This is a genomic window from Nocardia sp. NPDC056564, from assembly GCF_042793755.1.
GTDB lineage: Bacteria > Actinomycetota > Actinomycetes > Mycobacteriales > Mycobacteriaceae > Nocardia.
Genome location: NZ_JBHTUR010000001.1, coordinates 55,555 through 109,901, shown reverse-complemented (window position 1 = coordinate 109,901; position 54,347 = coordinate 55,555). Strand labels below are relative to the sequence as shown.

59 protein-coding genes (2 of these 59 only partly in view) are annotated in these 54,347 nt (G+C 68.7%); 18 read left to right on the top strand and 41 right to left on the bottom strand.

Annotated features, from left to right (window positions below):
• From ACFQ9K_RS00585 to ACFQ9K_RS00570, 4 genes are all read right to left on the bottom strand, one after another.
• Positions 1–508 carry the 5' end (the start) of a sugar ABC transporter permease gene (locus ACFQ9K_RS00585; protein ID WP_378719709.1) on the bottom strand. Its footprint begins 728 nt before the window's first position, so the window shows 508 of its 1,236 coding nt (coding positions 1–508); its start codon is at positions 506–508; its stop codon lies beyond the left edge, outside the window.
• Positions 505–1,278, bottom strand: coding sequence for an ATP-binding cassette domain-containing protein (locus ACFQ9K_RS00580; protein ID WP_378719711.1), 774 nt, complete (start codon positions 1,276–1,278; stop codon positions 505–507). Before ACFQ9K_RS00580 ends, ACFQ9K_RS00585 begins: the two co-directional genes overlap by 4 nt.
• A gap of 69 nt (positions 1,279–1,347) precedes the next feature.
• Complete coding sequence (locus ACFQ9K_RS00575; protein WP_378719712.1) at positions 1,348–2,433, bottom strand: sugar ABC transporter substrate-binding protein; 1,086 nt, start codon at positions 2,431–2,433, stop codon at positions 1,348–1,350.
• Between the two features lie 195 nt (positions 2,434–2,628).
• On the bottom strand, positions 2,629–3,228 hold the full coding sequence (locus ACFQ9K_RS00570) for an NAD(P)H-dependent oxidoreductase (protein WP_378719713.1): 600 nt from the start codon (positions 3,226–3,228) through the stop codon (positions 2,629–2,631).
• Positions 3,229–3,441: 213 nt separating this feature from the next.
• On the opposite strand from ACFQ9K_RS00570, the gene ACFQ9K_RS00565 reads away from it, so the two are divergent.
• The gene (locus ACFQ9K_RS00565; RefSeq protein ID WP_378719716.1) at positions 3,442–4,380 is read left to right on the top strand and encodes an alpha/beta hydrolase; all 939 of its coding nucleotides are present in this window, start codon (positions 3,442–3,444) and stop codon (positions 4,378–4,380) included.
• A gap of 48 nt (positions 4,381–4,428) precedes the next feature.
• On the opposite strand, the gene ACFQ9K_RS00560 is transcribed toward ACFQ9K_RS00565, so the two are convergent.
• The 4 genes from ACFQ9K_RS00560 to ACFQ9K_RS00545 all read right to left on the bottom strand — a co-directional run bounded on the left by ACFQ9K_RS00560 (position 4,429) and on the right by ACFQ9K_RS00545 (position 8,475).
• Complete coding sequence (locus tag ACFQ9K_RS00560) at positions 4,429–5,187, bottom strand: class I SAM-dependent methyltransferase (protein WP_378719718.1); 759 nt, start codon at positions 5,185–5,187, stop codon at positions 4,429–4,431.
• A 276-nt stretch (positions 5,188–5,463) separates the two neighbouring features.
• On the bottom strand, positions 5,464–6,384 hold the full coding sequence (locus ACFQ9K_RS00555; RefSeq protein WP_378719720.1) for an LLM class flavin-dependent oxidoreductase: 921 nt from the start codon (positions 6,382–6,384) through the stop codon (positions 5,464–5,466).
• A gap of 49 nt (positions 6,385–6,433) precedes the next feature.
• Entirely contained in the window at positions 6,434–6,844 is a 411-nt protein-coding gene (locus ACFQ9K_RS00550) for a nitroreductase family deazaflavin-dependent oxidoreductase (RefSeq protein WP_378719723.1), read from the bottom strand.
• 125 nt (positions 6,845–6,969) lie between these two features.
• Positions 6,970–8,475, bottom strand: a complete 1,506-nt coding sequence (locus tag ACFQ9K_RS00545; protein ID WP_378719724.1) for a flavin-containing monooxygenase — start codon at positions 8,473–8,475, stop codon at positions 6,970–6,972.
• A gap of 69 nt (positions 8,476–8,544) precedes the next feature.
• Here ACFQ9K_RS00545 and ACFQ9K_RS00540 point away from each other — a divergent pair, with 69 nt between their 5' ends.
• Positions 8,545–9,549 carry an AraC family transcriptional regulator gene (locus ACFQ9K_RS00540; RefSeq protein WP_378719727.1) on the top strand — a complete coding sequence of 335 codons (1,005 nt, stop codon included), beginning with the start codon at positions 8,545–8,547 and terminating at the stop codon, positions 9,547–9,549.
• Between the two features lie 5 nt (positions 9,550–9,554).
• Here the strand turns inward: ACFQ9K_RS00540 and ACFQ9K_RS00535 are convergent, their stop codons facing one another.
• On the bottom strand, positions 9,555–10,124 hold the full coding sequence (locus ACFQ9K_RS00535) for a TetR/AcrR family transcriptional regulator (protein WP_378719729.1): 570 nt from the start codon (positions 10,122–10,124) through the stop codon (positions 9,555–9,557).
• A gap of 126 nt (positions 10,125–10,250) precedes the next feature.
• On the opposite strand from ACFQ9K_RS00535, the gene ACFQ9K_RS00530 reads away from it, so the two are divergent.
• Positions 10,251–11,681: an MFS transporter gene (locus tag ACFQ9K_RS00530; protein WP_378719731.1), complete on the top strand. Its 1,431-nt coding sequence runs from the start codon at positions 10,251–10,253 to the stop codon at positions 11,679–11,681.
• 148 nt (positions 11,682–11,829) lie between these two features.
• On the top strand, positions 11,830–14,697 hold the full coding sequence (locus ACFQ9K_RS00525) for a BTAD domain-containing putative transcriptional regulator (RefSeq protein ID WP_378719733.1): 2,868 nt from the start codon (positions 11,830–11,832) through the stop codon (positions 14,695–14,697).
• Positions 14,698–14,922: 225 nt separating this feature from the next.
• Here the strand turns inward: ACFQ9K_RS00525 and ACFQ9K_RS00520 are convergent, their stop codons facing one another.
• The 4 genes from ACFQ9K_RS00520 to ACFQ9K_RS00505 all read right to left on the bottom strand — a co-directional run bounded on the left by ACFQ9K_RS00520 (position 14,923) and on the right by ACFQ9K_RS00505 (position 18,648).
• Positions 14,923–15,495: a hypothetical protein gene (locus tag ACFQ9K_RS00520; RefSeq protein ID WP_378719735.1), complete on the bottom strand. Its 573-nt coding sequence runs from the start codon at positions 15,493–15,495 to the stop codon at positions 14,923–14,925.
• Between the two features lie 136 nt (positions 15,496–15,631).
• A complete protein-coding gene (locus ACFQ9K_RS00515) occupies positions 15,632–16,621 on the bottom strand; it encodes a zinc-binding alcohol dehydrogenase family protein (protein ID WP_378719736.1) in 990 nt (329 codons plus the stop codon).
• 4 nt (positions 16,622–16,625) lie between these two features.
• Positions 16,626–17,090, bottom strand: coding sequence for a MarR family winged helix-turn-helix transcriptional regulator (locus ACFQ9K_RS00510; protein ID WP_378719739.1), 465 nt, complete (start codon positions 17,088–17,090; stop codon positions 16,626–16,628).
• Between the two features lie 118 nt (positions 17,091–17,208).
• Positions 17,209–18,648 (bottom strand): alpha/beta hydrolase, encoded by a 1,440-nt coding sequence (locus tag ACFQ9K_RS00505; protein WP_378719741.1) that lies wholly within the window; start codon positions 18,646–18,648, stop codon positions 17,209–17,211.
• A 72-nt stretch (positions 18,649–18,720) separates the two neighbouring features.
• Between ACFQ9K_RS00505 and ACFQ9K_RS00500 the strand changes: the two genes are divergently transcribed.
• The 3 genes from ACFQ9K_RS00500 to ACFQ9K_RS00490 are packed head-to-tail and all read left to right on the top strand — an operon-like array spanning position 18,721 to position 20,701.
• A complete protein-coding gene (locus tag ACFQ9K_RS00500) occupies positions 18,721–19,323 on the top strand; it encodes a TetR/AcrR family transcriptional regulator (RefSeq protein ID WP_378719743.1) in 603 nt (200 codons plus the stop codon).
• Positions 19,324–19,378: 55 nt separating this feature from the next.
• On the top strand, positions 19,379–19,924 hold the full coding sequence (locus ACFQ9K_RS00495; protein WP_378719744.1) for a YdcF family protein: 546 nt from the start codon (positions 19,379–19,381) through the stop codon (positions 19,922–19,924).
• Between the two features lie 45 nt (positions 19,925–19,969).
• Positions 19,970–20,701 (top strand): VIT family protein, encoded by a 732-nt coding sequence (locus tag ACFQ9K_RS00490; RefSeq protein ID WP_378719746.1) that lies wholly within the window; start codon positions 19,970–19,972, stop codon positions 20,699–20,701.
• A gap of 50 nt (positions 20,702–20,751) precedes the next feature.
• On the opposite strand, the gene ACFQ9K_RS00485 is transcribed toward ACFQ9K_RS00490, so the two are convergent.
• Positions 20,752–21,963, bottom strand: coding sequence for an alpha/beta hydrolase family protein (locus ACFQ9K_RS00485; RefSeq protein WP_378719748.1), 1,212 nt, complete (start codon positions 21,961–21,963; stop codon positions 20,752–20,754).
• Positions 21,964–22,072: 109 nt separating this feature from the next.
• Here ACFQ9K_RS00485 and ACFQ9K_RS00480 point away from each other — a divergent pair, with 109 nt between their 5' ends.
• Positions 22,073–22,663, top strand: coding sequence for a TetR/AcrR family transcriptional regulator (locus ACFQ9K_RS00480; RefSeq protein WP_378982622.1), 591 nt, complete (start codon positions 22,073–22,075; stop codon positions 22,661–22,663).
• 78 nt (positions 22,664–22,741) lie between these two features.
• Here ACFQ9K_RS00480 and ACFQ9K_RS00475 read toward each other — a convergent pair whose 3' ends face one another.
• Genes ACFQ9K_RS00475 through ACFQ9K_RS00465 form a run of 3 tightly spaced genes read right to left on the bottom strand, consistent with a single transcriptional unit; the run spans position 22,742 to position 23,563 of the window.
• On the bottom strand, positions 22,742–22,918 hold the full coding sequence (locus ACFQ9K_RS00475) for a CsbD family protein (RefSeq protein ID WP_378718755.1): 177 nt from the start codon (positions 22,916–22,918) through the stop codon (positions 22,742–22,744).
• 9 nt (positions 22,919–22,927) lie between these two features.
• Complete coding sequence (locus ACFQ9K_RS00470; protein WP_378718754.1) at positions 22,928–23,083, bottom strand: DUF6131 family protein; 156 nt, start codon at positions 23,081–23,083, stop codon at positions 22,928–22,930.
• A 24-nt stretch (positions 23,084–23,107) separates the two neighbouring features.
• Complete coding sequence (locus ACFQ9K_RS00465) at positions 23,108–23,563, bottom strand: hypothetical protein (RefSeq protein ID WP_378718752.1); 456 nt, start codon at positions 23,561–23,563, stop codon at positions 23,108–23,110.
• A gap of 127 nt (positions 23,564–23,690) precedes the next feature.
• Here ACFQ9K_RS00465 and ACFQ9K_RS00460 point away from each other — a divergent pair, with 127 nt between their 5' ends.
• Entirely contained in the window at positions 23,691–23,885 is a 195-nt protein-coding gene (locus tag ACFQ9K_RS00460; protein ID WP_378718750.1) for a heavy metal-associated domain-containing protein, read from the top strand.
• Positions 23,886–23,923: 38 nt separating this feature from the next.
• Here the strand turns inward: ACFQ9K_RS00460 and ACFQ9K_RS00455 are convergent, their stop codons facing one another.
• Positions 23,924–25,495, bottom strand: coding sequence for a Na+/H+ antiporter (locus tag ACFQ9K_RS00455; protein WP_378718748.1), 1,572 nt, complete (start codon positions 25,493–25,495; stop codon positions 23,924–23,926).
• Positions 25,496–25,645: 150 nt separating this feature from the next.
• Between ACFQ9K_RS00455 and ACFQ9K_RS00450 the strand changes: the two genes are divergently transcribed.
• On the top strand, positions 25,646–26,818 hold the full coding sequence (locus ACFQ9K_RS00450) for a cytochrome P450 (RefSeq protein WP_378718747.1): 1,173 nt from the start codon (positions 25,646–25,648) through the stop codon (positions 26,816–26,818).
• Between the two features lie 9 nt (positions 26,819–26,827).
• Here ACFQ9K_RS00450 and ACFQ9K_RS00445 read toward each other — a convergent pair whose 3' ends face one another.
• Together ACFQ9K_RS00445 and ACFQ9K_RS00440 are read right to left on the bottom strand one after the other, a co-directional pair.
• On the bottom strand, positions 26,828–27,250 hold the full coding sequence (locus ACFQ9K_RS00445) for a DUF418 domain-containing protein (protein ID WP_378718746.1): 423 nt from the start codon (positions 27,248–27,250) through the stop codon (positions 26,828–26,830).
• Positions 27,244–27,822, bottom strand: coding sequence for a hypothetical protein (locus ACFQ9K_RS00440; protein ID WP_378718745.1), 579 nt, complete (start codon positions 27,820–27,822; stop codon positions 27,244–27,246). The genes ACFQ9K_RS00445 and ACFQ9K_RS00440 overlap by 7 nt, the downstream gene beginning before the upstream one ends.
• Positions 27,823–27,942: 120 nt before the next feature.
• Here ACFQ9K_RS00440 and ACFQ9K_RS00435 point away from each other — a divergent pair, with 120 nt between their 5' ends.
• Positions 27,943–28,383, top strand: coding sequence for a MarR family winged helix-turn-helix transcriptional regulator (locus ACFQ9K_RS00435; RefSeq protein ID WP_378718743.1), 441 nt, complete (start codon positions 27,943–27,945; stop codon positions 28,381–28,383).
• Positions 28,384–28,401: 18 nt separating this feature from the next.
• A complete protein-coding gene (locus tag ACFQ9K_RS00430) occupies positions 28,402–28,782 on the top strand; it encodes a DUF5313 family protein (protein WP_378718742.1) in 381 nt (126 codons plus the stop codon).
• Between the two features lie 161 nt (positions 28,783–28,943).
• Here ACFQ9K_RS00430 and ACFQ9K_RS00425 read toward each other — a convergent pair whose 3' ends face one another.
• From ACFQ9K_RS00425 to ACFQ9K_RS00415, 3 genes are read right to left on the bottom strand one after another with little or no spacing between them, the layout of a single operon-like run.
• A complete protein-coding gene (locus ACFQ9K_RS00425) occupies positions 28,944–29,828 on the bottom strand; it encodes an aminoglycoside phosphotransferase family protein (RefSeq protein WP_378718740.1) in 885 nt (294 codons plus the stop codon).
• A 32-nt stretch (positions 29,829–29,860) separates the two neighbouring features.
• Positions 29,861–30,505 (bottom strand): response regulator, encoded by a 645-nt coding sequence (locus ACFQ9K_RS00420; RefSeq protein ID WP_378718738.1) that lies wholly within the window; start codon positions 30,503–30,505, stop codon positions 29,861–29,863.
• Entirely contained in the window at positions 30,502–31,686 is a 1,185-nt protein-coding gene (locus ACFQ9K_RS00415; protein ID WP_378718736.1) for a sensor histidine kinase, read from the bottom strand. Before ACFQ9K_RS00415 ends, ACFQ9K_RS00420 begins: the two co-directional genes overlap by 4 nt.
• A 127-nt stretch (positions 31,687–31,813) precedes the next feature.
• On the opposite strand from ACFQ9K_RS00415, the gene ACFQ9K_RS00410 reads away from it, so the two are divergent.
• Positions 31,814–32,812 carry an SDR family NAD(P)-dependent oxidoreductase gene (locus tag ACFQ9K_RS00410; protein WP_378718734.1) on the top strand — a complete coding sequence of 333 codons (999 nt, stop codon included), beginning with the start codon at positions 31,814–31,816 and terminating at the stop codon, positions 32,810–32,812.
• Positions 32,813–32,815: 3 nt separating this feature from the next.
• Here ACFQ9K_RS00410 and ACFQ9K_RS00405 read toward each other — a convergent pair whose 3' ends face one another.
• The 13 genes from ACFQ9K_RS00405 to ACFQ9K_RS00345 form a co-directional block, all read right to left on the bottom strand.
• Complete coding sequence (locus tag ACFQ9K_RS00405) at positions 32,816–33,700, bottom strand: aminoglycoside phosphotransferase family protein (RefSeq protein WP_378718732.1); 885 nt, start codon at positions 33,698–33,700, stop codon at positions 32,816–32,818.
• A gap of 46 nt (positions 33,701–33,746) precedes the next feature.
• Positions 33,747–34,559 (bottom strand): hypothetical protein, encoded by an 813-nt coding sequence (locus ACFQ9K_RS00400; RefSeq protein WP_378718730.1) that lies wholly within the window; start codon positions 34,557–34,559, stop codon positions 33,747–33,749.
• 168 nt (positions 34,560–34,727) lie between these two features.
• Positions 34,728–35,333 (bottom strand): hypothetical protein, encoded by a 606-nt coding sequence (locus tag ACFQ9K_RS00395; protein ID WP_378718729.1) that lies wholly within the window; start codon positions 35,331–35,333, stop codon positions 34,728–34,730.
• Positions 35,334–35,346: 13 nt separating this feature from the next.
• Positions 35,347–36,303 carry an MlaD family protein gene (locus ACFQ9K_RS00390; RefSeq protein ID WP_378718727.1) on the bottom strand — a complete coding sequence of 319 codons (957 nt, stop codon included), beginning with the start codon at positions 36,301–36,303 and terminating at the stop codon, positions 35,347–35,349.
• Positions 36,300–37,421, bottom strand: coding sequence for an MlaD family protein (locus ACFQ9K_RS00385; protein WP_378718725.1), 1,122 nt, complete (start codon positions 37,419–37,421; stop codon positions 36,300–36,302). Before ACFQ9K_RS00385 ends, ACFQ9K_RS00390 begins: the two co-directional genes overlap by 4 nt.
• Positions 37,418–38,488, bottom strand: a complete 1,071-nt coding sequence (locus ACFQ9K_RS00380; RefSeq protein WP_378718723.1) for an MlaD family protein — start codon at positions 38,486–38,488, stop codon at positions 37,418–37,420. The genes ACFQ9K_RS00385 and ACFQ9K_RS00380 overlap by 4 nt, the downstream gene beginning before the upstream one ends.
• Positions 38,488–39,522, bottom strand: coding sequence for an MlaD family protein (locus tag ACFQ9K_RS00375; protein ID WP_378718721.1), 1,035 nt, complete (start codon positions 39,520–39,522; stop codon positions 38,488–38,490). Before ACFQ9K_RS00375 ends, ACFQ9K_RS00380 begins: the two co-directional genes overlap by 1 nt.
• A complete protein-coding gene (locus ACFQ9K_RS00370; protein ID WP_378718720.1) occupies positions 39,510–40,511 on the bottom strand; it encodes an MlaD family protein in 1,002 nt (333 codons plus the stop codon). Before ACFQ9K_RS00370 ends, ACFQ9K_RS00375 begins: the two co-directional genes overlap by 13 nt.
• The gene (locus tag ACFQ9K_RS00365) at positions 40,508–41,575 is read right to left on the bottom strand and encodes an MlaD family protein (protein ID WP_378718718.1); all 1,068 of its coding nucleotides are present in this window, start codon (positions 41,573–41,575) and stop codon (positions 40,508–40,510) included. Before ACFQ9K_RS00365 ends, ACFQ9K_RS00370 begins: the two co-directional genes overlap by 4 nt.
• Positions 41,539–42,405: an ABC transporter permease gene (locus ACFQ9K_RS00360; protein WP_378718716.1), complete on the bottom strand. Its 867-nt coding sequence runs from the start codon at positions 42,403–42,405 to the stop codon at positions 41,539–41,541. The genes ACFQ9K_RS00365 and ACFQ9K_RS00360 overlap by 37 nt, the downstream gene beginning before the upstream one ends.
• A gap of 1 nt (position 42,406) precedes the next feature.
• On the bottom strand, positions 42,407–43,252 hold the full coding sequence (locus ACFQ9K_RS00355) for an ABC transporter permease (RefSeq protein WP_378718714.1): 846 nt from the start codon (positions 43,250–43,252) through the stop codon (positions 42,407–42,409).
• Between the two features lie 439 nt (positions 43,253–43,691).
• Complete coding sequence (locus ACFQ9K_RS00350) at positions 43,692–44,783, bottom strand: calcium:proton antiporter (RefSeq protein WP_378718712.1); 1,092 nt, start codon at positions 44,781–44,783, stop codon at positions 43,692–43,694.
• 104 nt (positions 44,784–44,887) lie between these two features.
• Positions 44,888–45,289, bottom strand: a complete 402-nt coding sequence (locus ACFQ9K_RS00345) for a PPOX class F420-dependent oxidoreductase (RefSeq protein ID WP_378718710.1) — start codon at positions 45,287–45,289, stop codon at positions 44,888–44,890.
• 121 nt (positions 45,290–45,410) lie between these two features.
• On the opposite strand from ACFQ9K_RS00345, the gene ACFQ9K_RS00340 reads away from it, so the two are divergent.
• Positions 45,411–46,424, top strand: coding sequence for a DUF4189 domain-containing protein (locus tag ACFQ9K_RS00340; RefSeq protein ID WP_378718709.1), 1,014 nt, complete (start codon positions 45,411–45,413; stop codon positions 46,422–46,424).
• Positions 46,425–46,431: 7 nt separating this feature from the next.
• Here ACFQ9K_RS00340 and ACFQ9K_RS00335 read toward each other — a convergent pair whose 3' ends face one another.
• Complete coding sequence (locus ACFQ9K_RS00335; RefSeq protein ID WP_378718707.1) at positions 46,432–46,827, bottom strand: nitroreductase/quinone reductase family protein; 396 nt, start codon at positions 46,825–46,827, stop codon at positions 46,432–46,434.
• A gap of 209 nt (positions 46,828–47,036) precedes the next feature.
• Between ACFQ9K_RS00335 and ACFQ9K_RS00330 the strand changes: the two genes are divergently transcribed.
• The gene (locus tag ACFQ9K_RS00330; RefSeq protein WP_378718705.1) at positions 47,037–48,197 is read left to right on the top strand and encodes an FG-GAP repeat domain-containing protein; all 1,161 of its coding nucleotides are present in this window, start codon (positions 47,037–47,039) and stop codon (positions 48,195–48,197) included.
• A 6-nt stretch (positions 48,198–48,203) separates the two neighbouring features.
• Here ACFQ9K_RS00330 and ACFQ9K_RS00325 read toward each other — a convergent pair whose 3' ends face one another.
• Positions 48,204–49,007 (bottom strand): transglutaminase family protein, encoded by an 804-nt coding sequence (locus ACFQ9K_RS00325; RefSeq protein WP_378718703.1) that lies wholly within the window; start codon positions 49,005–49,007, stop codon positions 48,204–48,206.
• A gap of 141 nt (positions 49,008–49,148) precedes the next feature.
• Here ACFQ9K_RS00325 and ACFQ9K_RS00320 point away from each other — a divergent pair, with 141 nt between their 5' ends.
• Complete coding sequence (locus ACFQ9K_RS00320; RefSeq protein WP_378718701.1) at positions 49,149–49,814, top strand: phosphate uptake regulator PhoU; 666 nt, start codon at positions 49,149–49,151, stop codon at positions 49,812–49,814.
• A 3-nt stretch (positions 49,815–49,817) separates the two neighbouring features.
• On the opposite strand, the gene ACFQ9K_RS00315 is transcribed toward ACFQ9K_RS00320, so the two are convergent.
• Complete coding sequence (locus tag ACFQ9K_RS00315) at positions 49,818–50,723, bottom strand: LysR family transcriptional regulator (protein ID WP_378718699.1); 906 nt, start codon at positions 50,721–50,723, stop codon at positions 49,818–49,820.
• Positions 50,724–50,793: 70 nt separating this feature from the next.
• Here ACFQ9K_RS00315 and ACFQ9K_RS00310 point away from each other — a divergent pair, with 70 nt between their 5' ends.
• Positions 50,794–51,945: a TDT family transporter gene (locus ACFQ9K_RS00310; RefSeq protein WP_378718698.1), complete on the top strand. Its 1,152-nt coding sequence runs from the start codon at positions 50,794–50,796 to the stop codon at positions 51,943–51,945.
• Between the two features lie 17 nt (positions 51,946–51,962).
• Here the strand turns inward: ACFQ9K_RS00310 and ACFQ9K_RS00305 are convergent, their stop codons facing one another.
• Together ACFQ9K_RS00305 and ACFQ9K_RS00300 are read right to left on the bottom strand one after the other, a co-directional pair.
• On the bottom strand, positions 51,963–52,820 hold the full coding sequence (locus ACFQ9K_RS00305) for an RNA polymerase sigma factor (RefSeq protein ID WP_378718696.1): 858 nt from the start codon (positions 52,818–52,820) through the stop codon (positions 51,963–51,965).
• Between the two features lie 45 nt (positions 52,821–52,865).
• Positions 52,866–54,005, bottom strand: coding sequence for an FAD-dependent monooxygenase (locus ACFQ9K_RS00300; RefSeq protein WP_378718694.1), 1,140 nt, complete (start codon positions 54,003–54,005; stop codon positions 52,866–52,868).
• Positions 54,006–54,122: 117 nt separating this feature from the next.
• Between ACFQ9K_RS00300 and ACFQ9K_RS00295 the strand changes: the two genes are divergently transcribed.
• A protein-coding gene (locus tag ACFQ9K_RS00295; RefSeq protein WP_378718691.1) for a TetR/AcrR family transcriptional regulator C-terminal domain-containing protein crosses the window boundary here: on the top strand, positions 54,123–54,347 show its 5' end (the start). The gene runs 708 nt beyond the window's last position; the window shows 225 of its 933 coding nt (coding positions 1–225); it begins with the start codon at positions 54,123–54,125; the stop codon falls past the right edge of the window.

Here is a 54,347-nt window from a genome sequence, read left to right as displayed (position 1 = left end):
CGTCGCGGATGGAGATGTTGCGGCCGTTGTCCATGATCTTCAGCGCGACCCCCTGCAACGCAAGGAAAGCCGCGAGGGTCACCACGAACGACGGGATGCCGATCTTGACCACGATGGCGCCGATGGTCAGTCCGATCACCACACCGGTGAGCAGCGACGCCAGCACCGCCGCATACCAGGGCCAGCCGCGGTCGGTGAGCAGGACCGCGAGCACCGCCGCGCAGACGCCGCTGGTGAATCCGGCGGACAGGTCGATCTCGCCGAGCAGCAGCACGAAGATCAGGCCCATCGCGATCACCGCGATCGCCGCCCCCTGGGTGAACAGATTGGCGAAGTTGGCCTCGGACATGAAGACCGGGCGCGCGGCCCAGAACACGCAGGACAGGATGACCAGGGCGAGCACGGATGGGAGTGCGCCCATGTCCCCGCTGCGCACCCGGCCGACATAGGTGTTCACCAACTCGGAAACCGGTGCGGTAGTTGGTTTTTCGTCGATAACGGCGCTCATCCCTTAACTCCATTCGCGTCCAGGCCCAGTGCGCCGCTGCGGCCTGCCGTAATCAGTTCGACGACCTGGCCGTGGGTCACATCGGAGGTCCGGACCTGGGCGGCCATCCGCCCCAGGTACAGCGCCGCGATCCGATCCGAGACCGCGAAGACGTCGTTCATGTTGTGCGAGATCAATACCACCGCGAGACCGCGGTCGGCCAGGCGGCGCACCAGTTCGAGCACCTGCTGGGTCTGCTGCACGCCGAGCGCGGCGGTCGGCTCGTCCAGGATCACCACCTTGCTGTTCCACAGCACGGCCTTGGCGATCGCGACCGTCTGCCGCTGGCCGCCGGACAGGCTCGACACCTGCTGACGGACGCTCTTCACGGTCCGAACAGACAGGCTGGCCAAGGTCTTTCCGGCCAGTTCCTCCATCGCGTACTCGTCGAGCACGATGCCGTTCTTGCGTTCGCGGCCGAGGAACATGTTCTGCACGATGTCGAGGTTGTCGCAGAGCGCGAGGTCCTGGTACACGATCTCGATGCCGAGCGCGGCCGCGTCGCGCGGGCTGTGTACCTGAACGGGCTTGCCCTCGAATAGGAATTCGCCCGCGTCGATCGGATGGGTGCCGCCGATGCACTTGACCAGCGTGGACTTTCCGGCGCCGTTGTCGCCGACCAGCGCGGTCACCTCACCCGAGTAGGCGCTGAAGGCGACGTCGTGTAGGACGTGAACCGCCCCGAAACTCTTTTCCAGGCCGCGTAATTCGACTACGGGCGTTTCCGTCATGGTGCTGCTCCTGAGGAAGGGTCCCCCTCCGCCGTCCCCTCATCGAAACGGCGGAAGGGGCTGATGCGATCAGATGCCGTTGTCCGCGCAGAGTTTCGCGATCTCGCCGGTGCACAGCTCGGCCTTGGTCACATAGCCGTCCGCGACAACGTCTTTCACCTGCTGCGCGTAGATCGGCTTGGGCTCCAGCAGCACCGACGGCACGTCGGCCTTGGCCTCGGGATCCTTCACCGTGCCGTTCGCCTTGCCCTGTTCGCCCTTGGTCAGCGCGATGGCCAGCTCGGCCGCCGCGTCGGCTTCCTTCTTGATCGCCTTGTAGACGGTCAGGCACTGGTCGCCCTTGAGCACGTTCTGCAGGCCCTGCACGGTGGCGTCCTGGCCGCTCACCGGCACCTGGCCGTTGAGCTTCTGCTTCTTCAGCACCGCGATCGCGGCGTTGGCCAGGCCGTCGTTGGCGGCGACCACGCCGCCGATGTTCGGCGTGCCGGTGAGCATCTGCTCGAAGATGGTGCCCGCCTGGGTGTTATCCCATTCCGGCACCGCCTGGTCCGGCCCCTTCACGAACTGGCCCGCGTCGAACTTCGGCTTCAGCACGCCGTCGTAGCCGGTCTTCAGCAGCGTGGCGTTGTTGTCGGTCGGGCCGCCGTTCAGGTAGGCGACGACCGGCTTGTTCGCGTTCTTGTCGGTCAGGCATTTCGCCACGCCCTCGCCGAGCAGGCTGCCGACCTTCACGTTGTCGAAGGACACGTAGAACTGGGCGCCGCCGCCCAGGGTGAGCCGGTCGTAGTCGATCACCGTGACGCCCTGCGACTTGGCCTTCTGGATCACGGCCTTGCCGGTGCCGCTGTCCAGGTTGGTCATCAGCAGCACCGAGGCGCCGTTGGTCATCATCTGGTCGGCGATGGTCTGGAAGGCGGTCTTGTCGCCCTGCGCGTTCTGGATGTCGGCCTTGACGCCGGCCGCGTCGAACGCCTGCTGCAGGTACTTGCGATCCGCGGTTTCCCAACGGGCCGAGGTCTTGCTGTCCGGCAGGATCACCCCGATCTTGGCGCCGCCACCTCCCGAGCTCTTCGAGTCGTCACCGCAGGCAGTCAAAGTCAAGGAGGTCAGCACGGCGACCGAGACGGCCGCGACGCCGAGAATGCCCTTACGCATGAGGGGGCCTTTCGTGGAACCACCGCCCCGGAGTGCCCGGGCGGTCGAGGTCGAGCGAATGTTGTTCGCTGCAACATATTCGACTGTGACCCACAGCACAACCTGTTCAAGCGACCAATTTGTTGTTCGAGATAACAATCAGGACACGTGAGCATGTGCTCACGTGTCCTGTGCAGTGGATGTCGCCCGCCCCGATCAGCAACAGTCCGCGGCCAGCGCCGCGGCCAGGGCGCGGGCCTCGGCGAGCCACGCGGCGCGCTGCTGGTCGGTCGAGTCGGTCACCGTGCGGAATACCCTGCGGCGCACGTCGTCGATGCCGACGTAGGGCAGCACGCAGGCCGCCCAGATCTGGTGCAGCGGATCGCCGAAGACGTCCCGCTCACGGTCCTCGGTGGTGTCGGAGGTGTTGAGCACCAGGGCGCGTTTGGCGCGCAGCAGTCCGATCGGCGTGCCGGACGCGTCGGTCAGTTTGTAGGCGACGGCCGAGGTGAGAACCCGCTGCACCCAACCGGTCAGGATGGCCGGCGGCATGCCCCACCAGTTCGGATGGACGAATATCAGCGCGTCGAGTTCGGCGAGTTCGTCCTGGTAGCCGCGGACCTGCCCGCTGTCCGCCTGCCGTCCGCCGACGGTATCGGTCTCGGCCGCGACCAGCGCCGGATCGAAGCCTTCGGCGTAGAGATCGTGCGCGACGACCTCGACCGCCTGCCCGTGCAACTCATCGACGACCGCGTCGAAGAGCGCTCTGTTGAAACTGCCGGGCCGAGGATGGGCCAGGTACACCGCGATACGCATGCCGATCACTGTGCCGGACGGGTTCGGCCCCGCGGGCCACCGGGCTCGGAGGCCCAGAAACGCTGCTCAACAAGAGGATTCAGTCGAGGTGTCACGGTTCGTGAGATCTCCCAATCTGCGAACAACACTATTCGCAAAGGGGTGATCTGCTCTAGATTCATTTCTGGGGGATCGAGCGGTTCGGAGCCGATCCCGGGAGGAAAGGATCATCCGTTGCCTCGATTGAGCCGGCTCGCCCTGGCCATTGCCACCGTAATCGCCAGCCTCACCTTGCCTTTCACCGTCGACGTGCCCGCCGAGGCCGCGGCGGGCACGGTTCGCTGGGAGACCAGGGTCAGCGACCGCATTCTCGATATCGGCGTCTCCTCCCCCAACCTCGAGGGGCCGGACTGGTCCGTCAAGGTGGTCCGGCTGCTGCTGCCGCCCGGCTGGACGAAGGAATCCACGCGCACCTGGCCCACCGTATGGGTGCTGCACGGCGGCTTCGACGACCACAAGTCCTGGACCGACAAGGGCGATCTCGAAGCGCTCACCGCGGGTACCAACGCGATCTTCGTGCTGCCCGAAACCAGCTGGTGCAGCGCCTATTCCGATTGGTACAACGACGGCCACGGCGGGCCGCCCGCGTGGCAGCGGTACCTGCTCGACGACGTCCGCACCATCCTCGAATCGACCTATCACGCCGGCACCGCCCGCGCCATCGCGGGCAACTCGATGGGCGGCCTCGGCGCGCTGAAGTTCGCCGCCGCGCACCAGGGTTGGTTCAACTCCGCCGCATCGTTCAGTGGGAACGTGGACCCGTTGCACGAGTCGGGCGCGCCCGGCAAGCCCGACAAGCCGGGCCAGGGCTGTGCCGCCGACTGGACGCGGGTCTGGGGTGACTACAAGGATCATCGCGACATCTGGGTCGCCAACAACCCGTACAGCCAGGCCGGCAAACTGACCGGCATCCCGCTGTTCGTCTCCTACGGCAAGGGCGATGCCGTGGAATCGCTTGCCTACGAACAGAACTACCGCTTCGTCGACCACCTGCAACAGCTGGGCGCGCAGGTCGACGAACGCTATGTGCCCGCGCAGGGCCACAACTGGGACGCCTGGAAGGCACAGATGCAGAACGCCCTACCCATGCTGCTCAGCTCGATCGGCGCCTGATCCGCCGAGAAACCGTGCTGGACAATTCCATTCAGCACGGCTTCACGGTCAGGCGGGCTCCCGGCGGAGCACGGCCTGGTACTCCCAGGCGTCCCACAGCGGATGCGTCGTCGAATTCCGCTGGTCCGTGCGGAGTTCCGCGCCGTCGAGTTCCATCCGTTCGACGATCAAACCGGTGCCCTCGGCCAACAGCAACAGGTCGGCGGGCGCGTAGCAGCGTCCGAACTGATCGAGCGCCTCGGATTCGTTGTCCACCGGCCACCATCGATCGCTGAAGCGACTGGTCAGCGGGTCGTAATCGGTCAGATTCGCGAGGTCGACGAGGTATTGCTCGTGGTCGATCTCCCCTGCGGCGCGGGCCCATTTCCACGGGCTGAACACATCGAGGATCATCGCCCCGCCGGGGCGCAGCCATTCGCCGCTGACCCGACGCAACAGCCTTCGCTGGTCGGCGTCGCTGCCGACACCGAAGCCGTTCCAGTAGACCACGCAGTCGAATTGCGCGCCGAGCTCGATCTGATAGAAATCGCCTTCGATGATCCGCAGGTCCCGCCCGGCGACCTCGGCCGCGCGTTCCCGCGCCTGCCGCGCGCGCACCGAACTGAGTTCCACCGCGGTCACGGAGTAGCCGAGATCCGCCATCACCACCGCGGTAGTCCCACTGCCCGCACCCAATTCGAGGACTCGTTCAACCCCGTCGCCCGCCAGCCGCGCGATGGATGCCGCGCGCTGCCGGTCCGACTCGCGCACCGTCTGCGGACCCCACCACATCGGCGCGGTCTCGAAAAACAGCTTGACCCAATCCATGGAAAATCCCCCCGCCAGAGGTAACCGGCCACTGCCCCAGACCGATTCGGTATCACTCGGATGATGCCCGATCCGCGCCCGCACGGAAAGGACAAAATCGCAGGGTTACATCACGATTGCGTAATCTGTGCCCAGCTGTGCCGTGACCGCGCGGATCGATGGTGGCCTGGCCCAAGCATCGCCGGTTACGGGCAGGACGAGGACCTGGCCGCGGCGATCCACCACGGCCGCGCGCCGGTTGGCCCGCTGCGGTTCCGGCTTGCCGCCCAGACCGAGTCAGCCGACGCGCGGCAGTACCTCGGCGGTGATGCGTTCCATCTGGGCTGCCGCGTCGAAAAGCGGGTTGATCAGGATCATTTCGGCGCCGGCCGCGGCGATCGCGCGCAGCCCGTCGACGCAGGTTTCCGGCGCACCGCAGACGGCGACCGGCAGCAGTGTCTTGCCGTAGTCGCCGTACTGGGCGATCAGCGCCTCGGACATCCGCTGCTGCGCGCGGTTCACGTCGTCGCCCACGGCGATGTAGACGCGTTTGGCAATGCGGAAATCCGCTGTATCCCTGCCTGTTTCGGCGAGCGCCGCGCGAACGATCGGCACCTGCTCGGCGAACTGCGCCGTGGTCGAGGATCCGGCGCCGAAGAACCCGTCCCCGTGCCGGACCGCGCGCCGCAGCGCCGCGGGCTTGCTGCCGCCGAACCACAGGGGCGGGTACGGCTTCTGGAACGGCTTCGGCTCCATCGCGGCCGCTGCCAGCTGCCAGAACTCGCCGTCGAGATCGACCGTCGGCTCGGTCCACAGCGCCTTCATCAGCCGCAAGCCTTCGTTGAACCGCCGCACCAGGTTGTCGTCGGGATCGACGTCGAAGGCCGAGAGCATCCGGCCCCGGCCGCCGATCCCGACGCCGACCTCGAGCCGTCCCCGGCTCAACTGATCCACCGTCGCGATTCGCTTCGCCAGATGCATCGGATTGTGCAGCGGCGTCACGAACACCGCGCACCCCAACCGCATCCGTTCATTGCACGCCGCCGCGAACGCCAACGTCTCCAGCGGACTCGAACTAGGCGCCGCCCCCAGCACCTGCTCGGTCATCCACGCGCTCTCGAACCCGAGCTCCTCCGCCCGATCCAGATACTCCCGCAGTTCCTTCGGCCGAAACTCCCCATCGGCGGCATGCTGCGGAATCGAGATCGCGTATCGCATGCTCCCGACCCTAACCCGACAGTCCGGCGAGCACCGCCGGTCGCTCTCGTCAGTCCTCGAGGGTGAGGGCTACGACGGGGATCACTCGGTCGGTCTTTTGTTCGTATTCGGCGAAGCCGGGCATGACCTCGACCATGGCGGCGTAGAGGCGGTCGCGCTCCGGGCCCTCGGTGATCGGGGTGGCGGTGGCCTTGTGCGTCTCGGTGCCGATCTCGACGGAGACCTCCGGGTTGGCGCGCAGATTGTGGTACCAGTCGGGGCTGGTGGGGGCGCCTGCCTTGGACGCGATGATGATGACCCGGCCCTGGTCACGGATGAAGGCGACCGGGCTGGTGCGCGGGAGGCCGGATTTGGCCCCGGTGGTGGTGAGCAGGAGCAGATCGTGGCCCTCGAAAGGCCCGCCCACCTTGCCCGCGTTACTCCGGAATTCCTCGATGATGCTCGCGTTCCAGTCGGACATTTCAGAACTCCTCACATCGCCAACCTGCCCCCTCCACCCAACCCTATCGAGAAGATCACCCCGGTGAACGGGACATCACCGTGGCGACACGCGGGCGAGGGCCGCAGGGATGTCCCGTTCGACGGTCAGCGCAGCGTGAGGACCGGTGCGCGGACGGCCGATTTCGGGGTGGGGGCAAGGGTCTTGTTCAGGTCGGTGCGCAGGGTGGTGGCGGAGTCGAGCAGGTAGTTCTGCCGGACCTTCCAGGGGTGGCGATCGCCCTGGTGCGGGAAGTCGGCGATCGAGCGCTGGATGTAGCCGGCGGCGAGGTCGAGCAGCGGTTGCCGATTGAGCTTGCCGTCGGGCTCGGGCACGACGGCGGCGTAACCACGGCGGTCCATGTGGTTGATGATCTTGCAGACCAGCCGGGAGCTGAGGTCGGCGCGCAGCGTCCAGGAGGCGTTGGTGTAGCCGACGCAGACGGCGAAGTTGGGCAGTCCGGTGAGCATCGCGCCCTGCCAGATGAACTGGTCGGCGAGGACGACCGGGGCGCCGTCGACCCGCGGGGTGATGCCGCCGAAGGGCAGCATCTGCAGGCCGGTGGCGGTGACCACGATGTCCGCCCGCAGAATTCGGCCGGATTTCAGCCGAATTCCCTCCGGCACAAAGCTATCGATGTGGTCGGTGACGACCTCGGCCTTGCCCTTCTTGATCGCCCGGAAGAAGTCGGCGTCCGGAACCGCGCACAGGCGCTGGTCCCACGGGTTGTAGGTGGGCGTGAAGTGTTCGGCAACCGCCTTCTCGTCCTTGAGGATTCGCGTGGTCAGCGCGGTGAGCAGCTTGCGCGCGGCGGCCGGGCGGCGTCGGCAGTACTGATAGAAGCCGATGGAGAACAGGATGTTCTTGGTCCGGATCACCCGGTGCGCCAGGTTCGGCGGCAGCAGGTCCCGGATCCGGTCGGCGTACTTGTCCCGGCCGGGGACCGCGCTGATCCAGGTCGGCGTGCGCTGCAACATGGTCACCAGCTCGGCCTGCCCGGCCATGGACGGCACCAGGGTGACCGCGGTGGCGCCGCTGCCGACCACGACGACGCGCTTACCGGCGTAGTCGAGGTCTTCCGGCCAGAACTGCGGATGCACCACCTGCCCGGAAAACGAAGCGAGACCGGGGAATTCGGGGGTATAGCCGTGGTCGTAGTTGTAGTAGCCCGCGCACGCGTAGAGAAAGCCACAGGTCAGCTCGCGCTGCGCCACGGCACCCGCCGCGTCGCGCTCTTCGAGAGTCAGTGTCCACCTGGCGGTTTCGCTCGACCAGTCGGCGGCGACCACCTTGGTCTGATAGCGGATGTGCCGATCGATGCCGAACTCTTCGGCGGTCTCGTTGATATACCGCCGAATCGAGGGCCCGTCGGCGATCGACTTGGCCTCCCGCCACGGCTTGAACGGGTAGCCGAGGGTGAACATGTCCGAGTCCGAACGGATGCCGGGGTAGCGGAACAGATCCCAGGTGCCGCCCAGCGCGGCGCGCGCCTCGAGCACGGCGTAGGTCTTGCCGGGGCATTCGGTCTGCAACCGGTAGGCGGCGCCGATGCCGGACAGTCCGGCGCCGACGATCACGACATCGAGGTGTTCGGTGGCTACGGTCTCGCTCATGGTCCCAGTCTGAAACCGATTGGACGTGCATTCTTGACTTTGCACGACAACTATTTGACTCTGGACGACATGAGCGTGATCCGATCCGCCGGGCTGCGCGGCTTCCGCGCGACGGTGGCCGAACTCGGCGGCGACGCCGAGCAGTACGCGATGGCCTGCGGGCTGCCGATCGCCGCGCTCGACACCGACGACCTGCTGATCCCGGATCAGGCGCTGGCCGCGGTGCTCGAACTGGCCGCGCAGCGGCTGGACTGCGACGACCTCGGCCTGCGCATTTCGCTCCGCCAGGACCTCGACATGCTCGGCCCACTGGCGCTGGCCATCCGGAACTCGCCGTCGCTGACCCATGTCTTGGAATGCTCGGCGCGCTATCTGTTCCTGCATGCCCGCGCGCTCACGCTGACCTCAGAACCCGACCCCTACGGCGATCGCGGCGTGATCGCGCTGCACTATGGCGTCCAGCCCGGCATCCTGTCGCCGATCCAGGCCACCGATCTCGGCCTCGCGTTCGTACATCACACCATCGAACGACTGGCCGGCGACCGCTACCGGCTCCTGTCGGTCGAGCTGCCGTACCGCCCGCCCGCGCCGATCGCCCGCTACCAGCAATTCTTCGGCGCACCCGTGCGGACCGACCGGCCCTACGCCGCGCTACGGGTGCCGCGGAATCTGCCGGAGCTGCCACTGAGCGGCGGCGACGAGAACCTGCACCGATTGGCGATGGCCTTCCTGGCGGGGCAGGCGGGCGGCATCGACGGCTCGGTGGTACCCAAGGTACGGGCCACCGTGCAACAGCTGCTCGGCACCATCGCGCCGGAAATCGGTTCCGTGGCAAAGCTTTTGACCGTCCACCCGCGCACACTTCAGCGTCGGCTTGCCGCGGAGGGCACCACCTTCGCCACCATCCTCGACGACGTCCGCCGCGACGAGGCCCGCCGCTATCTCACCACCACGGACATGCCGATGAGCCAGGTCGCCTCGGTCATCGGGCTCTCCGAGCAGTCGACCTTCACCCGCTGCTGCCGAAGATGGTGGGGCACAACGCCGACCGCGATTCGCCGCGACCGGACCTGAGCCGGCTATCTGGCGACGCGCAAGCCGTCGAGCGTGACGCCGAGCAGCCGTTCGGCGGCCTCCGGCGTCTTCTCGCAGGCGACGCCGATGCCGTGCCCGAGCCGCAGCATGTCGCGCGGCTCGATGTCCGTCCGGATCACGCCCGCCTCCTGCGCGGATTTCAGCAGCGCGGCGGCCGCGTCGTTCATCAGGCCCCGGCACAGGGTGAACGTTCGGGAGTCATGGTCGATCAACGCCTTCAAGGTGGTCGCGAGGCTGCGCTTGTCCATCACGAACTCCACCTGCTCGCGCATCCACTGCTCGAACGCCGCTGCCGGAGAGGTCGTTTCGAGTAGCTCGTGGGCGCGCTGACTCAGCCGTTCGATGCTGGCCCGATACACCGCCTCGATCAGCGCCTCCCGATTCGGGAAGTGCCGGTACAGCGTCCCGGGCCCGACCGCGGCGCGGCGCGCGATGTCGTCCAACGGCACCTCGGGGCCGTCCTCGGCGAAGGCCTCGCGCGCGCACTCGACGATCCGCTCATAATTGCGCCGCGCGTCGGCCCGCATCGGCCGCGCGGTCGACGGTTCGGCCACGACCCCTCCAGTAGAAACGGATGAAGTCTCCGGTTAGTCTTGCGTAAACGGAGAATCTCTCCATATGATAGCTCCATCGGAACCGGAGACTCTCTCCGTTTAGCTCACGAATCGATGGAGCGCTTCTTGTCCACGAACACCATCTCCGCGGGCGCAACCACGTCCGCGCCGAGCACCCGGCCGTTCCGTTCCGGCCTCGTGCTGGTCACCCTGCTGACCTGCCAATTGATGATCATCCTCGACATCACCGTGATGAATGTCGCGCTGCCGCGCATCCGCACCGACCTGGAATTCAGCGCCACCGGCCTGTCCTGGGTGATGAACGCCTACACCCTGGTCTTCGGCGGCCTGCTGCTGCTCGGCGGCCGGGCCGGCGACCTGTTCGGCCGGCGCAACCTGTTCATCGCGGGCACCACCCTGTTCACCCTGGCCTCGCTGGCCGGCGGCTTGGCGCCGTCGGCGACCTCGCTGCTGGTCGCCCGCGTCGTTCAGGGCATCGGCGCGGCGATGGCCGGCCCGAGCACCCTCGCCTTGCTGACCACGACATTCAGCGAACCGAAGGCCAGGATGCGGGTGCTCGCGCTGTTCTCCGGCATGTCCAGCGCGGGCTTCGCCATCGGCCTCATCCTCGGCGGCCTGCTGACCGAATGGCTGAGCTGGCGCTCGGTGCTGTTCATCAACGTGCCGTTCGGCCTGGTCGTCGTGCTGCTCGCGCTGCGCTACCTGCCCGACGCGGCGCGCAGGCCCGCGCGCCTCGATCTACCCGGCGCCGTGACCGCGACCGCCGGGGTGGCCGCGCTGGTCTACGGCTTCATCAGCGCCGCGTCGAACGGCTGGGGCAACGAGACCACCGACATCTCGCTGGCCGCCGGCGTGCTCCTGCTCGTGGCCTTCGTCGCGATCGAACTGCGGACGGCACAGCCGCTGCTGCCGCTGCGGCTGTTCACCGATCGCAATCGCGCCGCCGCCTACGCCAACATGTTCCTCGGGCCGATGGCCGGCATGTCGATGTTCTTCTTCCTCACCCAGTACCTCCAGGAGGTGCGCGGATTGAGCGCGCTGGCAACGGGTTTCGCCTTCCTGCCGACCGCGGTGCTGATGTTCACGATGATCCGGCTGATCCCCCGGCTGCTGCCGCGGTTCGGGCCCAAGCCGGTGACCCTGATCGGCACGGCATTGATGGGGTCGGGATTGGCATTGCTGACGCAGTTGCGCACCGACAGCGGATACTTCCCGCTGCTGTTCGTGGCGATGGTGCTGATGGGATTCGGTATCGGACTGGCGTTCTCGCCGCTGAACGTGATCATCATGTCGAGCGTGCCGCCGAGCGACGCAGGCGCGGCGGGCGGTGCGTTGCAGACGTTGCAGCAGACCGGCGCCGCGCTCGGCCTGGCCATCCTGGTCACGGTGTTCGGCACGGCGGCGCGGGGCGCCACCGGATCGCCCCAGCAGGTGCTGGTCAGCGGCACCACGACGGCGTTCGCCGTGGCGGTCGGCATCGCGGTGCTGACCTTCCTGGTCGCGCTCACCTTCCGGAGCACCCGCACGACCGCCTGATCCAGCCTTCGACGCGGCAAGCCGGGGGTTCGGCGCCCACTCACGGCGCGGGACCGCCGGCTTTCCGCGTATCCGACATGGCCGAAGATCCGCTCCCCGGTCGCGCCGCGGCGCCGCGTTAAACTCCCAGCGTTCGGGAGGTCGGTTGGTGCAGTTCGTGGTCTTGGGCGAGGTCAGGGCATGGCGCGGGGAGCAAGCGCTACCGCTCGGACCGCCACAGCGTCGGGCCGTGCTCGCGGCCCTGCTTTTGCGTGCCGGCAGCGCGGTCACTGCGGCCGAGCTGGTCGAGGGCATCTGGGGACAGCGGCCGGTGCCGCGCGCGATCGCCGCGCTGCGCACCCATGTCGCGCAGTTGCGCCGGATCTTGGAACCCGATCGGCCCGCACGTGGTCCGTCGACGGTGCTGGTGTCCATCGGAGACGGCTACGCACTGCGGATACCGCCGGGGTCGACCGATGTCGCGGAGGTCGAACGACTCGTCGCGGCGGCGGGCCAGGACCGGGACCGCAGGCCCGCCGCGGCGCGGGCGAATCTGGTTGCCGCGCTGGGCAAGTGGCAGGGCACGGCGCTGAGCGGATTGCCCGGTCCGTTCGCCGAGCGGCAGCGCTCGCGGCTCGAGCAGTGGCGGCTGGCCATCCTGGAGGATCGGCTCGCGCTGGACATCGAGACCGGGCGCAGCGCCGACGCGGTCGCCGAGCTCACCTCGCTGATCGAGGAACATCCACTGCGCGAACGGTTCCGGGCGCTACTGATGACCGCGCTGTACAACTGCGGCCGCCAGTCCGACGCGCTCGACGCCTACGCCCAGGCCCGCCGGGCGCTCGTGGACGGTGTCGGCGTCGAGCCGGGACCGGAACTGACGGTGGTGCACGAGCGGATCCTGCACGGCGCGATGCCCGCGATCACCGAATCCCGCACCGAGCCCGGCGCCGAGCAGGTGCCTGCCCAATTGCCGCCGGACATCGCCGATTTCACCGGCCGCGAACGACTGGTCGACGAGTTGGCGGCGCAGCTGACCGGCGCGGGCAGCGCGGTGGCGATCTCCGCGGTCGGCGGCATGGGCGGGGTCGGCAAGACGACCCTCGCCCTGCACGTCGCGCACCGGGTGCGAGATCGGTTCCCGGACGGGCAGTTATACGCGAACCTGCACGGCGTCGATCCGGTGCCCACTCCCCCGAGCGCCGCGCTCGGCGGCTTCCTGCGCGCGCTCGGCGTCGCCGAGGGCGATATTCCGTCCGGCGTCGATGAGCGGGCCGCCGAACTGCGAACTCGATTGTCCGGCAGGCGAATACTGATGGTGCTGGACAACGCGCGCGACTACGCGCAGGTGGCGCCGCTGCTCGCCGGATCGGCGGTGCTGATCACCAGCCGGTCCGCGCTGACCGAGCTGCCCGCGGTCACCCGCACCCGGCTCGACGTGCTGGAGACGGCCGAGGCGATGGCGCTGCTCGTCCGCATCCTCGGCGCGGAACGCGTTGGCGCCGAAGTGGAGTCGGCGCTCGCGGTGGTCGCGCAATGCGGCCTGCTGCCGCTGGCGGTGCGGATCGTCGGCGCTCGGCTCGCGGTCCGGCCGCAGTGGACGATCGCGTCGTTCGCCGAACGGCTGGCCGATGAGAAGAGCAGGCTGAACGTGCTGAAGACCGGAGAGCTCGCGGTCGAGGCGGTGTTCCGGCTCGGCTACGGGCAGCTGGTTCCCGCGCAGGCCAAGGCCTTTCGCACGCTGGCGCTCGCGGAGGTGCCCGATCTGTCCATCGACGCCATCGCGGCGATCCTGGGCATCTCCGCGTACGACGCGGAGGAGGTGTGCGAATCCCTGGTCGACCTCAGCCTGTTGGAGACCACCGCACCCGGCCGTTACCGATTCCACGACCTGCTCCGGCTTTTCGCGCGCGGCGTGGCCGACGAGGACGAATCCGCCGTGCTGGTCCGGGTGCTCGACTATCACCTGGCCAGCGCGAAGAACCTGCTCAGCGCGATCGACTACAGCAACACCACCCGGCTGCTGGTCGCGACCGACGTCCCCGGCCGCGCCTTCGCCAGCGGCTCGGACGGGCAGGCGTGGAACGACATCGAGCGTCCGGTGGTGATCGCGCTGCATCAGCAGGCGGCTCGCATCGGCGGCCGGGCGCTCGACGTGGCGGCGGATCTGGCGTGGGTGATGGCCGAGCTGATGGACGCGGGCACCGGCGCGCGCGAGCTGTCCCGCGCGCTGGAGTCGTTGCTGGACACCGCGATCGCCGAGGACAACCTGGCCGCCGAGCGCCGGATCCGGACCGCGCTCGGCGCGCTGCTCCAGGTCGGGCTCGGCGAGGTGGAGGCGAGCCTGCCGCATCTGCGCGCGGTCTCCGGGCCGCCGGCCACCGATGTCGACCGCAGGCTCTCGGTGCTCGCGTCCGTGCTGCTCGGTGTCGCGGCCCGGCGGATGGGCGACGCGTCCGCCTCGCATCGGCATTTCGACCACGCCACGGAGCTCACCCGCACCCTCGGCGACCGTTCGATGGAGGCTTGGTGCCTGGCGCTGGTCACCCGAACCTATTGCGAGGCAGGGCAATACGACGAGGCTGTGCAGATGGCGGAGCGGGCGATCGCGCTCGCCCGCGAGGCGTCCAATCCGGTCGCGCTCGGCTGGGCCACGCACGAACTGGCCGCCACCCTGTCGATGCTCGGCGAGCATCGGCGCGCGATCGAGCTCGGCGGCGAGGCGGTGCGCGCGGCGCAGCACAACGGCGTGCGGCTGTGGGAGGGCTGGGCGCGCACCCGGCTGGCGCAGATCCATCTACAGGCAGGCAATGTGGACGAGGCGCAGACCCATGCCGCCGGCGCGCTGCACCTGCTGACCAAGGCCGCCGACCCGATCGATCGGGCGCGCGCGATGGCCTTGCATGCCGCCGCGCTGGCGGCGCGGGGTCGGCGGGTGCGCGCCGAGCAGGAGTTCCGCGAGGCGGCCGAGATCTTCACCCGCGCGGGGCTTTCGCCGCCGAGCATCGATCGGCTGTTCGGCACCGGCGCGGAGTGAGCGCGGTTCCGCCGCCCCGAATAACGAACGTTTATTCGATATTTATCGGTCGCTGAACCGCGGCTGGCATCCTGCTGAGTCGATGCGACCACACCATCGCCAATGGTGCGCAGGAGAGGGGTCGTGCGGACTCGCGACCGCCCGGAACTGGGACCGAGCGGTCACTCGGGTCCGCGCCGACTCGCGCTCGCGGGGTGCGCGAGGCGTTGCGCGGACCCCGCGACGTCAGGGCTCGAAAGTCAGGTCGAAGGCCCCGCCGAGTTGATTGAGGGCGGCGGGGTCACCGAACACGAATTCCGAGCCGACGTCCGGATCCGACGGATCGGGCACGCACCAGCGCGCCGGTGAGTCGTCCGGAACCAGCGTGTCGACGTATTCGGCGAAGGTGAGCTGCGCCTCGAGGTCCTCGTCCGGGCCCGGATACACCGGCCAGGACTGCGGGTGGCCGTTGCAGCGGAAGCTCAACTCCTGCCCGCCGTCCGCGCCGTCGACGAGCTGTATCTCGGTGATCGCGATCAGCCCCTGCGTGCAGGACGCGATCAGCTCCAATTCGTACCGGTACCTGCTCAGCCGATCGTCGCCCGCCACGCTGAGGCCCTTGAACATCTTGTACTCGGTGGTGTAGCGGAGCCCGAGTTCGTCGAGCAGACCGAGCACGCCCTGGTGGTCGTCGCCGAAGTAGTCGAGCGTTTCGTCGAGGATGTCCGCGTTCAGCTTCTCGGTGACCACCGACCGGTCCACCAGACCGAGCTCCACGATGCGCTGCGCCGCTGCGCCAACGGTCCACTCGTCCGACATCGATACCTCCCCGGCGCGACCTCGATCAGGTCGCGGCGCCCCGATGATATCGGCATCGCCTGCGCACGGGAAGGGCATCGTCGGCAGCGAAAAACTCTGGCCAGGGCCGTGATCCGAGCGGCAGCGACAACCGGGCTCAGACAGTGACGACGAGTTTGCCGGTGGCGCCACCCGACTCCATATAGGCGTGCGCTTCCCGAATCCGGTCGAGGGTGAAGACGCGGTCGATCGGGATGGTGATCCGCCCGGCGGCGGCCGAGTCGAGGAAGTCTTGCAGGACCTCGGCGGGCAGGTCGCTCGCGTCGCCCCCGTAGGCGGTGAGGCGGACGCCCTGCGGGAGATAGCCGATGGGATAGAAGTTCTCGACGACCCACTCGTTGGACAGCATGCCGGTGAAGCAGACGACGCCGTGGATCCTGGTGGCGCGCAATGTGTCCGGCAGGGTCGGGGTGCCGACGAGTTCGAGGGCGGTGTCGACGCCGTCCGGGGTGATCCGGCGGACCTGGTCGGCGACCTCGCCGTGGTCGATCAGCACATGATCGACACCGAGGTGTTTCAGCGCATCGGCTTTGGCCGGGTTGCGGGTGGTCGCGTAGACGATCATGCCGCGTTGCTTGGCGAGGACCACGGTGGCCGCGCCGACCGAGGAGGTGCCGCCGCGGATCAGAATCGATTGACCCGGTTGGCCGTCCAGGCCGACGGTGAGCGAACCGTAGGCGGTTTGCAGCATTTCCGGGACGGCGCCGAGGGTGGACCAATCCAGTGCGCTGGTGAACGGAATCACCTGGGCCGCAGGGACACAGGTGTATTCCGCGTAGCCACCATCGAAGGTGCGGCCCATGCCGCCCATCATCGCGACGACCTGCCGGCCGACCTCGAATTCGCCGCCGGGACTGGACGCGACGATACCGGTCGCCTCGATGCCCGGCACGCGCGGGAAAGTGACGCCCTCCGCCAGTCCGAGGCGGGTGTGTAGTTCGGATCTGTTGAGGCCGAACGCTTTTACCTGGATGAGCACGTCACCCGGTCGCGGCGCCGGGACCGGCAGGTCCCGTATCCGCAGGGCGTCCAAGGGACCTGGGCCGGCCAAGACGACGGCCCGCATGGTGGTGGGGATCGCGGACATTCGATTACTCCTTCTCGTGCTCCGCCGTGGGCGCGGCGGACAGGTTGGCGGAGCGGAGCAGGCGCAGCGTGGCATCGAGACGGTCCACGGTGTCGGGACCGAGTACCGCGCCGATCCGTTCGGCGAGTTCGGCCTCGACCGTCGCCGTCGCGGCGCGCAGCAGACGGGCACCGCTGCGCGTCAACGTGATTCGATGCGAGCGGCCGTCGGCGGGATCACGCTGCCGTTCGGCGTGGCCGGCGGCCTGCACCCGATCGACGATCTTGCTGGCGCCGCCCTCGGTGATGATCATCGCCTCGGCGATGTCCCGTACCCGCGCGCCGCCGAGGCGGTCGGTGACGCGCATCATCTCGAACCAGGGCAGCGGCATCGCGTGGTCGTCGCGCAGTCGGCGCTCGACAGCATTCCACAGCAGGATTTCCACCCGAACCAGCTGGTCGAACAACTCGACCAGACGCGCTTCCGCCACGGGTACTCCATTCCTTGTCATGTTCACTGACCAGTTGAAGCAGTTCAACGCTCAGAATATTCATTCCATGGAATGGAACAAGGCAGATGCAGTCCGCTATTCCCGTGGGTCGCGCGAACTACCGGCACGCGGTCCCGTGCTCGGGCACCGCGCCCTCGCGCAGGTAGGCGTTCACCACCCGGTCGACACAGTCGTTCACGCCGCCATACGCGCCGTGCCCCACCCCGTGATAGGTGACCAGGACACCCGACGCCAGCGCCCGCGCCAGCTCGGACACCCACTCGATCGGCGCCTCCGGATCACCGGTATTGCCGATCAACACGATCGGCGCCGCGCCCGCGCCACCCAGCGGAGCGCGGCCGACGCCGTGCACCGGCCAGTGCGTACATTCGGCCAGCCGGAGGCCGGTCAGCTCACCGAAACGCGGTGAGACCCTCGCGAACTCCGGCAGGAAGCCGCGAATCTGCTCGGTGCTGTAGAAGTCCGGATAGTCCGCGCAGTTGGCGGCCGTGTTGATCGACGCGAAGTTGGAGCGCGAGCCGTCCGGCCGGCGACCCGCGAAAAGGTCGGCGTAGCCGATGAGTTCGTTACCGTCGCCCGAGAAGGCCTGGGCGAGCGCGGTGATCAGCGGCGGCCAGATTTCCGGGGCCGCCACGCCCAGGCCGAGTGCCGCCGTCGCGACCGGCCGGGTGAGCGGTGCGCCACGGTCGGTGTGCAACGGTGCCGACTCGACCCGGGCGAGGAAGGCGTCGATCCCGTCCGAGGCCGCCTGCTCCGTCCCGCCGAGTGGACAATTCCCCTGGGCCACACAAAAACTCAGGAAGTCCCGCAACGCCGCCTCGCTACCCGCGGACTGATCGAGCAGCGATTGCCGGAAGGTGCGCAGCGGCGTGCCCGGTGCGTCCAGCAGCATGCGGCCGACCCGCCCCGGGAAGAGCGTGGCATAGGCGGCGCCGAGCTGACCGCCGTAGGAAACGCCGAGGTAGTTCAGCTTGTCGTCGCCCACCGCCGCGCGCACGAGGTCGATGTCGCGCGCGGAGTCGAACAGGCCGATGTGCGGGAGCAGTGGTCCGGACGCCGCCACACATGAGCCGGCGAACTGCTCGCTGCTCGCATCGATGGCCGCCCATTCGGGATCGGTGCGCGGAACCCGTTCCGGCAGTGGACCATCCGCGCAGGTGACCGCGGTGCTGCGACCGACACCCCGCGGATCCCAGGACACCAGGTCGTACCGATCGAGCAACGCCGAGAACCGCGCGGCCACGCCCACCACGGTTTCCAACCCGGAGCCGCCGGGCCCGCCCGGGTTATAGACCAGCGACCCGAGCCGCTTCGCCGGATCGGCGCTGCGGGTGCGGATCAGTGCCAGGTCGATAGTGCCCGCGCCGGGTGCGCGGTAATCACGGGGTGCGGTGATCGTCGCGCATTCCCACACCCGCCCGTCGCCCGCGATGCCCCGGCACGGCGACCACACCGGCTCGGCCTGCCGCGCCGGGCCTCCCCCACAGGCCGTCGCCAGCAGCGCCACCACCCCGAGTACTACGCCGAACCCTCGCATCCCCGTCCGCACCTTTCTCAGCACAACTGTGTTACTTATCGAAAGCTAACACACTCGTGCTACAAATACGAGGTGGCAAGAACCGTCGACCAACAGGCTCACCAGCAACGGCGGCAGGAGATCGCCGAGGCGGTCTGGCGGGTCATCCAGCGCGACGGGCTGGAGAACGCCTCGGTGCGCAAGGTGGCCACCGAGGCCGGTCTCTCGATGGGCAGCCTGCGGCACTACTTCTCCACCCAGTCCGAGCTGCTCGCCTTCTCGCTCGGCATGGTCGGCGAGGGAATGATGGACCGGATCCGGCAACTGGACCTGGCCGCCGATCCGCTCGACCGCGCCGCGCAGATCCTGCTCACCGGATTGCTGCCGACCGGTCCCCGGCAGCGCGCGGTGACCACGGTGTGGCTGGCGTTCCTCGGCCGCGTGCTCACCGAACCGGCGCTGCGTACGAGCAGCGACGAACTCTACGACTCCACCGCGGAACTGGTCACCTGGGTGATGCGGGAGCTGGCCGCGAGCGGCAGGCTGCGCGACGGCATCGATCTGGAGTCGGAGACCGAACGCCTCTACATCTTCGTCGACGGCCTCACCGTGCAGTCGCTGATCCGCCCGGAAAAGATTCCGCCTCAGCGGGTTCGGGAGCTGCTCAGGCAGTACCTGGACCAGCTGTGCCGCTGACTCCGATGGCGGCGGATCAACCGGTCGCCGCGCGGATTTCGGTATCGTCGGGCTGGTGACCGGCCTGCGACGAGCTGGAATCTTCTTCGGAGCCCTGCTCGCCCTGGTCCTGCTGATCGGGCTGGCGGGTCTGCCGGTGTACGTCTATCCGCAGACCGATCCGCTCCGCAAGGCCGACGCCATCGTGGTGCTCGGCGGCACCGCGTACGAGCGGTTCGACGTCGGGCTCGAGCTCGCCGAGCGGGGATACGCGCCGACGCTGCTGATTTCCCGTTCCACGGGGCTCGACGACCACGAGATGGACCGGTATTGCGCGGGCCAGTTCGCCTTCACCGTCAGCTGCTTTGTCCCGGATCCGTGGACCACCGAGGGCGAGGCGCAGGAAATCCGGCGGCGGGCACGGCAATTCGGCTGGCGGCACATCATCGTGGTGACCTACACCCCGCACGTGTCGCGAGCGCGCTACATCGTGTCGAAATGCTTCGACGGCGAGCTGACCATGGTGGCCAGCCCGAGCGCGTCGGGACCGCGGTTCTGGGCGTGGATGTACATCCGGCAGTCGGCGGGATATCTGCGGGCGTTTCTGTCGCCGGGCTGCTGAGCGGGCTACGGGTCGGCCCGCCGGATTTCGCTTAGTCTTCGAATCATGGACGAGACGACCGGCGCACCCGCGGGCGCACACCCGCACGAACCCCATGGCGAGGGGTTGGCGTCCAAGCTGAACTGGCTGCGCGCCGGGGTGCTCGGCGCGAACGACGGCATCGTGTCCACGGCCGGCCTGGTGGTCGGCGTGGCCGCCGCGACCACCAGCACGGGCGCCATCTTCACCGCGGGCATTGCCGGCCTGTCGGCGGGCGCGATCTCGATGGCGGTCGGCGAGTATGTGTCGGTGAGCACCCAGCGCGATTCCGAGCGGGCGCTGCTGGCGAAGGAACGGCGCGAGCTGCGCGAGGAACCGGAATTCGAGCTGGCCGAGCTGGCGGGCATCTACGAGGCCAAGGGCCTTTCCGCGGACACCGCGCGCAAGGTGGCCGAGGAACTCACCGCGCACGACGCGTTCACCGCGCACGCCGAGGCCGAGCTGGGACTCAACCCCAAGGACCTGACCAACCCGTGGCAGGCCGCGTTCTCCTCGGCCGTGTCGTTCACCTTCGGCGCCCTACTGCCGTTGCTGGCCATTCTGCTGCCGCCGGTCCCGCTGCGGATTCCGATCACCTTCGCCGCCGTGCTGGTCGCGCTGGCGATCACCGGTTCGGTCAGCGCCCGCCTCGGCGGCAGCGAACGCGGCCGCGCCGTGCTGCGGGTGGTGATCGGCGGGGCACTCGCCATGGCGGTCACCTACGGCATCGGGCAGCTCGCGGGGGTCGCCGGGATCTGAGCCGGGGATGGAGAATCGCCCGGCTCCGGCAACCCAGCAGGCGACCGCGATCACGCGGCCGGCAGGGCTTCGAAAATGCCGTCGAGCCAATCGAATACGCGCTGATGGGTCAGCAGCATCGCGCCCATGTGGCAGTGCGCGCCCGCACCCTCGGCCACGGTGCCGACGATCAGCTCCTTCGGGCAGGTGAGCGCCGCGTAGACGCGCTGCGCCTCACCTTTGAAGAACAGATCGTCCTCGGCGTCGAAAACGAGTGTCGGGCAGTCGATCTGGTCCGCGATGCCGGCCAGCGTGTACGGCTTGGTCTTGCGGACGTAGTCGGCCGGTGAGGTCGCGCCGAAGGTCCAGGTGCCGTTGCGCAGCGCCCACCGGACGCCGGTGCTGACGGCCATGATCAGCCCGACCACCGAGAGCGCCTCGGCATCGCGCCCGGATTCGACCCATTCGGCGAGGAATTCGGGCATCGCCGTGGTGTTGGCGGCGTGGTAGTCGAACAGGCCGTCATTGAGCACGAGCGCGGCGATCCGGTGCTCGAAGGCGGCCGCGCGGGCGACCAGATAGCCGCCGAGGCTGTAGCCGTACACCGCGATTCGTTCCTGGTCCACCTCCGGCAGGCTCAGCGCGAAGTCGACGACCGGGGTGATGACCGCCTCCCAGTCGTGCCGGAAGGGCAGGCCCTGCTCGCGGATCACCGCGCCCTGACCTGGTCCGTCGAACGCGAGCACGTGATAGCCGCGCTCGACCGCGGCGGCGGCCAGAGCGAACCACGCCTCCTCCAGGGTGGAGTCGAAGCCGCTGTTGAAGATCACCGTCGGCCGCGGCTCGCCGGAATCGTCGGCCAGGAACAGGTAGCCGGGAAGAGTGGTGTCCTGGAACGGAATCCTCACCCCGCGCACCGGGGTGTCGAGCAATTCGGCTGCCTGCGCGAAGGTTTCGCGGGATCGGCGGGACAGCTCGCGGGCGACGGGGTCCTCGGCGGGGTTGTCGCGCAGGTAGAACTCCGCGGTGCGGTAGTAGTTCGAGGCGCGCAGCAGTGCGTCGCGGGCGCTGACCGTGCGCCCCTTCGCCAGCGCGTCGGTGCCGATCGCGTGCACCCGCTCGGCGGTGGCCTGCCACTCGCGCTGCCAGGCCGCCTCGTCGCCGTCGGTGATCCGGCTCGCGGTGGCCAGCACCTCGCCCAGATCGGCGCCGCGATAGCCGGCGAAGCCCACCGCGCGCAGCGCCTCGAAGTCGAAGGACTCGTCGTCGAACTGGAATTTCATGGCCCTACCTCGATCTATACGTCGATACGGTTGCGTTTCGTCGCGCATCCAGAACGCTACGACGACTCACGACGAAACGCAACCGTATCGACGTTGTTAGGATGAGCACATGACAGATTCACCCCGCGTCCCCGCCGGAGCCGCGGTGATGCAGCCGCAGGTCACCACCGCGATCACCCGCGCGGCGTTCGCCGAGCTGGCCGAGGTCGGCTACGGCAAGCTGACGATGGAGGGGGTGGCGCGGCGCGCGGGCGTCAGCAAGCCGACGCTGTACCGGCGGTGGGCGACCAAGGAGCAACTGGTGCTCGCGCTCGTCGAACAGGTGGCGGTGGCGGCCGCGGAGGTGCCGGACACCGGGTCGCTGCGCGGCGACCTGCGGGCGTTCCTCGCGGCCACGGCCGCGGGGTTCAGTCATCCGCTCGCCTCGCGGATCATCCCCGACCTGCTCGCCGAGGGCATCCGCACGCCCGCCGTCGCCGACGCGTTGCAGGCGGTGGGGCACAGCCGCCGGGAGAAGGTCGCGCGGATACTGCGTCGCGGGATCGATCGGGGCGAACTCCCGGCCGAGCTCGACCTCGAGCTCGCCCTCGATCTGTGTATCGCCCCGCTGTTCTGGCGGCGCCTGCTGGGCGGGGAGCCGACCAGCCCCGATTACCTGGACGGCCTGACGAATACGTTGATCGCGGCGTTCCGCGGGTGAGGCCGTCCGGAAAAGCGTTATGGCCGGCGTCAGCCGAGGGGCTTGGTAAGCCCCTCGGCTGAACGACCGGCCATCAGGTCAGCGTTTGAACGCGTCCCGCAATTTGTCCGCGGCGCGTTTCACGTTGCCGCGAGCCTGTTCTCGACGTCCCTCGGCTTCCAGGCGGCGGTTGCCCACCGCACGGCCGAGGTATTTCTTCGCGTTGCCCCGGGCGGCCTGCACCTGGTGCGCGATCCGATCTTCGAACCTACTCATGGTCGGTCCCTAGTAATACCAGCGCCGACCGCCGACCGGGCGGCCGACCGAGCCGGCGATCATGAGCACGAGGCCGACGACGAGGATGATGAGACCTGCGGTGGTGAGCAATCCGATTCCGAGCAGCCACCCCGCGATGAGGAGGACAAGTCCGAGAATAATCATGGTCGTATTTCCTTTTCTCGATGATTATTTCGACGCCGGCGCCTGCACGCGGGTGGTGCTTTCGGCGCGCGGTGTGCCACCGGCCGGAGTCGTGGCCGGGCGGCGCACGAATCGACTCCAGACGGGCTCGCGGTGCGGCTGCGGTTCGGGCTCCTTGCGGACCGGCGGTGTGCTGCCGCCCGCTAGATCGCGCCGGACCGCCGCCATTTCGCGGCGGGATTGCCTGAGCTCACGGCGTGCCACCATGTTTCGGCGGGACACACGCCAGACACCGGTCAGCAATAGGGAAAGGCCGACGGCGCCGATGGCGCCGAGGACGATGCCGTAGCCGAACAGCAGGCCGCTGGAGCCGTGGAAGTGGTAGTCGAAGACGGCGAAATCACTTGATAGGAAGTGTGCTTCGCCGTTGTTCGCCACCACGCCTGCGACGCCGACGATCACAGCTGCGATCAAGACGACGAGCCCGATGATGATGATCATGACAATCCTGTTGTGTCGAGTTGTATGACATCCCGGCTATTCCCGGGGACTCGACAACCAAACGTAGGGAATCGAACTCAACTGTTCGCCGGCGTTTACCGGCCGGCATTCGGTGTATCCGAAGAGCATGAGTTCGTACACCATCACCCTGCACAACGTCACCCACGAGTCCGCCTCCGCCATCGAATCCTCGCTACGCGGCATCAACGGCGTCGACTATGTCGACATCGACGTGCCGTCCGAGTCCGCCACGGTCAACTCCGACCTCACCTACAACGAGGTACTCGAGGCGATCCGTAATACCGGCGTCGCCGCGAGCTGATCTTGCTGCCCGGCTGGACGATTCGATCTCCGGCCGGTTCAGCGCCTGCCGAGATCGAGCCGCCGGGTCACCCGGTCCACGAGGTCCGGCGGCATGCCCGGCTCACGGCGCGCGTTCAACGCTTCCCGCCGACCCGCCTCGACCACCTCGTCGCGGATGACGCGTAACCGCTTGGCCACCTTCACATTCCGCTCGGCTTCCGCCTTGGCGTCCGCGTCGGCCGCCTGCGGGTCGGCGCGCGCCATTCGCTGTCGGAAGCCGTCGCGCAGGCGTTCGTAGACGTCGTCGGGTAGATCTTGTTCGGCGGCCACCTCTTTCAAGCGCGTCATCTCCGCCTTGATGACCCGGTCCCACAGCTGGCGTTCGAGTTCGCGTTCCTTCTGGGTGTCCGCGTGCACACCGGTGAGCCGAACCACGAGCGGCAGCGTCGGCCCTTGCAGCAGCAGTGTGAACAGGACGACGACGAACGCCGTGAACAGGATCTCGGTGCGGCCGGGAAAGTCCTGTCCGTCGTCGGTCACGAACGGAATGGCCAGTGCCAGTGCGACCGTCGCGACGCCGCGCATCCCGGCCCACCAGGTGACGACCGTCTCCCGCCAGGTGTAGGGCTCGTCGGCGTTCGGCCACCAGGCGCGGCCGATCGCCCAGGTGGTCAACAGCCAGACCAGGCGCAGTCCGACCACGACCGCGACCACCGCGCCGGCCCCGCCGAGCAGCTTCGGCCAGTCGTGGCCGGTCGCGTCGAGCACCGCGCCGAGCTCCAGGCCGATCAGGCCGAACGCGAAGCCGCTCAACAACATTTCGATGATGTCCCAGAACGAGGCACCGACCAGCCGGTAGTCCGAATCGCCGAACTCGGTGACCGCGTCGGTCAGGTACAGCGCGCAGACCAGCACCGCGAGCACGCCGGACCCGTGCCACGCCTCGGCGAGGCCATACGCGGCGAACGGCAGCAGCAGGCTCAACGCGACCTGCCACGTCGCCTCCGCGAGGTAGTTGGTCAACCGGCTCCCCGCCCAGCCGAGCACCAGCCCGACCGCGATCGCGACTACCGCCGAGATCACGAATTCCGCCGCGGCGCGCGGCGCGGAGAACTTTCCGGTGACCACGGCCTGCACCGCGACGCCATAGATGACGATCGCGGTGACATCGTTGAACAGCCCCTCACCCCCGAGCACCACCACCAGCCGGCGGGGCAACCCGAGACTGCCCGCCAACGCGGTGGCCGCCACCGGATCCGGCGGCGCGACCAACGCGCCCAACGCCACCGCGGCGGCGATCGGCAACGCCGGATACCAGGCGTGGAACACCGCGGCCACCGCCGCGGCCGTCGCGACCACCAGCCCGAACGCCCGCAGCGCGATCAACCCCCAGTTCTCCGCGAACTGCCGCCACGACGTCCGGCGCGACGCCGCGTACAGCAACGGCGGCAACACCAACGGCAAGATCAGATCCGGCGGGATATTGATCCGCGGGGCAAACGGGACCAGCGCCACCACGCACCCGAACACCGTCATCAACACCGCCGACGCCACCCCGAGCCGCTTGCCCAACGGCTCGGCGAGGATCGCGGCGAACAGAATCACGAACATCAGCACCAACTGGTCCATGACCGACCAGTCTGCGATGCGCGCCGGACGTTGCTCGGCCGCCGCGCCGAACCACGGCCGTGAGATTTGCCGCGCAATAGCCCGTCGGCGGTCCCCGGTGGGCAGCGGACCGTCGAGAAGTCTTGCTGCCCAATGCGAGATGATGAACCGGTGACAGAGGTATTCGGGGCCGGGTTCGCGGCAGATCCGTGGCCGACGCTGGCCAGGTTGCGCGCCGAGGGCGGGGTGCACCGGGTTCGGACGCCCGACGGTCCGCCCGCGTGGCTGGTGACCGGGTACGGCGATGTGCGCGCGGGACTGCTGGACGATCGGCTGTCGACCAACGTTAGCCGGGCGGGCGCCGAGGACTATCGGGGTTTCGCGGTCCCGCCGTCGATGCTCGCATTTTTGCTTGCCGATCGGGTCGAACATGCGCGGCTGCGCCACTTCGTGACCAGCGAACTGTCACCACGACGGCTGACCGAATGGTCGCACCGCACCCCGATCCTGGTCGATTCCTTTCTGCGCGAACTAGATTCGGGAGCCGAGGTCGACCTGGTCGAACGGCTCGCCGTCCCGCTGCCCGCCGCCGTGCTCGGCGAACTACTCGGACTGGCAGCCGCCGAACGCGAAAGCCTGCTCGCCTGGGCGAATTCGACCCTGCTCCCCGCGGCCGATCCTCCGCGCGCCAGGGACACCCTGACCACCATGCTCGCGATCATCACCGCGACAACGGAACAGGCCCGATCCGCACGCGCCGACACCCTGCTGGGCCGGCTGGTCGCGGCGCACGACGACACCGGCGCTCCGTCCGCGGACGAACTCGCCGGATTGCTCTTCTATCTCCTGTTCGTCTGGTACGAGGTACTCGTCGACCTGATCGCCGGCTCGGTGCTGACCCTCCTCGGCCGCCCGGATCAGCTGCGTGTCCTGCACGGCACCGCGGAAAAGCATTCGGCGGTAGACGAATTGCTGCGCTATCTGTCGCCGCAGGTCCTCGCCGGACCACGGTTCGCGACCACCGATCTGACCATCGGCGGGCAGACCATCCGCGCCGGACAGACCGTGCTGCTGTGCCTCGCCGCGGCCAATCGCGACCCCGGAATCTTCGACCGCCCAGACGAATTGGACCTCGCCCGCGCGCCCCACGCCCAGCTCGCCCTCGGCTACGGTCTGCACGCCTGCCTTGGCAACGCGCTGGTGCGCACCCTGACTGGAACTGCCCTCGACCATATCTTCACCCGCTGGCCGGGCATCGCGCTGACGGTGGACGAGCGAGATATCGCCTGGCGCTCGGGGTTCCGGCATCGCGGCCCGTACACCCTGCCGGTGAAGCTCGGCTGATCCGCCGTATCACCGGTACCGGACGGGCTCCGGCACGCGCCGCGCCGGGACCAGCTCCCACCAGGTCACGCAGCGCCAGACCCATTCGACCGGACCGTAGCGGAACCGGGTGAGCCAGGCCCAGCTGGCGACGGCCTGGACGGCGATGATCGCGGCGGCCAGGGCCAGCAGGACGCCGTATCTGGCGGTGCCGGCCAAGCCGAGGTGCGGTTCGGCGAGCAGGATCAGCGCGGTGGCGGCGAGGTAGTTGGTCAGGGCCATCCGGCCCATCGGCGCCAGGATGTCGGACAGGACACCGCCTGCTTCGGTGCGCAAGACCAGTAGCAGGCCGGTCAGGTAGGCGAGGGCGCCGAGCAGTCCGGCGATCGGCGGTGCGTTGCTGATCAGCAGGTCGAGGTACGGCACGCGGTACTCCCACAGTGCGGTCAGCACCGCCGCGGGGGCGCCAGCGCGAAGACCGCGGCGATCTGCCAGCCGCGTTCGTCGAGGGTGTCGGCGATGCCGTAGCGAGCGGTGGCCAGGCCGAGCAGGAAGAGCCCGGGGACCAGGCCGAAGCCGCCGCCCAGGGTCACGGCGACACCGACCGTCGCGGCCAACCCGGCGATCAGAATCGCCAGGCGCGGCAGGCCGGCGGCGGGCAGCAGGATCACCAGCCCGACGAGCGCGTAGGGCAGGAGTGCCTCGCCGGGCTGGAACTGATGATGGACGAGGCCGAGCAGGCCGAGTGCGACCAGACGGCGGAGCAGAACCAGGCGGGGACGGTCGGTGCGCTGGGCCGCGCTGTCCAGGAACAGCGCGAAACTCAGGCCGAACAGGAACGAGAAGATCGGGAAGAAGCGGCCCTCGAACAGCACCGAGAGCAGGTGCCGCAGCGGAACCATCTCCCCCGGCGCGCGCACCACCTCCATGTCGGTGAGCTGCCAGATGTTGACCACGAGAATCCCGCACAGGGCCAATCCGCGCACGGCGTCGAGCTCGTGGATGCGGCCCGTGTCGTTGTGCATGTGTCTCAAACTAACGATCACCCACGCCGGAGCCACGCTTCTCCGACGTGATGTCGCCCATATACTTCGTGCACTAACTGTTTGTGCGTTAATCTTGAATACAGTTCGACAGGAGGTCAGATGGACGATCCGTTGCAGCTCGACCGGCAGGTGTGCTTCGCGCTGGCCGTGGCCAATCGCGCGGTGCTCGGCGTCTATCGGCCGCTGCTCGAACCGCTCGGCCTCACCCATCCGCAGTATCTGGTGATGCTCGCGCTGTGGGGCGAGGCGCCGATGTCGGTGAAGGCGATCGCCGAGGCCATCCAGCTGGACTCGCCCACGCTGTCGCCACTGCTCAAGCGGTTGGCGAGCGCCGGGCTGATCACCCGCGAACGGGACAGCCGAGACGAACGGAATCTGGTCATCGATTTGACCGAGGCCGGAGTCGCGCTGCGCAAGCAGGCCGAGCGGATCCCGCCCGCGGTGGTCGAGCGGCTCGGCGTCACCCTCGCCGATCTCGAGGAACTGCGCGAGGTACTCACCCGCGTCAACCAGGCCGCGCGTCGATCGATGACCGTCTAGCCCTCGTCAGGAGTTCGTATGTCCCGAAAAGCACGGCGGCCCAACCCCATCCAGTGGATCGGTTACGCCTTCGGGCGCCGCCTGCCCGACTCGATGCTGGACTGGGTGCGCAACGACCTGGCCGGCAAACACGCGACCACCCGGCACATCGTGCGCGGCATGATCCCGTTCACCCCGCTGTTCGTCGTCTTCCTGCTCTTCCCCGGCGAGCTGTGGTTGCGCGGCGCGATGGTGCTGCTCGCCGTGCTGCTCGCGCTGTTCTACACCGCGGCCTTCATGCCGATGAACCGCGCGCACCGCCTCGTCAAGCACGGCTTACCGGCCGACCTGGAGAACCCGGAGCGCAGTCGCCGCCGCGCCCTCGAACGCGCGAGATACGCTGCCCAGCACCCGCATTGAGGCCGGTCCTCACCGGAACCGCCACCGCCGACCCCGCCGCTGGGCGGTGGATCGGCCGGGTGGCGCGGTCACTGTTGTCTTGGCCCGCAACCGATCCCGCCACGGGGCGGGGGCCGGTCGAACGGTTCGTCGGACCCAATGTCGCCGCATAGCAGCCACGCTCAGCGCAGCGCCCACGGCGCGATGTCGCGCACCGCGACGTAGCCGTCGTCGTCGAGATCGTCGTCGTCCAGGAAATCCAGCCAATTCCGCACGGCGCGAACGAGAGTCCACGCTCTGGCCCGATCGGCGTCGAGACCTGCGCCGTCGACGATCGCGGCGAACCGGTCGTCCAGCGACGACTCCGAGCGGCGGTTCCAGATCAGCGACAGCGTGGTGAATTCGGGGTCGCCGACGAGTGGTTTGGGATCGATGACCAGCCACGGTTCGCGCGTCCCGGCCAGCACGTTCTCGTAGTGCAGATCCTCGTTCACCAGCAGCCGAGCGGCATCGGGACCCAACTGGTCACATACCTCCACGGCCGCGTCCAGCAGCTTGCGCGGAAACGGCTCGCCGAGGCGCTGCCAGTCCCCGGGCAGTTCCACCGCGTGGCGTTCGGCCTCGATCCGCAGGTCGCGGCCGAGACCCGGCGGGGCCGGGATCGCGAGCCGGGCCAGCAGGCCGGCGGCGATCCGCACGGCGTCGCCGATCGGCTCGGTCGCCAGCGATCTGCTCGAATCGAGGCGTTCCAGCAGCAGCACGCCGCGCTCGGGATCGCTGTCGAGCAGCCGCACCGCACCCACCCCGGCCCAGGTGGCGAGCGCGAGCGGTTCATCGCGGGTCTCCGGCTCCACCATGCTCAGCTTCAGCACGACCTCGGTGCCGTCGGCCCTGGTGGCCGGCAGCACCAACCCCACGTAACCGTGCATCGCCGGGCCGTCGTAACTCAGTTGCCAGCGTCGCCGGTAGTCCTCGGCCAGCGCGGGCAGCTCGGCCAGCCAGGCCAGCGCCTCCGCCCCCGCGGTCCGGGCGATGTGCTCGGCGAAAAACTCGGGAACAATGCTCACCCTTCGAGCCTCTCAGCCGTGTCCAGCCAATTTCAACGGCCGCGAACGCCGAGGACGGCCAGTTGGACGCGGTTGGTCGTCCCGGTTTTGGCCATCAGGTTGGTGATGTGGGTTTTGACCGTGGTGATGCCGAGGTGCAGGCGTTCGGCGATGTCGGCGTTGGCCAGGCCCTCGGCGACCAGGGGGAGCACCTCGGATTCGCGGGCGGTCAGCCCTGCGGGAACGACGGGTTCGGGCGGCGGCGCGCCGGTGCGGGCGGCCAGGGCGGAGTCCACGACGCGGCGGAGGATGTCGGGCGAGAACGGGTGGTCGCCGGCCGCGGCGCGGTGGATGCCGTGCAGGAGGTCGGTGGGTGAGGCGTCCTTGACCAGGAAGCCGCAGGCCCCGGCGGAGAGCGCCGGGTAGAGGTGATCGTCGTCGTCGAAGGTGGTGAGGGCGAGCACGCGGGCGCTCGGCCGATTGGCGAGAATCGCCGCGGTAGCCCGGATTCCGTCCATGCCTGGCATGCGGAGGTCCATCAGGATCACGTCGGGGGTCAGCTGTTCGGCGAGGCGGACGGCATCGGTGCCGGTGGCGGCCTCCCCCACCACTTCAACGCCCGCGTCGGTCTGGCAGAGCATGCGCAGTCCCGCACGGACCAGGTGCTGGTCGTCGACGATGAGCACACGAACCGTCATGGCCGCACCGGCTTGCCGAGCGGAAGGCGTGCTGCGAGTTGCCATTCCGGGCCGACGCGGCCGGCGGTGCAGTCGCCGCCGAGTAGTTCGACGCGCTCGCGCAGGCCGATCAGGCCGAGACCGTGACCGCCGGACCGGTTCGCGGCGGAACCACCGCCGGGGTTCGACGGAATTCCGTTGTCACGCAGGGTGAATCGGACCTCGCCGTCCCACATGGCAATGGTCAGCCGGGCTTCGGCGCCGGCGCCCGCGTGTTTCGTGATGTTCGATATGCCCTCCTGGGTGAGGCGCAGCAGCGTAAGCGCAAGTACCGCATCGACTTCGATGATGTCGTCGGTCACCTCGGCGGCGACCGTGATCCCCGACTGCCGGGCGCGGTCCAGCACGGCGGTGAGTGCGGCGGGCAGGTCGGCGGGGGCGAGGAAGGAGTCGCCGGTCATCGCCGGATCGCGCAGGATGGCAACCAATCTGCGCAGGTCGGCGAGGGTTTCCTTGCCGCTGGCGTGGATGTCGTCGAGGACTTCGAGTGCGCCGGGCGGCGCGTCGGGCATGGCGTGCCTGGCGACGCCGACGCGCAGCACGGTCGAGGACACGTGATGGGCGATCAGGTCGTGCAATTCCCTGGCGATGGCGGTGCGCTCGATGGCGCGCGCCGCGGCGACCTCGGCGTCGCGGCGCTGGGCGACCTCGTGGGCCTCGCGGCGCGCGCGGTCGGCGCCCGCACGCGCGCTACGCAGCAGAATGCCGATCATTACCGGCGCGCCCGCCATCACCACGGCGCGATAGCCGTTCGCGGCCAGGTCACCGCTGGGATGCAGGAGATAGGCCCCGGCCAGCGCGCACGCGGCCAGCCACGGTCGCCAGCCGGATCGGCGCGCCGACAACTCGATCAGCGCGATCGCGGCGGCCACCTTCGCCACCACCGGGCCGGTGTCACCGATCTCGAAGCCGAGCAGCAAGAGTGCGCTCACCAGGATCGACGTGCCGAACGGCCAGCGCACCCCGCCCGCCGTGACCAGCACCGCGAGCATCCCGATCGCCCAGTCCAGCGGACTCGGCCGACCGGCGAGGAAGATCAGATACCCGGCCGCGGCGACCGCGAGCACCAGCATCCGCACCGGCAGGAACCGCGCGTCGAGCCACGACTCCACGCCCCTGGTCATTCCGGCCGATCGCACCACGTCCTCATCATGCCGCGCGTTGCGACCGCCCGGCTCCTCCCGCCGTAGGAGCGGCCTCCTCCGCGCGGCCGAGATTCGGGCCGGCGGGCGGAGTCCGCAGAGCGCGGCTGCCGAGAAGGTGAAAGGCATGACGAACGAAAACGACCCGGCAGCAGCCGCACCCGACGGCGACGAACCGCACAACCCGGCCCGGCCCGACGCCGGAACCGCCAGGCCGAGCCGCAGGCGACTGCTCGGCACGATGGCGGCGTCCGGTCTCGCGGTCGGTGCGGCCGCGGGCCTCGCCGGCGGCGTCGCACTGGGCGCGAATTCCAACCCGCCGAAGTTCACCCCGGCCGCGCTGCGGCGGTTCGCGGGCAAGACCGTGCTGATCACCGGCGCGACCTCGGGCATCGGCGCGGCGGCGGCACACTTGTTCGCGGCCGAAGGCGGGCGAGTCGCGTTCTGCGGGCGGCGGGAAGACCGCGGCCGGGCGGTGGAGCGCGAGATCCGCGCCGCGGGCGGCGAGGCGACCTACATCCGCGCGGACGTCCTGGTCGAGGAGGACGTCCGTAATTTCGTCGACTCGGCCGTGAAAACCTATGGCGGACTGGATGTCGCGTTCAACAATGCCGGCATCACCGTGCAGAAGAAGCTGCACGAGTACAGCACCGCGGACTTCGACCGGGTGCTGCACACCAACCTGCGCGGCACCTTCCTCGCGATGAAATACGAAGTGCCGCACATGCTTCGCAACGGCGGGGGCACCATCGTGGTCACCTCGTCGAGCAACGCGCTCGCCACCGACGCCGGTCGCGGCGCGTACACCGCGAGCAAGCGCGGCCTGGTCGGCCTGGTCCAGGCCGCGGCGCTGGACTACGCGGCGAACGGCATCCGGGTCAACGCGCTGGTCCCCGGCACCACGGACACCGAATTGGTGCGCCGGGCAGGCGGATTCGAGAACCTCCCGGATGACGCGTACCAGGTGCTGATGAAACAGTGGGCGAGCAGCAATGTTCCGGGTCTCGGCCGGCTGGCGACGCCGGCCGAGATCGCCGCGTTCGCGCTCACCCTCGCCTCCACCGAGCACCCGTATCTCACCGGCGCCCAACTGGTCATCGACGGCGGAAAGACCGCGCACGCCTGAGCATCAGCGCAGCGCCCACGGTCCGATCTCCTGGACGGACGGGTAGCCGGGGTCGGCGCAGTCCGGCTCCTCGGCGAACCACAACCAGTTACGGGCGCACTGCACGAGGGTCCAGGCGCGGGCCAGGTCGGCGTCCAGGCCGGCCAGGTCGACCACGGCGGCGAAGCGGTCGTCGAGCGCGGATTCGGTTCGGCGACTCCACAACAGCGACAGCGTGGCGAATTCGGGATCACCGGCCAGCGGCTGCGGATCGATGACCAACCACGGTTCCCGTTGTGCCGCAAGCACGTTCTCGAAGTGCAGGTCTTCGTTCACCAGCAGCTGGTCCGCGCCGGGGCCGAGCTGGGTGCACACCTCGACGGCCGCGTCCAGCAGCTTGCGCGGGTACGGTTCGCCCAGCCGGGCCCACTCCCTCGGCAGTTCCTCGGCCCAGCCCGCGGATTCGGTGCGCAGATTCCGGGAAATGCCCTGCGGCACCGGGATTGCCAGCCTGCGCAGGAGTTCGCAGGTGATCCGCACCGCGTCGTCGATCGGCTCGGTGTGCAGTGAGCGCCTGGCATCGAGGCGTTCCAGCAGCATGGCTCCGTCGGCGGCGTCGCTCGCGTAGAGCAGCACCGCGCCGTCACCCTGCCACGCGGCGAGCGCGACCGGCTCGTCCTTGGTCTCGGGGGTCAGGTAGGCCAGCTTGAGCACGGCCGGGCCGCCGTCCGCGCGCCGGACGGGCAGCACCAGCGCGCCGTAGCCGTGCATGGACGGTCCGTCGAAGGTGAGGCGCCAGCGATCGGCGTAGTGCGCGGCAAGCTCGGGCAGGCGGTCGAGCCAGGCCTTGGCCGGCGCCCCCTCCTGGTCGGCGAGTCGGGTGGCGAAGAATTCGGGCACGACGATCACGCCATCGAGCATCTCAGCCGTGTCGATCGATTTTCGGCGGACCCGATCAGGGGGCGGGCGGCGGGGGCGGCGGCACCGGAATGAACGGCGGCAGCCCGGGAAACAACGGTGGTGGGGCCGGCGGCGGAGCGGGCGCGGGCGGCGGTCCTGGATCGGCGGGCGGCGGTCCTGGATCGACCGGCGGCGGACCCGGATTCACGGCCTGCGGACCCGGATTCGCGGCCGGTGGGCCGGGATTCACCGGCGGCGGTCCGGGATCGGCGGGCGGTGGGCCCGGATTGGGCGGCAACGGCGCGGGCGCACCCGGCGGCAGCGGGACGCAAACCCAGCGACCATCCGGTGGCAACCCCCACTGCGCGGCGATCCCGTCGTGCGAACAATCGTCACCGACCGCGTGGATGTCCGGACCTTGTCCCTGCGGCAGGCAGACCGAACGACCGTCGGGCCCCCGGCCCCAGCGCGCGGTGATGCCGTCGTGCGAGCAGTCGTCCCCGATCCGGTGCACGTCCTGCCCGGCCGGGACGCACGCCCACTGCCCGGCCCGCAGATCCCAGCGGGCCTGGATGCCGCCCGCCGAGCAGTCGTCGCCGAGCTTGCGGGCGGGCTGCGGGACCGGCGGGACCGGCGTGGCGGGCCCCGGGCTCACCCGATTGGGCGTCGAGCCGGCGGTACCGCGGGACGACGGACTCGCGGTGCCGGTCGTCGAGGCCGACTTCTCGTCCTTCGAGTCCCCGCCCGACCCGAGCAGCAGCCCGATCGCGACCACCAGCACCAGCGCCGCGGCGACCACCGCGGCGATGACCAGGCCACGGTTGTCGGCGCCCCGTTCGGGTTCGTGACTGCCGCCGGGTGCCACCATCGAAACCGCCTTCACTGTATGGACAGGGAAACACCGGTACGAAAGTTGATCTTCACGGCAGGCTACCCGAAGGTTGCTGAGTCGATGTTCACTTTATGCAGTTTTCGTTTGCGCAGGTAGAAGCTATTTATGAGAAATAGCTGCCGGTAAACCAGTTTGCTGGACGGGTCACTGCTTGGGCAGCGCGCCCGCGACCCCGCCGACGTCGGCGACCTTCCAGCCGTTGTTCGGATCGACGTTCACCGTGTAGGTGACGGTGGTCTGCGCGCCCTCGGGCGTCTGGGCGCTGGTCGAGGTGACGTTGAGGAAGACGTTCACCTTGTAGACCCCGTTGTCGGTGTTCATCACCTTCGCGGTGATCGGCGTCGAGGTCGAGGTCCACTTCAGCGGGACCAGGATGTCCTGCAGCTTCGACGCGGTGGCGTCGAACTTGCCGGCCAGCTGCGGGGTGGTGTTGGACTTGAGCTTGGTGACCCAGCCGTTGACGTCCTGGAAGTTGATGTTGGACGCACCGACCGCGTAGTCGGTGGCCACCTGCTCGGCATGCCGGTCGGCGGCGGCCGCGGCGTCGCGGTCGCTGAGGTCGCCGCGCGCCGAGGCCCACAGCGTCGCGAACACGGCGGTGGCGGCGGCCAGCGCCACCAGCGCGGCGCCGAACGCGACGGTCGACAGGCGGATCGACACGGTCCGCCCGCCCTTGTCCGCCACGGGCGCGGCCGCGGCGGTGTCGGCGTCGGTGTTCGACTTCGGTTCGGTCACAACGTCGTTCGACATCGCGGCCTCCTTCCTACTTGATGGCGACCCGCACCTTGACTGCGCCGTCGGCGTCGACGTCGGCGAGGGCCTGGGAGATCAGGGTGGAGATATCGATCCGCGGTGCGGCCGAGACGATCGCGTCGAGCAGCGGGCGCAGGATCGGCGCCAGCGAACTCAGCTCCGGCTGCAATTCACGCAGCGCGGCGACGGTCTTCTCGGTGAACGGGGCGACCCCGTTGCCGGTGGTGTACTGGTCGATGGGCTCGCTGTCGACCATGCTGCCCACGTGCGTGACCAGGTTGCTCACCGCCTCGGCGAACTTGGTCCACTCGGGTGCGGCGGCGCTGAACGACGGGCCGACCCAGTCCATATTGGTCGCCGTGTTCTGCAGGCTGTTGAGCAGCGAGACGATCTGCGGGTTGCGGCTCATGATGGCGGCCGCGAGCAGGTCGCCGGAGCGCGCCAGGTTGGGGATCGCGCCGTCGGTGCCGGCCAGGGACTGCTCCGCCGTGCTCACCAGCGAGCCGACGACGGCCGGGTCGAGCTGGTTCAGCGTCGCGGTGGCCAGCCGGGCGACCTCCGGAATCGACAGCGGCGTACGCACATTGGCGGTCTTGAGCTGCTGGCCGTCCCGAATGTACGGTCCGCCTTCGGAATTCGGCCGGAACTCGACGTACGGCTCGCCGAGCGCGGACAGGTGCTCGATGGTGACCGTGCTGTCGGTGGGCACCTGCCGGTCGGCGACCAGCTTCAGGCCGACCTCGACGCCGGCGATGCTGTTGGTCACCGAGTTGACCCGGCCCACCTCGATGCCGGTGAGCAGCACCGGCGAACCGACCGCCAGCCCGCCGGAATTGGCCAGCACCATGGTGGCGTGGGTGTAGTCGCGCAGCGGATCGACCCGTACCACGCCGAAGGTCAGATACCCCGCACCCAGCACGATGATGGCGGCGATGCCGCCGAGCGAGGCGAGCGAACCGAGCTTCATCGGACGACTCCGATCATGCGTAGCGTCTGGATGATCCGGTCGGTCTGCTCCGGAACCGGCACCGCGGCGCCGTCGGTCTGCACCCCGACGATGTTCAGCTTGGGTCCGCGCTCGGCGAACGGAATGATCTTGTCGCGGATCAGCGAAACCAGGGTTCGCAGGTTCGACGGCTGGCTCAGATCCAGCGGGCGGGCCGAGGCCAGCAGCGGCAGGAACGCCTGCACGGTGCCGTCGGCGCTGGTCAGCAGCGGGCCGAGCCAGGTGAGCGAGGTGCCGATCGGGCCGAGCGCGTCGAAGATCTTGGTCACGCCGATGATGGACGGCGCGATGCCGTTCATCTGATCGACCGACTCCTGGGTCAGCAGCTGCGCGAGTTCGGGCCGGATCTCGTGCAGGACATTGGAGTTGCGGTCGATGCCGTCGAGCAGCGAATCCAGCCGGTCGAGATGATTGCCCAGATCGACCGCGTCGTCGGCCATGGTCTTGCCGATCTGCGCGGTCCGGCCGACGTCCTTGGGCAGCACGTCGTTGAGCTGTTCGATGGTGTCCTGCACCTGCTGGATCGCGCCGCCCTGGGTGAAGGTGGCCAGCGCGGACATCGTGTCTTCCAGCTGCACCGGAGGTTTGGTCTGCGACAGCGGAATGGTGCCGTCGGCGGGCAGCAGCTTGTCGAAGCCGTTCGTCGGGGTGAGCAGCGCGAGGTGGATGTCGCCGAGCACGGTGTTCTGCCGCAGTTCGGCACGCGTGGCCGCGGGGAGCCGCACCGATTCCGCGATGCGGGCGTCGACCACGACGTAGCCGCCGTTACCGCCGGTCTTGGCCGAATCCACCACTGCCACACCGGAGACCGTGCCGACCTGCGCGCCGTTTGCCATGATCTTGGCCCGCGCGGGCAGATTCAGCACGTTCCGGAACTGGATCTTGATGTTGTAGGTGGCGCCGGAGACCTCGGCGCCGGGCACCGGCACCGACGACGGGTCGAAGGCGCACCCGGCGGCGGGCAGCACGCCCACCATGACCGCCGCGACGCCCGCGACGAAACGCGCACCACGCCGGTGGCTTTCGGACCGATGGAGGGAGACGGTCAGCCGTCCCGCGTCGTCTCGCTGAATCTTCATCGCGCACCTGCCATTCCGAACACCAGATCCGCCATGTCGATCCTGGCCACGCCGCCGTCCGCGGTGCAGCGCCCCGGCGCGACCACGTTCACCGCCGCGCAGGCCTCCTGCGGGATCGCGACCTTCGGTGGGGCGTAGGCGATCCCCTTGCTCACCGAGCGGACCGCGTCGGTCAGCACCGGCATCATCGACACGACCTGGGCCAGCGAACCGACCCGGGCGCGCAGGAACTTCACCAGCGGCACGGTGAAATCCAGGGACTTCATGATCGGATCACCGAACGCGGTGGTCAGGTCGTTGAGCACCGGAAGGAGTTGGGCGAGACCGTCGATCACGTCCGCGCCCGGCACCAGCAGGTCTTCCCTGGCCGTGACGAGCACCGGGGCCAGCCGGGTGAACATGGATTCGATGTCGCCCCAATGCTCCTCGACCTTCTTGCCGACCGAGGAGAACGCGTCGAAGACGCCGACCAGGTGGCCGATGTCCGCGTCCGGCGCGGCCATCGCGCCGCTGAGCTGCTTGATGATCTCGTTGATCTGCGGCCCGGTGCCCGCGGTGGCCGCGTTCAGCTGGGACAGCCCGTTGGCCAGCGCGTCGGGCGTCTTGGCGTCCGGGCCGGAGATCTCCGCGGACAGCTGGGCGACGGCGTTCAACGTCTCGGTGACGCTCTTCGGCGTCATCGTCTTGGTGATGCACTGCGACGAGTTCCAGCGCGCGGTGTCCTTACCGGTCGACACCACCGCGAGCTCGCGCGCCGCGACGATGCTGTTGGCCAGCGTGGTGGCGCCCGCGTCGGCGTACACCGGCTTGTCCGCCTCGACGGCGAACTCGACCTTCACCGCTTTACCCTGCGGGGCAATGGAAGTCACCGTGCCGACCGGAATGCCGCGCATGGTCACCTGATTGCCGACGTAGAGCCCGACGGTGTCCGGCATGATCGCGCAATAACTCTCGGTCCGCTTCAGCGGATCGAAGACGATGAAGTAGCCGACCACCACCAGCACGACCGCGACGACCGCGCCCGAAACCGACATGAACGCCCGGGACGCGAGGACCTTGTGCAGCATCAGCAATCCCTCCCCGGCACCGGGACGCACACTCGCGCAAGCGCGTTCGGGGGCGCGGTAATGGTCTGGCCGGACTGATCGATGCGCACGCCGTCGTCCGGTATGGCCAAGTTCGACAGCTTCTGCTGGATGTCCTGCACCGAGCCGACGACCGGATCGAGCCGGCCGAGCAGTTCCTCCATCCGCGGTACCGCGTCGAACAGCGGCTGCAGCTTCGGCTCGATCTGCGCGTAGGTGGGCGCGATGGCGGCGGCCTTGCCGATCACGGCCCGCAGCAGGCGGATGCCCTCGGCCAGCTCGGCGCGCTTGTCCAGCACCAGGTCCTCCAGGAGGTTGGTGGCCTGCACCAGCCGGCCGAGCGAGCCCTTGGCGCCGTCGTACATGGTGACGTATTCGTCGGCGTTGGCGATCGCCTTGGAGATCATCACGTGCTGGCGATTGAGGTCGTCGACGAAGCTGTTGAGGCTGTCGAGCGTGGTGCGCAAGGTGTCGGGGGCCTGTGCGACCGAGGTGCCGAGCGCGGCGAGGTTGCGCCGCAGGGTATCTCCGTCGATCTTGCGCAGCGGCTCGGCCGCGTCCTGGAAGGTCTGCACGAGGCTGTACGGCAGGCGCACCCGGTCGGCCGGAATGTGCTTGTCCCCCAACGGTTTGGTACCGGACGGGAACAGCGCCACGTAGTTGCCGCCGACGATGGTGAGCATGCGCACGTCCAGCGTCGACTGGTCGCCGACGAACACCGAGGAGTCGACGGTGAACCGCATGATCACCCGATCCGGCTTCAGCTCCAGCGATTTCACCGTGCCGACGCTGACCCCGGCGACCCGGATGTCGTCACCGGACTGCACCGACTGGGCCTCCGACAGCTCGGCCGTGTAGGTCTTCTTGCCGAACGGGACGACGTAGAGCACGCCGGCCGCGATCGCCAGGATCGCCACCAGCACCACGCCGACGATGCCGAGCCGGATCTCGCGCCGCTTGCGCTCCGGCTCGCCGATCACCCGGCGGTCGGCGAACATCGAGCTCAACCAGCGCATACCGCCACCTGCTGTCCTGCGATCAGTACGCCGAATACCTGCGGCACGTCGGCCCGGCCCTTGGTGCACTGCGGCTTCCAGCCGGCCACCGCGGACTTGGGGATGGCGGCGTCGAAGCCGGCCAGCAGCCCAGGCAGCTTGTCGAACACCTCGAGCGCCTGCTGGGGATCGGGAAAGATCTTCTGGATCAACGCGTTCACGTCGTCGGGGCTTTGCAGGCCGAGCGCGTTGAACAGGTTGTCCAGCGGCCCGAGCACCGACGGCGCGGCGGCGGCGAACTGGGCCAGGCCGGTCATGTTGGATTGCAGGCCGGAGATGACGTCGGCCAGCCGGGCCAGGATCGGCACCATGTAGTGGATCTTGCCGCTGGCCGTGTCGTGCAGGTCGGACAGGTTCTGCAGCACCGCGTCGATCACCGTCTGCCGGTCCTTGACGTGCGCCGCGAGCTTGTCGATCGCCTCCAGCGCGGGACCGATGCCGTTGCCGTCACCCTCGATCAGCGCGACCATGCTGGCGCTGAACTGGTTGATCTCCTCCGGAGAGATGGTGGCCAGCACCGGCTTCAGGCCGTTGAACATGCTGGTCACGTCGAACGAGGGCACGGTGTGATCGGTGCCGATGGTCGCACCGCCGGGGACGCGCTTGCCTGGCTGCGGCTGCTGTTGCAGGTCGATGTAGCGCTGACCGGTGAGGTTCTGGTAGCGGATGGCCAGTTTCGAGTTGTCGTAGATCGGCGCGTCGGTCTTCAGGGACAACCGGACTCGGGCCTGCGTGCCATCGAGTGCGACGCCGTCGACCTTGCCGACCTGCACGCCGTACATGCGCACGTCGTCGCCGACCTTGAGGCCGTTGGCGTCGGTGAACAGCGCGGCGTGCTGTTCGGTCGGCCCGGAGACCGGCCGCTTGATCGCGGTGCAGACGATGACCAGCACGCCGATCATCACGGCGGCGAACAGCGCGAGACGCCATGCGGCGGAACGTACGTTCATCGGGCACCACCCAGCAGCGGCGCCAGCACCGGCATCCCGCTCACATCGACCTCGGCGTTCAGCACCGGTCCGTCCGGCGTATCCGGCATGGCCGCGCGCAGGCGGCGCAGCAGTTCGGTGAGGTCGGCGCCGGACTGGCGCGGTTGCGGCACCATCTGCGTGAGCAGCGCCAGCACCGGGCCGAGCTGGTCGGTGAGCCCGGACAGGTCGCCGCCGAGCGCACCGCCCAGATTCGCGATGCCGGGCAGCAGTCGTTCGGTGTGCATCCGCACGCCGGCGTCGAAGGCTTCTCGATTGCTTTGCAGCCGTGGGATATTCCGCAGGATGTACACCATCAGCTCGTTCGCGCCGGCGAAATCGCCCGCGCCGTAGAACGCGGGGCCGAGCCGGCCGGCCAGCTCCGAGGGCGGCATCCGCTGGTTGTCGGTGACGATCTGGGCCACCTGGATGATCGACTGCGCGAGCGGGGTGAACGCCTTCATGTCGTGCGAGACCTGGCTGATCACCGTGGCCATCTGCGGGGTGAGCACCGAGTCGCCGGTCTGCGACAGGCTGCGCAGCATGCTGCCCATGGTCGCGTCGAACACGGCGTCGGTGTGGCTGCCGGTCAGGTCGATCACGCTGTCGTCGCGCAGCGCGGACCCGCCGGAGCCGCGGCGCAGGCCGATCTCGCTGATCCCGAACAGGTTCGCCGGCGCGTAGTCGACCTTCATACTGTCGTCGAGGCCGTGCAACTGAGCCGGGTTGAGCCGCAAGGTGATTCGCTGCGTGCCGCGTTCGTCGGGGGCGATCGCCGCGACCGTGCCCACCTGGACGCCGTCCACCCGCACCGGCGTGCCCTCGAGCACGCCGTCACCGATCTGCTCGGTGTGCAGGGTGATCCGTAACCCGCTGTCGGAGCGGAACTCTCGATAGATCAGGCCGGCCGCCAGGACGGCGACGATCACGCCGACCGCGACCACCCCGACCAGGCGGGTCTGCCGCTTGTCGATGGCCACTCCGGGCATTCCGTACTTCGGCATCGCCATTACCCCGTAAAGCTGATCGTCGCGTTGAAGCCCCACAGCACGATGGTGAGGACCATGTCGATGGCCACGATCGCCACCGACGAGGCGCGCACCGCGCGGCCGGAGGCAATGCCGACCCCCTCGGGCCCGCCGGTGGCGAAGAAGCCGTAGTAGCTGTGGATCAGGATCACCACGGTGGCGAAGATGGCCACCTTGATCACCGCGGCGACCACGTCGAACCCGGACACGAACTGGAAGAAGTAGTGGTCGTAGACGCCCGCGGATTGGCCGTGCACCAGCGTGATCAGCCCGCGGCAGGACAGGTAGGCCAGGATCAGCCCGATCAGGAAGGTGGGCACGATCGAGATCGCGCCGGCGATCACCCGGGTGGTCACCACGAACGGCACCGAGCGCAGGCCCATGGCCTCGAGCGCGTCGATCTCCTCGGAGATGCGCATGGAGCCGATCTCGGCGGTGATGCGGCAGCCTGCCTGCGCGGCGAAGCCGATGGCCGCGGCGATCGGCGCGAGTTCGCGGGTGGTGGCGTACGCGGAGACGATGCCGGTGACCGGGCCCATGCCGAGCATGTTCAGCATGGTGAACGATTCCACGGCCACCGAGGCGCCCATGACCAGGCCGAGCACGATCATCATCGGCACGGTGCCGCCGCCGACGATGACCGAGCCGCGGCCCCAGGTCATGTCGGAGATGATGCGCAACGTCTCGTCGCGGTAGTGCTTGAGCGTCGACGGGATCGAGGACAGCACCTGCCAGACGAAGGCGAGCACGAAGCCGAGCGACTCGAAGCGCGCGAGCAGCAGGCCGCGCCGGTGATAGAAGCGGGCGAGCCAGCCCAGTCCCCTGGGCGCGTAACTGGAGGCGGCCACGTCAGACCAGCCTGGTCGGCAGGAACATCTCGACCACCTGGGTGACGCCCAGGTTGACGACGGCGATCGACACGACCGACAGCACCACCGCCGCGTTCACCGCGTCGGCGACCCCGCGCGGTCCGCCCTTGGCCTCCAGCCCGCGCTGGCAGGCGATGACCACCACGAGGAAGCCGAACAGGGCCGCCTTGAGCAGCGAGACCCACACGTCGGCGACGGTGGTGAAGGAGCCGAAGGTGGCCCAGTAGCTGCCCGGGGTGACGTTCTGGCCACCGACGGCGACCGCGTACCCCGCGACGATGCCGACGAAGATGATGAGGATGTTCAGCAGCGGGGCGACCAGGATCATCGCGACCAGCCGCGGGATCACCAGGCGCGGAATCGGACTGATGCCCATGGTGTTGAGCGCGTCGATCTCCTCGCGGATGGTGCGCGCGCCGAGATCGGCGGCGATAGCGGCCGCGCCCGCGCCGCCGAGCAGGAATCCGGTGGCCAGCGGGGCGCCCTGTTTGATCACGCCGAGGCCGCCGGTCGCGCCGAGCAGCGAGTCCGCACCGAGGGTGTGGATGAGATTGCCGACCTGAATGGAGACGATGACGCCGAACGGGATCGCGATGAGGATCGCGGGAATCGCGGTGACGGTCACCAGGCGCCATGCCTGCGTGGTCGCCTCGCGCCACTGGAACTGCCCGCGGGCGATCCCGGTGACCGAGCCGGTCACCGATTCGCGCGCGATGTCCACGGCGCGGCCGAACGTCCGCAAGGACGAGACGACCGTGTCGGAGAAGTTCTTGCGGACGATACGAACGGCAGCGGCGCTCGAGCGAGCCCGGGTCACAGGCGCCACGCGTGGCCCCGGCCAGGCCGGTGTGTCTCAGGTTTCACAATCGCTCTCTCCATGATGGGCGTCACTGCCACCAAGAAGCTATCGGTGACAATCGGTAACAGTAAAGCTGATCACGGTGTGATCATCGCCTCCTATTCGATTGCCCGCGACTAGCCGAAAGCGCTGGTCAAAACGTCCGAATGGAAGTAGTTCGGCGTTCTGCAACAAGTTATCAGCGCATTTCGCTAATCAATATGACTCGCATCACGTAACTCGGTTAACTCCGAGCAAGATCGCGATGACCGCGCGGTGCGGACCAAATCCGCGAAAAAGACAAGGTAGACGCGATATCGCGGCAAATCGGTGCACGGCGGGACAACAGTCAGCACACCAAAAGTGCGTGACCCGGGTCACTCGATCGCGAATTCGAATTCTCCGCCGTGAGCTGAATCACGCCCCACTACGGACTGGCCGCCAGGAAAACAAAAGCGGAGAACAGCGCCAAATGCACCCCGCCCTGCAAAAGCGTCGCCCGACCGGGGACAACCGTCAGCACGCCGACCACGATCGTGAGCGCGAGCAACACCATTTGGGTGGCGCCGAGGCCGAGTTCCAGCGGACCGTCCAGCCAAATGGTCGCCACCGCGATCGCCGGAATGGTCAGGCCGATGCTGGCCATGGCCGAGCCGAGCGCGAGATTGAGGCTGATCTGCACCTGATCGCGACGCGCGGCCCGCACCGCGGCGAGGGTCTCCGGCAGCAGCACGAGCAGCGCGATCACCACGCCGACCGCGGACGGCGGCAGCCCGGCGTCGGCGACGGCCGACTCGATGGACGGCGAGACCACCTTGGCCAGCCCGACCACGCAGACCAGCGCGACGAACAGCATCGCCAGGCTGAGCAGTGCGGCCCTGCTGGTCGGCGATTCGCTGTGCTCGTCGTCGTCGGTGACCACGCCGTTGCCCTCGACCGGCAGGAAGTCGTCCGGATGCCGCACCGTCTGGACCATCACGAACAACCCGTACAGCGCGAGCGAGGCGACCGCGGCGAAGGCCAGTTGCCCGGCGGAGAACTCCGGCCCGGACTGGCTGGTGGTGAAGGTCGGCAGCACCAGGCTGAGCGTGGCCAGCGTGGCGACCGTGGCCAGCGCCGCGCCGGTGCCCTCGGCATTGAACACCGCCACCCGTCTGCGCAGCGCGCCGACCAGCAGCGAGAGGCCGAAGATGCCGTTGCAGGTGATCATCACCGCGGCGAAGACCGTGTCGCGGGCCAGCGAGGCGGCCTTGTCGCCGCCGGAGATCATCAGCGTGACGATGAGCGCCACCTCGATGATGGTGACCGCGACCGCGAGCACCAGCGACCCGAACGGCTCGCCGACCCGGTGCGCGACCACCTCCGCGTGATAGACCGCCGCGAGCACCGCGCCGATCAGGGCCGCGGCCACCGCGACGACGGCGACCCCGGACAGGCTTCGGCCCCAGGTCGCGGCCAGCGCGAGGGCGGCAAGGAGAGGAATGAACACGGTCCAGCGGTCGGTCAACACACGGATCATGTGTTCCATCGTTGCAGCTAACCCTCCGCATCCTGGTCAGAGCGGTGCCGCAGGGCGATTTGCCCGGTTTCCCGGCCGCGCGGAGGTGGCCGGGAGCCCGCGAATCAGCGCTCGGTGGCGTTGCCTCGGATGCCGGTGGGCCGGATCGCGATCGCCACCCGATCCTTCGCGTCCGGCGGGACCACCGGACCGTTGCCGTAGCGCTCGGACAGGCTGGAGTAGAGCGCGCCCTCAGGGTCCTCGTCGATGTGGTCGAGTACGCCACGGACCTCGAGATACCGGTATGGGTTGTCCGGGTCGTAGATAGAGATGGAGACCCGCGGCTCGTGCGCGAGATTCTTGAACTTCTGCCGGTAGTTGGTGTGGGTGAACCAGATGAACTCCCCGTCCCACACGAACCACATCGGGTTCACCTGCGGCGCCCCGTCCGGCCTGGTCGTGCCGAGGCTCGCGTAGACGGGCCGCTCCAGCAGATCCCGCGCCTTCTCGGGAATCTCGATTGTCATACACCCTCCAGTCGATGTGTGTGCCGTAGCCGCGTCGGCCCCCACTGACAGGGGCAGATAACCGGCTACCGAGCCGATACCCTGGTTCGGCCTTGATCGAGACGAACAACAGCGGGGGCGCATGTCATACCCACCCGGCCAATACCCCGGGCAGCCTTACGACCCGAACGCGCACCACGCGCGCGAGGGTGAGCAGCAGGCGCCCGGCCATCAGCGCTCGGATCCGACGATGCTCAATCCGATGAGCCAACAGGGGTACCCACCGCCCCCGGACCCGACCCAGCTGAATCCGTTGAGTCAGCCCGATCCGGCTCACCAGCAGGTTCCGCCGTCGGACCCGACCGTGTTCAATCCGCTGAGCCAACCGGATCCGGCGTACCAGCAGGGACAACCCTACGACCCGTACGCGCAGCAGCAGCTTTCGCAGTACCCGTCGGTGCCGCAGTATCAGCAGCAGCAACCGGTGTATCAGCAACCGCCGCAGCAGTATCCGCCGCAGCAGTATCCGCCGCAGCAGGGCGGCTTCCCGCCGGGTCCGCCCCCGCCGGGATTTCCACCGCAGTACGGGCCCGGCGGATCCGGGTCCGGGGGCGGTGGTGGCGGAAAGGTGCTCGCCGCCATCGGTTCGGTCCTGCTCACCGTGCTGGTGATCGCCGGGATCATCGGGCTGAAGGTGTGGAAGAGCAACGCCAGGCACCATCGCGACGACGCGGGCGCGACCACCACGACCAGCCTGGCCATCTCCACCAGCGCGGCCGGCGTACCGACGACCCCGAGGACCAGCGCCAAGGTCCCGCCGGTCACCACGGCGCCGCCGACGACCTCGCCCAAGCCCACGACCGTGTGGATCGCGGCGGCCTACAACGAGGCGAGCAACGAAGTGCATTGGGCCCGAAGCTCGCTCGGCCAGGACGCGGCCGTCGGCCAGGCCCAGGTCGCGTGCGGCTTCTCCTGCCAGGAACCCATCTGGTCGAAGGACGCCTGTGTCGCGTTCGCCTTCGGCCGCAACGGCGGCTGGGGCTCCGCCTGGGGTCTCACCATCTCGGACGCGCAGAACAAAGCGCAGGCCAGGGCGCAGAACGACTTCAACGTCCAGGGCCCCTTCGAATACTGGTCGAAGTGCGCGACGGAGTAGCTCCCGGTTAACCGTCCAGGTCGACGCGGAGCGTGAGCAGGTCCGTGCCGACCAGCCGCACCACCGCGCTGTTTCCCCGCGGGAGTTCGCGCAGCCGGGCGCGCGCGTCGTCCTCGGGCAGCAGGTGCGCGGTGCCGGTGTACCAGCGGCCGTGCAGGCGCAGCCGAACCCGGTTGTTCGCCTTGATGTTCCGGATGTACTGCGAGCGGTCACCGAACTCGGAGACGAGCCAGAACTCGTTGCCGACCTTGCGCCCGCCGATCGGGGTGATGCGCGGCTGTCCGCTCACCCGGCCGACGGTCTCCAGCAGTTGCTGGGCGGGCACCTTGCGCTGCAACGGATTGACGACCCGGCGCTGCACTGTGGTCACCAGTCGGTGCTGAATATCGCGCTTGCTCGGCATGGGGCCGACCGTAGCACCGGCTTGGGCAGTGTGCCGCACGACGTGCGCCAGTTAACGGCACAATGCCGAAAGCGCTTTTGGCACAGTGCAACAGCCGAATACGGACGCGGTGGGCAATCCGACGAATTGGTGTGAATACCAGTGTTTCAGTGTGATGCACGTCATAAAGTCCGTGCCCTGCAATAACTCTGAACACACCAGGACCACTCATGCCTGATTCATCCCTGCATTCGCGCGGCCTAGTTCTCGCCGCGACCGCCGCGGCACTGTCCCTGATCGGCTCCGGCCTGATCGCCGCCGCCCCCGCGCACGCCGCGGGGGCGATCACTTTCGCGCCGAAGGTGGATTCACCGTCCGGCGGCCAATTTCCGTCGTGGGGACCCGGCCCGTCCCCGATCGGCACCGTCACCGCCGACTTCGACGGCGACGGCAAGGCCGACGTCGTCGCGGCCGATTTCCAAGGGGCGGGGCCGATCCTGATGACCGGCAAGGGGGACGGCCGGTTCAACACCGGCACCAGGGTGGGCGAGGTCGGCAACGGCTTCGGCGCGGTCGGCGTCGGCGACCTGAACGGCGACGGCAAACCGGATGTCGTGGCGCAGGCGTGGACGACGATCGCGACGTTCGTCAACAACGGCAACGGCACCTTCCGCGCGGCCACGAAGTACACGACCCTCGAAGGCGCACAACAGGAAGTGATCGTCGCCGACGCCAACGGCGACGGCAAGGCCGACGTGCTCAGCCTGGCCCCGGCGGGCGTGCAGACCTGGCTCGGCAAGGGCGACGGCACCCTCGATGCCGGGCCGACCAGCCTGATCCCCGGCGTGGCCGCCGCGTTCACCGTCGGAAAGTTCAACTCGGACAACAAGATCGATATCGCGGTGAACAACGATGTGCTGCAACAGGTGCACGTCTTCACCGGCAACGGCGACGGCAGCTTCACCCGGCGTGGGGCGAGCACGTCCGGCCTGATCACCGAGGACGTGCGCGCGGGCGATTTCGACGGCGACGGCATCGACGACGTGATCACCGCCGACTCGTTCTCCTTCAGCACCACGCTGCTGCTGTCCGACGGCAACGGCGGATTCAAGAAGACCGACCGGGTGGCCATCTCCGGGCTCGGCCCGACCAGCATCGCCGCGGCCGACTTCGACAAGGACGGCAAGCTGGACGCCGCCATGTCGGCGGTGCTGAACTCCAGGATGGTGATCTTCGCCGGCAACGGTGGAACCATCAGCAAGACCGGCGATTTCGGCGTCACCTCGCAGCCGCAGACGCCGGTCGTCGCCGACTTCGACGGTGACGGCAAGCTCGACATCGTGGTGGCGGGCAGCGCGAACGCGGTGTCGTTCTTGAAGAACATCTCCTGAGCGCGGTCAGCAGACCGAGGTCAGGGTGACGTTGTCGTCGAAGGGCAGGAAGCCGTCGACCAGGGCGGTGACCTGCAGGCTGTGCACGATGATCTCGCCGCCGTGGTTGTCCAGGAAGGCCACGTCGGAGGCGTCGCGGCCGGTGGCGATCCGGACCAGCGTCGAGCGCGGCGCGAGTCCGGTGGCGTCGAGCGCCCGCCAGGCGCCGTCGACGTAGGCCTCGGCGACCGCGTGGAAATCCATCGGCGAACAGCCCGGCGCGTACACCGACACCACCCGCGCGGGCACCTTCACCGCGCGCAACAACGCCACGACCAGATGCGCGAAGTCGCGGCACACACCGGCGCCGGACAGCAGCGTCTCCACCGCACCGTCGATGGGGTCGCTGCTGCCCGCCACGTACCGGATCCGCCGCCCGACCCACTGCGCGACCTGCACCGCGAGCTGCGCATCCGGTGTGCCGGAAGGGAACTCGGTGGCGGCGAAGCCGAGCAGCTTGTCCGACTCGGCGAATCGGCTCGGCCGCAGATACAGCGCGCGGTCGTAGTCGGAGCCGGCATCCGGGATCGCGGTGCCGAGCACGGTGGCGCGATAGTGCGCGCGCAAAGTGCCCGGCGCGACCGAGAATTTGTGAATTCGGGTGCCGTGCGGACCGAGGATCTCCCACGGTGTGATGGCCCAGCCGTCGAGCTCGAACACCAACGACTCGTTCAGTTCCAGATTCGGCTGCCTGGCGACGGCGATCTGGAATTCGAGCGTGGTCGGCGCGGTGATCGCCACCTCCAGCTGAGCCGAGACATCGCGCTTCACACCACAATCCTGTCAGTCGCGGCCGAGTGCCCTTCCTATTTTCGGCCACACCGCACCGAGTTGGCATCATCTGCACCGTCAATTCATGTCCAGGAGGGGATAACTGTGCCCGGCCGCGCGGATATGGGCGAGAATTTGCGCGTGCGCACCCAGTTCACTCGCGAGCTCGTCGCGTTGACCAATGATTTGACGTTGATGTGCCGGCTCACCCATGACGCGGCCGAGCGGGTGACCGACGCACTCGTCGGCGCCGATCTCACCGCCACGTATGAGGTGTTCGCCCTGGACGAGCAACTACAGAAGATGTACGGCGCGTGCGAGGCACGGACGGTGGTGTTGCTCGCGTTGCAGGCGCCGGTGGCCCGCGATCTACGGCACGTGGTGACCGCCATCCAGATCGCGACCGAGCTGTCCCGGATCGGCGGGCTGGTCAGCCAGGTCGCCGATCAGGTGTATCAGAGTCATCCGGGACATGTTGCGCCGCAACCGATTCTGGATACCCTGGCGGAGATGGGCCGGCTCGCCGCGACCCGCACCGCGCTCAGCGGCGAGGCCGTCGCCACGGGTCACCAGGAACCGCCCGGCGAGCACGATCCCGGACTGCACGCGATGGAACTGCTGCACAAGCAACTGCATTCGGCGCTCGCCGCACCCGCGTCGGCCCAGCCGGCCAGCGCCGCGATCACCGTCGCGCTACTGGCCAATCATCTGGAGCGCTGCGTCGAGCACACCTCGCGCATCGATCGGTTGATCCGCTTCCTGGACACCGGTGTTCCGCCGACGGCTCAGCCCGCGGACAGCGCGTGATCGCTAGCCGGCCCTGGCGATCGAGTAGAGCTCGCGGGCGGGTCCGGTCAGCCGCTGCCCGGTCGGCCACACGGCACGCAAGGTGCGTTCCAGTTCGAGGTCGGTGATCGTCGGGGAAACCAGCGTGCCCGCGGCGATTTCGGCGGCCACGGCCAGTGAGCTGAGCACCGCGGGGCCGACATCGGACGCAACCGCGGTCTTGATCGCGGTGGTGGAGGACAACTCCAGGGCCACCTCCGGCCGCCAACCGGAGATCCGGCGAGAGACCGCGTGCTCGAACCAGTTTCGGGTACCCGAACCGGCTTCCCGCTGAATGAGCGGGGTTTCGGCGAGTTCGCCGAGGGTGACCGAGCCGCGACGGGCCCAGCGATGGGCCGGTGCCACGACCACGATCAGGTGGTCGTGCGCGACGACGTGGGACTGGAGACCACGAAAGTTCTGCGGGCCTTCGATGAAGCCGATCGCCGCCTTGTTGTCGAGTACCTCCTTGGCCACCTCGACGGAGTTGCCGGACTCCAGCGCGATGGCGGTGCCCGGCGCGGTGGCGCGCAGCTTCATGAGCCAGGCCGGGAAGAGGTACTCGGCGATCGTCTGGCTCGCGGCGACGCGCAGGTGTGAGTCGCGCTCGGCGCGCAGGGTGTCGATGCCCGCGTCGAGTTGCTCCGCCGCGCGGACCACGCCGCGGGCCCACTCCGCGATCAGCGAGCCGGCCCTGGTCGGCCGGGAGCCGAGGGTGGTGCGCTCCAGCACCGGCATGCCGACCAGCTTCTCCAGATAGCTGATCCGGGACGACGCGGACGGCTGACTGATGCCGTGCGCGGCCGCCGCCCGACCGAGACTGCCCAATTCGATCACCGACAGCAGCAGATCGAGCGCGGCCAGATCGGGCACACGGGGCGACAGGGGCATAGAACCAGTCTATGCATGCATAGGCAGGTGCCCGCTACCCGACTCCGCTACCTGCGACGACGCTGAAGACATGACCGCCACCTTGACCTCCCGCCCCGCAGCATCGCGGCGCGTGGTCGGCGAGCTCGACCATCGTGCCGACCGCCGCCCCGGCTCCCTGCGCCAACTCGGCCCGAACTGGTTCGCCGCCGTGATGGGCACCGGCATCGTCGCCACCGCGGCAGCCGGCCTGCCGACGCAGTTCCCCGGCTTGCGCGGCGCGGCGACCGTCGTGTGGGCGCTGGCCGCCGCGCTGCTGGTGGCCCTGACCATCGCGTGGCTCGCGCACTGGGTGCGATTCCCCGACACCGCCCGCGATCATCGCAACCACCCGGTGATGTCGCAGTTCTTGGGCGCTCCCCCGATGGCCTTGCTCACCGTCGGCGGCGGGACCCTGCTGCTCGGCTCCGATGTGATCGGCCTGCCCGCCGCGGTGGCGATCGACTGGGTGCTGTGGACCGCGGGCACCGTCCTCGGCCTGCTGACCGCGGGCGCCATCCCCTACCGGATGTTCACCAGGCACCGCGTCGAGGCCGACGCCGCCTTCGGGGGCTGGCTGATGCCCGTTGTGCCGCCGATGGTTTCGGCCGCGATGGGCGCGCTACTGGTCCCGCATACGCCCGCTGGCCAGCCACGCTTGACCATGATCCTGCTGTGCCTGGCCATGTTCGGCCTCAGCCTGCTCGCCGCCCTGGTCACCATCACCATGATCTGGTCGCGCCTGGTGCATCACGGCACACCGCCCGCGAACATGGTGCCGACCCTGTGGATCGTGCTCGGCCCGCTCGGCCAATCCATCACCGCCGCCGGTCTGCTCGCCAACGCCGCGCCGTTCGCCCTGCCCGACCTGTACGCCAAGGGCTTCGTGGTCTTCTCGGTGATCTACGGCATCGCCGCCTGGGGCTTCGCCGTGCTGTGGCTCGCCCTGGCCCTGACTATTACCGTAAAGACCTACCGCGCAGGCGAATTGACCTTCAGCCTGACCTGGTGGGGTTTCACCTTCCCGCTCGGCACCTGCGTCACCGCGAGCACCGTCCTCTACACCCACACCGGCGCGAATCTGTTCGCCGCCTGCGCCGTCGCCCTGTACGCGCTGCTGGTAGCCGCCTGGTCGGTGGTCGCGGTCCGCACCGCCCGCGGCGTACTGAACGGCACCCTGCTCCGCCCAGCAACCACCTCTTGACCGACTGCGGGCTGGGTTCAGTCGAGCAGCGGGAACCGACCGGAGTGCAGTAGGCCCGCGATGGCGTCCATCTTCGCTTGCGGCGCAGCGTAATCCGGGTGGGCGCGCAGGACGGCGGCCGCGTCGTGCAGGCGGATCATCTGCTGTTCGGCCTGCTCGGCGGTGCGGCCACCGGAGGTGACCTGGTGACGGGCGAAGCCAGGTTTGCGGGCGTCGACGCGGCCAAGGGCCACGGCCTGCTCCACGCGGCGCGCGCAGCGGCAGAAGGCCTCAGGATTGGCTAGGCCGCAGGTGGCGGTGAGGAAGTCGCCGAGGCGTTTCTTGGCTCGCTCCAGGCGCTTTCGGTAGGCGGCGGGGGTGATGCCGAGGATCCAGGCGGCGTCGGTGGAGGTGAGCTCGAAGACGTCGCCGAGCACGAAGGCGACTCGCTCGTCGCGGGTCAGGCATTGCAGCATGGCCTGCGAGCAGTTCAGCCGGACCTCGGCGGTGAGCAGGGCCGCCTCCGGGCCGCGGTAGTCGTCCTCGGCGAGCCCGTCGGCCAGGCCGTCGCGATAGGCGTCCAGGCTCAGCTCGGCCGCCTCCTGCGGCGTCTGGCGCTTCAGGTTCAGCAGATAGTTGACGCCGATGCGGTAGGCCCAGGTCAGCAGCTTCGCCTCGGCGCGCCAGCTGGCGAGGTTGCCGAGAACGCGAAGCAGGATCTCCTGGGTCGCGTCCTCGGCCTCCGCCGGTCGCCACACCATCCTCAAAGCCAGCCGATACAGCGGATCTTGCAGCAGCCGCACCACATCGGCGATCGCCTCCCGATCGCCCGCAACAGCACGCCCGACCAGCACCCGCTCCGCGCCCCGTTCACCGCTGTGTGCCTCCGTGCTCATCCAGCCATCCTTCGGCCGGTAGCCGGTCCGACGCAAGCCGAATCGTCAGTAGTCCTTCAGGGTGAGGAACTCCGGGTCGGCCTCCGGCGGGTTGGCGGCCATGGCATCGAACACCTCCTGCGGGGGCGGCTCGGCGAACAGCATGCCGACCACTTCGACGGCGCCTTCCTGATTGGTTTTCACGTAGTCGCGCAGCTGGTTTTCGTAGGCGGCGAACGCGGCGTCGTGATTGCCTGCGGCGGTGGCCAATTCACCCGCCAGGAGGTATGCCCCGATCAGCGCCTGGGAGGTCCCGCGGCCGGACAGCGGCGAGGCGCACGCGCAGGCGTCGCCGAGCAGCACCACCCGGCCTGCCGACCACGCGTCCATCTTGACCTGGCTGATCGGGGTGAAGTACAGGTCTGACGATGCCGCTAGGTCGTCCAGCAGGCGCGGGATCACCCAGCCGTCTCCGGCGAAGTGTTCCGCAATGATCCGCTTCTGCTCCGCGACGTCGCCTCGGTCGTAGTCGAACGGGTCCGAGCCGAAATAGAGCGACGCGCGGGCCTCGGCGTTGTCCCTGGTGCTGAACACATTCGCGGTCCGGCCGCTGGCCAGCTGGCAGCCCCGGCCCGCGTAGTCGAGGTCGAGGAAGTTGTCGGTGGAGAAGATCGCGTTGTAGACGCCGAGGTGGTGGATGTAGTTCGCGTGGTCGCCGAAGGCCAGTGCGCGAACCTTCGAGTACAGCCCGTCCGCGCCGACCACCAGGTCGAACCGACACGGCTCGCCGCGTTCGAAGCTGACCAGAACGCCGTCGGCGTCCTCGTCGAGGGCGGTGATCGAGTTGTCGAAGAGGTACTCGGTCGTGTCCTTCGTCAGCGCGTAGAGAACATCGGTGAGATCGCTCTTCAGCACTTCCAGCTCACCGGCGAAGATCGCCGCGGGCATGGTCACCACGTGGCGGCCGTCGGGGTCGACCACCTCGCTGTCGCGAATCATGGTGCTGTACTTGCGAATCTCGTCGAGGATGCCCATCCGGTCGAGCACCGTCATGGCCTCGCCGCGGAAGTCGACCGCGTAGCCGCCGGGGCGCGGTGTTGCCGCCCGCTCGACGACGGTCGGGGTGAAACCGTGTCGGCGCAGCCAGTACGCCAGCGCCGGGCCCGCGACTCCGGCGCCGGAAATCAGGATGTTCGTGTTCTTCATGGCGTTCCCACTTCTCTGCACATTCGAGCTGTCGAGGTACAACGTACATGACGATGCGTACGTCGTACAGACCGTACTAGTGCAGATAATCCGGGATGACTGACTAACATCGGCCATATGCGTACTAGTACAGCCGACTCGGGGGACCCCACTCCGCCCTACCTGCGCATCGCCGCGGAGATCCAGGAACGGATCAGCTCGGGCGAGCTGCGGGCCGGTGATCGCGTGCCCTCCGCCCGGCAGATCACCAAGGAGTGGGGCGTCGCCATCGCCACCGCGACGAAGGTGCTGGCCGTGCTGCGCCAGGCGGGCGCGGTGAAGGCGGTGCCGGGCGTCGGCACC

Coding starts and splice junctions, on each gene's coding strand:
- ACFQ9K_RS00580 (WP_378719711.1), bottom strand. CDS start 1,278: ATGACGGAAACGCCCGTAGTCGAATTACGCGGCCTGGAAAAGAGTTTC.
- ACFQ9K_RS00575 (WP_378719712.1), bottom strand. CDS start 2,433: ATGCGTAAGGGCATTCTCGGCGTCGCGGCCGTCTCGGTCGCCGTGCTG.
- ACFQ9K_RS00570 (WP_378719713.1), bottom strand. CDS start 3,228: ATGCGTATCGCGGTGTACCTGGCCCATCCTCGGCCCGGCAGTTTCAAC.
- ACFQ9K_RS00560 (WP_378719718.1), bottom strand. CDS start 5,187: ATGGATTGGGTCAAGCTGTTTTTCGAGACCGCGCCGATGTGGTGGGGT.
- ACFQ9K_RS00555 (WP_378719720.1), bottom strand. CDS start 6,384: ATGCGATACGCGATCTCGATTCCGCAGCATGCCGCCGATGGGGAGTTT.
- ACFQ9K_RS00550 (WP_378719723.1), bottom strand. CDS start 6,844: ATGTCCGACTGGAACGCGAGCATCATCGAGGAATTCCGGAGTAACGCG.
- ACFQ9K_RS00545 (WP_378719724.1), bottom strand. CDS start 8,475: ATGAGCGAGACCGTAGCCACCGAACACCTCGATGTCGTGATCGTCGGC.
- ACFQ9K_RS00540 (WP_378719727.1), top strand. CDS start 8,545: ATGAGCGTGATCCGATCCGCCGGGCTGCGCGGCTTCCGCGCGACGGTG.
- ACFQ9K_RS00520 (WP_378719735.1), bottom strand. CDS start 15,495: ATGTCGGACGAGTGGACCGTTGGCGCAGCGGCGCAGCGCATCGTGGAG.
- ACFQ9K_RS00515 (WP_378719736.1), bottom strand. CDS start 16,621: ATGTCCGCGATCCCCACCACCATGCGGGCCGTCGTCTTGGCCGGCCCA.
- ACFQ9K_RS00505 (WP_378719741.1), bottom strand. CDS start 18,648: ATGCGAGGGTTCGGCGTAGTACTCGGGGTGGTGGCGCTGCTGGCGACG.
- ACFQ9K_RS00490 (WP_378719746.1), top strand. CDS start 19,970: ATGGACGAGACGACCGGCGCACCCGCGGGCGCACACCCGCACGAACCC.
- ACFQ9K_RS00485 (WP_378719748.1), bottom strand. CDS start 21,963: ATGAAATTCCAGTTCGACGACGAGTCCTTCGACTTCGAGGCGCTGCGC.
- ACFQ9K_RS00480 (WP_378982622.1), top strand. CDS start 22,073: ATGACAGATTCACCCCGCGTCCCCGCCGGAGCCGCGGTGATGCAGCCG.
- ACFQ9K_RS00475 (WP_378718755.1), bottom strand. CDS start 22,918: ATGAGTAGGTTCGAAGATCGGATCGCGCACCAGGTGCAGGCCGCCCGG.
- ACFQ9K_RS00470 (WP_378718754.1), bottom strand. CDS start 23,083: ATGATTATTCTCGGACTTGTCCTCCTCATCGCGGGGTGGCTGCTCGGA.
- ACFQ9K_RS00465 (WP_378718752.1), bottom strand. CDS start 23,563: ATGATCATCATCATCGGGCTCGTCGTCTTGATCGCAGCTGTGATCGTC.
- ACFQ9K_RS00460 (WP_378718750.1), top strand. CDS start 23,691: ATGAGTTCGTACACCATCACCCTGCACAACGTCACCCACGAGTCCGCC.
- ACFQ9K_RS00455 (WP_378718748.1), bottom strand. CDS start 25,495: ATGGACCAGTTGGTGCTGATGTTCGTGATTCTGTTCGCCGCGATCCTC.
- ACFQ9K_RS00440 (WP_378718745.1), bottom strand. CDS start 27,822: ATGCACAACGACACGGGCCGCATCCACGAGCTCGACGCCGTGCGCGGA.
- ACFQ9K_RS00435 (WP_378718743.1), top strand. CDS start 27,943: ATGGACGATCCGTTGCAGCTCGACCGGCAGGTGTGCTTCGCGCTGGCC.
- ACFQ9K_RS00430 (WP_378718742.1), top strand. CDS start 28,402: ATGTCCCGAAAAGCACGGCGGCCCAACCCCATCCAGTGGATCGGTTAC.
- ACFQ9K_RS00420 (WP_378718738.1), bottom strand. CDS start 30,505: ATGACGGTTCGTGTGCTCATCGTCGACGACCAGCACCTGGTCCGTGCG.
- ACFQ9K_RS00410 (WP_378718734.1), top strand. CDS start 31,814: ATGACGAACGAAAACGACCCGGCAGCAGCCGCACCCGACGGCGACGAA.
- ACFQ9K_RS00400 (WP_378718730.1), bottom strand. CDS start 34,559: ATGGTGGCACCCGGCGGCAGTCACGAACCCGAACGGGGCGCCGACAAC.
- ACFQ9K_RS00395 (WP_378718729.1), bottom strand. CDS start 35,333: ATGTCGAACGACGTTGTGACCGAACCGAAGTCGAACACCGACGCCGAC.
- ACFQ9K_RS00390 (WP_378718727.1), bottom strand. CDS start 36,303: ATGAAGCTCGGTTCGCTCGCCTCGCTCGGCGGCATCGCCGCCATCATC.
- ACFQ9K_RS00385 (WP_378718725.1), bottom strand. CDS start 37,421: ATGAAGATTCAGCGAGACGACGCGGGACGGCTGACCGTCTCCCTCCAT.
- ACFQ9K_RS00380 (WP_378718723.1), bottom strand. CDS start 38,488: ATGCTGCACAAGGTCCTCGCGTCCCGGGCGTTCATGTCGGTTTCGGGC.
- ACFQ9K_RS00375 (WP_378718721.1), bottom strand. CDS start 39,522: ATGCGCTGGTTGAGCTCGATGTTCGCCGACCGCCGGGTGATCGGCGAG.
- ACFQ9K_RS00370 (WP_378718720.1), bottom strand. CDS start 40,511: ATGAACGTACGTTCCGCCGCATGGCGTCTCGCGCTGTTCGCCGCCGTG.
- ACFQ9K_RS00350 (WP_378718712.1), bottom strand. CDS start 44,783: ATGATCCGTGTGTTGACCGACCGCTGGACCGTGTTCATTCCTCTCCTT.
- ACFQ9K_RS00345 (WP_378718710.1), bottom strand. CDS start 45,289: ATGACAATCGAGATTCCCGAGAAGGCGCGGGATCTGCTGGAGCGGCCC.
- ACFQ9K_RS00340 (WP_378718709.1), top strand. CDS start 45,411: ATGTCATACCCACCCGGCCAATACCCCGGGCAGCCTTACGACCCGAAC.
- ACFQ9K_RS00335 (WP_378718707.1), bottom strand. CDS start 46,827: ATGCCGAGCAAGCGCGATATTCAGCACCGACTGGTGACCACAGTGCAG.
- ACFQ9K_RS00330 (WP_378718705.1), top strand. CDS start 47,037: ATGCCTGATTCATCCCTGCATTCGCGCGGCCTAGTTCTCGCCGCGACC.
- ACFQ9K_RS00315 (WP_378718699.1), bottom strand. CDS start 50,723: ATGCCCCTGTCGCCCCGTGTGCCCGATCTGGCCGCGCTCGATCTGCTG.
- ACFQ9K_RS00310 (WP_378718698.1), top strand. CDS start 50,794: ATGACCGCCACCTTGACCTCCCGCCCCGCAGCATCGCGGCGCGTGGTC.
- ACFQ9K_RS00305 (WP_378718696.1), bottom strand. CDS start 52,820: ATGAGCACGGAGGCACACAGCGGTGAACGGGGCGCGGAGCGGGTGCTG.
- ACFQ9K_RS00300 (WP_378718694.1), bottom strand. CDS start 54,005: ATGAAGAACACGAACATCCTGATTTCCGGCGCCGGAGTCGCGGGCCCG.